Source organism: Noviherbaspirillum album (assembly GCF_035916955.1).
Classification (GTDB): domain Bacteria; phylum Pseudomonadota; class Gammaproteobacteria; order Burkholderiales; family Burkholderiaceae_D; genus Noviherbaspirillum; species Noviherbaspirillum album.
This window is the reverse complement of record NZ_JAWIIV010000002.1, coordinates 288,357-345,699: the sequence shown is the minus strand read 5'-3', so window position 1 is coordinate 345,699 and position 57,343 is coordinate 288,357. Positions and strand designations below refer to the sequence as shown.

The following is a 57,343-nucleotide window of genomic DNA, read 5'->3' as shown; positions in this document are numbered from 1 at the left end:
GCTCGGCGATATTGCCGTAGCCATCTCGATTCATGGCCAGCAACACAAGCTTCAGCCCGCACTCCAGGGTGATTTCGGTCCCGATGATGAGGTGCAAGCCGTGTTTCTTCGCCTCGACGTGGGCCCGTACGACACCGGCGAGGGAGCCTTCGTCGGTGATGGCCAGCGAGGTGTATCCCAGCTTGGCCGCCCGTGCGACCAGCTCCTCCGGATGTGAGGCGCCACGGAGGAAGCTAAAGCATGTGACGCAGTGCAGCTCCGCATACGCCGAAAGAATCGAGAAAATCTTGACCTCCTACGCGAAGAAGCCATGCAGGAACCAGCCGGGTTCCTCGTCGTCGGCGCTGATACGTGCGCGGTATACCCAGAGGACCAGGTGAAACGACTCATTGAGCGCAACGAAATAGTCGCGGGCGATCACTTCGTCATCCCACCACCCGGTTTCGATTCGCTCCGGACCGATCAGTAGCCTCAGCGGTGCACCGTAGAACGGCTTGTTCTGGCGAGTGACCAGTGGGATCGGTGCTTTTAGCAACCAGGTCGGCCGCGGTGGGAAGGATGTGCCGGACAATCCGCTTTTGGCGGTCGCTGTCTTTGCAGGAACGGGAGCGACATGCACAGTGCATTTTTCCGGCCGATGGTCCGCCGTGATGGCGATGCGCGTGACGGCATCCGGACCAAGGCGGCTCGTTAGGCGCTCTATCAAGCGGCCGAGCATTTCAGATTGACTGGCGGCCGTCGGAAAGAGTTCAGTATTCGGCGCCGCTCGCTCCTCAAGCTCGTCGGCTGACAGCGTCATTTCAATGACCGACGATTCAAGAACGACCTTCGCTAGGTGCTCCTTCATTAGAAGCGTCAAGTGCTCAAGGTCCCGGCTGGCCGCGCCAAGCTTGATGTCAATCCTGGTCGTTGGACTCTTGCCCAGCCGGACCGTCTCATGATGCAGCAGCAATGAAAACTGGGTGACTGCGCTGAAACGGGCCGTGAGAAAGCCGGTCATTTGCATGAGTAGACGGCGGGCGGAATGCAATAGCAGTTCCGTTGTCTCGACACGGGCGCCGAGTTCAATGCGCTGGCAGAACCGCTCCGGCGCTTCGTACCACGCCATGAGCTCCGGTTCACTCCCGAAACAGCGATCCAGTTCAGTCAGCGCGGCCTTGCCGAAACGCTTGACGATGCTATTGCGCGGCAATTTCCTGAATTGGCCGATCGTCCTGCACGCAATTGCCTTCAAGGTTTCAGCATGAGGAGCCAGAGACTCGATGAGCGTGATAGGAAGCGCGTCAACGACGTTCGCGTACATGTCCTGGTCGGCCATGACACCATCATCGTATTGCGCCAGCCACCATACGGCCGTCGCCGTCGGCGCCGCGGCGATACTAGCCGTCAGCCCAAGCTCTTGGAAACCTTTTCTCAGCCGGTCGACGATAGCAGCTACCCCGCCGAACAGACGGAGGCTGGCTGACACGTCGAGCAGTAGTCCGGCCGGACGCAGCGAAACTTCGGGCGTGAAATGGAGCGCCCAAAGAGCCGCTTCTGTCAGGGCCTTTTCCTCTGCCTCGATGTCGCGCTGCACCAGCATCACGTTTGCAGAGCGCGTGCGCGCGCCAGACTCCGACATGCCAGGAACGATGCCGCATTCCTCAGCACAGCGACTGACCCATGCAACTCGCTTGGATTCGGTGATGACTAGTGGGACGGTGGCTCGCAGGTTCTCCTGCAGCGCCTCAGGCCAGCGTCGGAACGCCAGATCGAGGGGCAACTGGGGATGAAACGAGGCTATCCACATAGGGTGTCTCAACAGGTACGACGGTGCTGCGCTGGGCTCGGTCGAGCGCGCGCTTCATTGATGGCGGAAAGAACGCGGGCAACAAGACTGGAGCTGCAGCTGCGGGTCCGCGGCGCTTGAACACATCCACGGTGAGTTGTCCGAAAGGCGCGGGCTCGCACTGCAGACGCAACGGCGCCGGCGACGGCTCAAGTCTGGTGTTGGCCGGACGCAGAATGAAGGTGAGCCCGTCGGCGCCGGCGGCGACGACCTGCAAGCGACGAAGATGCTCGGCCTTTGCTGTGGGGTGCCAGCTGATCAACGCACCTGCGCTGCCACTTCTCAGAACCTGCTCTGCTGTCCATAAGCGATCGGCAGGCTTTTCCACGTTGATGATCAACACGTTCCTGACATCGATGCCGAACTGATCGAGCGCGGGCGCAATCAAGTCATGCGGAGAACCCAGCAAGACAATGGCTTTGCCGGCCTGAGATAACGACTTTAGAGCTGGAGCCAGGATACGAAACTCGCCGCCACCCTGATGGTTCCAGAGGATCTCGGTGAGCGCGGATACGTTCCAACCGTTCCCGGGCAGTTCCGCGTCCAGGCCGGAATAGCCGGTGGAAAGGGTCGTTACCCGAGATCTGCCAAGTGCGTCGGCTCGCCAGAGCGAGTCCCGCAGTGAATCCGCCAGCGCAAAAAACCGGTCGCGCTTCTCTGCTGCTGTACTGTCGCTTCCCGATATAATGGACAAGATTGCCTCTTCGATAACTATCCGCAGTTGCCAAACGAACACGAAACACATGTATATTTATACAGTGTTTACGGCAGTATAGCGACGCGAGGAAAGAAGTAAACCGCCACCTGCATGCCAATTCTTCAGCCTGCAAGCGCTCGGAACTAAAAGTTGATCATTCTGCGAACTAAAACCTGTCCAATTAGCTGTAGCACTACCCGGGCATCATTTAGTTCATGGTCGAACTAGAACTCGATTCGCGTAGCTTTTTAGCCACATGTCTACATTGGGCGAGTGGCGAGCATAAGAATTTGCATAGCGGCGCGTTCAAAAAAGCGGGGCCACTGAGTGAAAAGAAATGATTGACCGCACTCACGCTCTGCAGATGACGTGGCAAATCGTTCCGATCAGTTAATTCGCGCCGATATCACCTATACTCTTCTGACGAAACGCGGCTTTGTGTACCCGTTTGCGATGATGGACCGAACCAGCTTGCCGGCGCTGTCATGGCTCTACTTACCGCAATCGGATTTCTATCCGTATAAACGGTAGCACCTCTTTTTTTACACGATCCCATCGCAGCATTACAGGTTAGCGAAACTTTGCAAGGGCAGGATCATCCATTCTCTGTTCAGGCAATCCAGTTATCTGCGGGATTTCGGAAAGGCGCGGCATGCCCGCCTTAACGTTGACTTTGCCTTGTCTGTCTTTCCAGATAATTCCCGGCGTTCCGCCGATTCCAAATGCACTCATGATTTCCCCATTACTCCGGATTTTGTCGGCGATATCCGGCTTGGCAGTTGCCGAAAATTGCGGCGACGCTATCCAGGCTTTGCCGTGGTTTTCTTCCATCTTACGGAATGCAGCAGTTTGGTCCGCCGTGGCGAGCACTTCTATCGCTTTGGGCATGCTGGTCGGCCCAAGAGTGTCTACGAGGATCCAACGCACCTGCAGGCCTGCCTTTTCATAAGGCTGCAAGGCTTTCCATGTGTAATGGCAGAATGGGCAATTGGCGTCAACAAACACATAGAGCAAACTCTTCGGGTCAGACGTGGTGCCTTCGACTACGTAGGATGATTTTTCCAGTGTCTGAAAGACCGCTGCCATATCTGGCTTTGGGACAAACTGCGCTTCATATTGCTCAGACAGGTTCTCCCCGTTTTCCCCGATCAAGGCGCCGGCCAACAGCGTCTTCTTGTCCGCAGTGGTGAAAACGATCGAATGACGTCCACTCTGCGACAACACCCAACCGGTCAAGCCGGATGCCGCAGGAAAGGTTTTGACGACTTTTAAGCCAGCGTCTACGGCTTCTTGTATCGCTTTCGGGTATTTCTCCGTCGAGCAGGCGCTTAATGAGGTGGTTGCCAGCACAGCAGCCATGGCAAGGCGGGAAACCAGAGTGAATCCGGTTTTTTTCTGATTAGAGGTTATGTTTGACAGCATGCAGGTACCCAAGTAGCAGTTAAGTGATTAGATTGGTTGATCTTATGTGCCTACTTCTGGCGGGCACGCGCCAAAGATTGAAGAAACTTTGCCGGGTCCTGATACCCGATGACGCGGGCGCCGGTGACTTCGCTCCCGGTCTGATCGAAAAAGACAATGCCGGGCGGCCCAAACAGCTTGAACCGCTTGAGCAAGGCCTTGTCGTCGGCATTATTGGCCGTCACATCAGCCTGCAGCAGAAGCATCTCGGCGAACTGCGTTCTCACCCGTGGATCGGAAAAGGTGAATCTTTCCATCTCCTTGCATGACACGCACCAGTCGGCGTAGAAATCAAGCATCACTGCCTTGCCGGGACTCGAGGATAAAATGGCATCGAGCTCCCCGATCGACCGGATCCGCTTGAACTCTGTGGCATGAGGCGCTTGGCCAGTGAAATGGGCAAAAGGTGCCAAGGCATCCCGGCCACCTGTCGCCACTCCGACAAACTGAACCAGGCCAGCCACCGCGAACACTAGTGCCCAGGCCTTCGCCAACCAGCCACCACGACCCCGCGAGAACAGCCAAACAGCGTATCCCACGCCAAGTGCGCCCCAAGCCAGCATTTGCAATGCCGCCGGAATCACTGGCGATAGCATCCACAGCGCCGTCGCTAGCATCAGTACGCCAAAGAAGCGCTTCACGGAATCCATCCATGCGCCTGCCCGCGGCAGCAACACACCCGCAGACGCGCCGACCAAAAGCAACGGAATGCTCATGCCGACCGCCATTGCAAATAACGCACTCCCGCCGATCAAAATGTCGCGTGTATGGCTTATGTAGACGAGCACACCTGCCAGCGGCGCGGCCACGCAAGGGCCTACGATAAGCGCCGAGAGCGCGCCCATAATAAAAACGCCGACCAGCTTTCCGGCCGCCTGTCGTTCCGAGACTTGCAGAAGCTTTGATTGGATGGCGGATGGCATCTGCAACTGGTAGACACCAAACATCGACAGCGACAGCAGCACCATTAGCAATGCGAAGGTGCTGAGCACCCAGGGGTTTTGCAAACTAGCGGCCAATCCTTCTCCTGCAAGCCCAGCCGCAACACCGAAAAGTGTGTACACGATCGCCATCCCAAGCGCGTAAACTGCTGCTAGCAGCAATCCGCGTGCACGGCTCACCTTCGCCTGGTCGCCCACGATAATTGACGACAGGATCGGGACCATTGGCAGTACGCAGGGCGTGAACGACAAGCCAAGGCCAAGTAGCAGAAACAACGGCAATATGACCAGCAGGCGCCCGCTATTAAGCGATCCTTCAATCCTTCCCATTTCCGTGTCCACCGATGGGCTGGCGTTCGCGGACGTAGCACCGGTGACCGGAGTCAACCGAGCGGTGGACTCCATCGGCGAGTAGCACAACCCCTGATCGGCGCATCCCTGGGACGTGGCCCTTAAGCTGAAAGGCCCGTGCGCTTCTACCGGTATCCGGATCGTGATCGTTTTGCGGTAAGTCTCGACCTCCTTCTGGAACGTCTCGTCGAACTTTACCTTTCCTGCCGGGAGATGGGGTGCGCCGAGCTGCGCGCCCACTGCGGTGAAGTTGAACCGCTCACGGTACATGTAGTAGCCGTCAGCGATGGCGTAAGTAACTTCTGCTGTCCCTGCATCGACCATTCGTGCAGAAAACCTGAAGGCCACTTCTGGCGCAAGATAGTCATCCTCGGCGTACGCGACTGGCGACAGCAATAAGACGATGACTGCAAGCAGCATAATCACCATACCAAGCAGACTTTGTCCGTCTCTTTTTTTCATGATGCCGATAAAAAACGTTCTGCTTACTTTTGTTATCAAACTCATCCCACATGGGTCGGCGCTAGCATTGAGCATCAGGCACGCACGTAGCACCAGCCGTCACGCTGCATCTCTGCAAGCGCCAGAATCGATGCCGGTACCGTCTGCAACGGGCTAGGAGCGATTCGCTGGATGCGCTTTAGCGTGTTTTCACATATCAGGGTCAGGCAATCCGTGTCAGGCCGTGGTGTGTCCAGCACCGCAGCCACGCCATCGGCATTGACAAGAATTCGCACCTCCGCACCAGGAGCGGCTTGTCGCAGGTTGGCAGCATTGTTTCTGGCTCGATTAACAGCTTCTGCAGTTGGCGCATGAATCAGGACGCGTAGCGGTTGGGATGTTGGTTCCATATATTGTGATCGAAATTTTTAGTTGAGCTGTTCAAGTCTTCCCGATCCAGATGGCGTACGCCTAGCGGCTCTGCCCTTCTGACGCCTTGCTGGGCGACGATGTCGGAAAGGGCCGACTGCACCATTTCCTCAATCGTCGGATGGTAAAACGGCATTTCGAGCAGGCTTTCTGCTGTCTCGTTTCTTTGCATTGCCCATGCCAATAAATGCGCAATGTGTTCGCCATGGACAGCAAAAATGCTCGCCCCCAGCAAGTTGCCGTTGATGCGATCCGCGTAGATCCGGACAAGGTTGTCTTCCGTGCCCATTACACGGGAACGTCCATTGCTCTGGCCGGACGCGGAACCGATGATGATGTGCTCCGGGTCGAGCTGGTCAAACGGCGTGCCGACGAAAGCGATGTCCGGATCGGAAAAGACGATTGATAGAGACACACGCCGTTGGAACCGGATTGCTGCACCGTGTCGCGCGGCATTGAAGCCTGCGATCATCCCTCCATCGGCAGCCTCATGCTGCAGAGGTCGGTCTGCGGTGACATCTCCCGCGAAATATAAAGCGGATTGTCCTGCGCGCAGGGTGGCTGGATCAATTTGCGGCTGCCCATGTTCGTCGAGCGCAACACCTGCGGCTTCGAGATGCAGGCTATCGAGTGCCGGCTTCCGGCCAAGCGCAGCCAGAATCCAGTCGACCTGTTCAGTCGCCACACCATTTGAAATTCCTATACCAACCGCCGTCCGAGTCACATTGATAGGCTGTCCCAGCCACATGGTCAATCCCTTGGCGTGCTTGAAATGCTGTACCGCTCGGGCGCCGATCTCGGGATCGGTAATGCCAGCAGGCATGCTTTTGAGATCACCAGCGACGATTCGCACGCCAAGCCTTGACAGCGCCAAACCGATCTCCAGGCCGATGGCACCGACCCCCAGAATGCCGACTGCGCGCGGCAATGTTTCAAGTTCGAATAAGGAATCGGTAGTCAAAATCCGTGCCTGAATGTCGCGCAGGAACGCCGGCACGATCGGCGTGGACCCGGTTGCGATCACGAATGCTTTAGCCCTTACCGTTCGGCCGCCTACGGTTACGGCATCGGGAGCAATAAAGCGTGCCTGGCCCATCAGTAGTCGTTCCCCTGCGGCGGCGACAGTTCTGGTTGCCGCCCCACTGGCGAGCGCGTCACGCGTGCTTCGCGCGGCGCGCCAGAGATCATCTGGCCCGGTGACATCCAGCATTTGCCGCACGCCGCCGCCGATAAAGGCCTGTCCCTGCCATAACCCCCCAGCATGCAGCACAGCCTTGCTAGGCATGCAACCGACTCGCGCGCAACTTGTGCCAAGTGGTCCATGATCGATCAAGACATAGGTTTTACCGGCACGTTTGATCTCTTTTAATGCACTCAGCCCTGCAGTCCCAGCACCGATAATTGCGACATCAACGTCAATATCAGTATTTCGCACCGTATCTCCTAAGTGAGTTGACATGTATCGGGAATGACGTCATCGACTATCGCTACTCCGGGTTGCGCAGCAATTTGATGCTCTGTTCCAGAGTGGCAGCAGATAGTTCGCCAAGACGCCGATCAACAAGTCTTCCCTGCGCGTTAAAAAACAAAGTGGTTGGCATTGCAACTGATCCGAGTTGCTGGCCTACTTGCAGACGCGCGTCGAGCAAGACATTTTTGAGGTCCAGCCGTTCAGACTCCAGGTAATGCCGCACCGCCTCCGCCGCTTCCCCTTGATTGGCGAAAATGAAATTCACGTCGGGATGACGGACCTGCGCGTCACGCAAGACAGGCATTTCGCGACGGCACGGGGGGCACCAGGTTGCCCATAGATTAAGCACAATCGGCTTGCCCGTTAGCGTCTGTAGTGGTACTGGCGTACCATCAAGGCGCGTCAACGTGACTTGAGGCATCTGCGCCGGCGGCGTGTACCACACTGCTGTGGCCACCGTTGCGGCCACCCAGAACGACGCGCCGGCGGTCACGGCAAGGAGTACTCCTTTTCTTTTTCCCCGCTCGCGCCAGGCATACCATGCGGTCACGGCGAAAGCGATGAGCAAACCCACCGGGACAACAAACCCGCCATCACGGATGTCGAGCATGCTCAATAGGTTTGTCTTGTAGATGTCGATATATAACAGTACGAACGCAAGTCTCGCGCTGAAAAGGCTGGCTAGCGCAATCTTCCAAAGCAGCGGCTCAATATCGATTTGTCCGGACCGTCCAGCCCACTTTCCTACAGCCACGCCAATCACTCCAGAGCCAAGCAGCACGAGGGGAGGAATCGGAAGGGCGAGCGGCCCAATGTTAATCACGTCCATTTTTATTCGCTGTCATTTTAGTCGTGGACAGGGCGCAGCATGGCGTGACCCTGAACTCCTATGAAAACGCAATCGACATGGCGAGTTCACTCATATACGAGGGTCGCCGCTCCCTAACACCAGCTCAACCGCGCTCTGTGCTATGGGAAACTTCAATTACAGTACGCGATGCTACGCCTTGTACGTTAAGGAAGCGTTAACGCCCATTTAATCGCGAGGTCTTATACTGAGCTTCTTTTTTGAACCTGTTTCACCTCGTTTGAACCATGCGTATTCTATTGATCGAAGATGATGCTCTGGTAGCAAGTGGAATTGTTGCCGGATTGCGTTTGCATGCGATGACCGTTGACCACGTCACTACTGCCAAAGCGGCCAGAACTGCGCTTGATACAGGTCATTTCGATGTTGTTGTGCTTGATCTCGGCCTGCCGGATGAGGATGGCATGGCCTTTCTAACGCGGTTGCGCGGCGCAGGGAATTCCCTGCCGGTTCTGATACTCACTGCGCGCGATGCGATCGAGCATCGGGTGGCAGGCCTGCAGACAGGAGCCGACGACTACCTGCTCAAACCTTTTGATCTCAGCGAGCTAGTTGCCCGGCTACACGCGTTGCAAAGACGCATGGTAGGGCGCAGCACAAACTTGATTCGGCATGGCTCGCTTTGCTTTGATCCTGCGAGCCGCATTGTGACGCTGGACGGTGTGCCTGTCGAGCTGTCTCGACGAGAATTGGCTCTGCTCCAGGCATTACTGAACCATCCCAGGCGCGTACTGACCACAGAGCAGGTCAATGACAGCTTGTATGGTTTTGAAGAAAACGTAGAGAGTAATGCGATTAGCGTCCATATCCATCACTTGCGGCGCAAGCTGGGGCCGGGGATCGTCGAGACGGTTCGTGGGGTAGGCTATCGGCTTGGGGAAGCCGGGCCATGACGTTACGTTTGCGGCTGATGGTGATCATTGGCGTGTCCTTCACGCTACTGTGGAGCGTGACGTCGGTATGGATGTTCCTGGATGTCCGGGCGGAATTTCGTGACGCCCTGGATGAACGCTTGGCAGCGTCTGCGCGTATGGTCGCCGGTCTGGTTTCACAGTTACCGGAGGTTCAGGGAGCGCCGTCCTCTGTGCCGCAAGCCATGCTTGACGTGGCTACCAGGGACGGCGTCGCGTGCGAAGTCAGAATGCAACGCGGTGGACTTATTGCCCGTACGCACAATAGCCCGCAGGGACTCGGCATGGTCACGTCCGGGTATAGCACTCGTACTATCGATGGGTTGGAATGGCGAAGTTACACCCTTGAGCAAGGTGGTAAGCGTGTTACGACTGCCGACCGAGTCGACAAGCGCTTGGCCTTGTTGCGCAATATTATGCTCGCAACAGTGGTCCCCTTTATCGTCGCCATGCTGGGCAGCCTTGTTGTGCTATGGTTTGGCATTCGGAGGGGATTGGAGCCACTTGAGTTTATCCGGCAGGCTTTGGCCGATCGTAAGCCTGATGCAGCGACGCCCCTTCCAGCGGCGAAGTTACCGGCAGAACTGGTGCCCTTGATTGAAACTATCAACTTACTGCTCGGCCGTACGCAGAGCGCGATTGAACGGGAGCGCCGATTCACGGGTGACGCAGCTCATGAATTGAGGACTCCTCTTACCGCAGTCAAGACGCATATTCAGGTAGCCCGGCTCACAACGAACGATGAGCAAACTGCCATGTCTCTTGAGCATGCGGAGGAAGGCGTGCAGCGGCTGCAGCATACGCTGGAGCAACTATTGACCCTCGCACGCGTCGAAGGCCCGTTTTCCTTTGAGGGCGAGAAAACCGCAAGCGCCTTTGAAATCGCGCAGATTGCCTTGAATGAAATTCCGCCCGAGCCTAGGAAACGCATCGTCATCGACACGGTAAATGAGCAAAACGGACTGGCACTGCCACCGGTGCTCGTGGTAACGGCGCTGCGCAATCTCTTGGACAATGCCCTGCGTTACTCTCCGTCGGATTCGCCGGTTATCCTCCGCCTAAGCAGTTCAAAGGACACCTTCTGCTTTTCAGTGCTGGACTTGGGGCCGGGGATGGACGAACTTGACCGTGATCGTGCAGCACATCGCTTCTGGCGTAAGGGAACTGGCCAAGGGAGTGGACTCGGTTTGTCCATCGTGGAAGCCATTGCCAGGCGCTTTGGTGGCAGCTTCCGTTTAGTTAAACGCATGGAGGACGGGATGATGGCGCAAATCGAGCTGCCCTTGGTGAAATCGCCAAGGGCTTCAAGCACGACGCTTCAGCACTAACGTATATTGCACTGATGCAGTTTCGACCATTCCCGTCGTGCCTTTTGCTTTATCACAGTGGAGCATGAACACATGTCCGCATGGCCTGTCTAAACCAAAAGTTTTTAAGGTGAAGGCAGGCCCACTATGGCAATTAAATATGGTTTTGGAAAAATGGTTGACTTCTCTTTCGCACAAACAATCGACCGGGTTACCCATGTCTTGCAAGAGGAAGGCTTTGGCATACTGAGCGATATTGATGTGGCAGCTGCACTGAAAAAGAAGCTCAACAAGGACATTCCTCCGTACCGTATTCTCGGCGCGTGCAATCCACCGTTGGCCGACCGCGCCATCGCGGCCGAGCCATCCATCGGCTTGCTTTTGCCCTGCAATGTGGTGGTGCGTGAAGACGGAACCGGAGCCGTGCACGTCGAATTCATGAACACTGACGCGGTCCTGCAGCTCGTAGACAAACCCGGCATCGCTGAACTGGCAAGCGATGTACGACAGCGTCTTGAACGCGTCATGGCAGCCGTCTAGGTAACTTGGCTTAAGCGTATTTATTGTCGGTAAAAAAGCATACCTTTGAAGAGTCTCTTATGAACAAACTTGTCTTCGCTATGGGCGTGGCAGTCGTATTCGCAACTGGTTGCGCTGGTATGAGTGGCCAGCACGAGCCAGGTGGACCTCATGAAATGCAGGCACAATCCGGCCATCGCGGAATGGATGGCATGATGTCGAGGATGGACGGTAATGGTGATGGCATGATCTCAAAGGAAGAGTTCATGAAAGCGCACGAAGCCATGTTCGATCAAATGAAGGGCTCCAATGGCATGATCTCACTGCAGGATATGCAAATGCGCCGGCAAAGGATGATGGAGCAAAGAACGAAATAGCCGACCTGTTTTGGTCTGGTCTCAAGCACCTTGCGGCAGCCCCAGGTTTTGATTGGCCGGGACGGCGATGTCGATCAGTTTCGGCCTGGGCAGGTTCAGGTTGCCCATCAGTTCGATAAAGCTCTGCTTGTCCCGATTGGCCAGGCGACTGTTATTTCGCTTTTCCCAGCCTATAGTCGACACCGATTGCCCACTGTAATCGTGCCCAGGCCAGACCAGGTTCTCGTCGGGCAAGGTAAACAACTCGTTCGTGACACTGCCATACAGCGCACCCGCGCTACCGCTTTGGAAATCGGTGCGGCCACAGCCATTGATCAACAGCGTGTCGCCCGTAAAGACGTTGCCGTGCCAGACAAAGGACATGCTGCCGGCGGTGTGTCCGGGCGTATGTAACACCTTAATTTCCTCGTTGTCGCCGAAGCGCAGCACATCGCCGTGATGGAGTTGCACATCGGCTGGAGGAATGCAGCAACCGCTCGGCACTGCTGCCTTCGCGCCCGTCATCTCACGCAGCTTGCCTGCTGAAGTGACATGATCCGCGTGGGCATGCGTTTCCAATACATAGGCAAGCTTAAGTCCCAACCTATCCAGCTGAAGCGTATCGCGTTCCCATTGCTTATCGACCGGGTCAATGATCACGGCTTCCCTGCCGCTTGCCGCACGCAGGATGTAAGTGAAGGTGGACGATTCCGGGTCAAACAACTGAATCGGATGCATGCTTCATTCCTTTCAAATAAACAAACCAGTCGGCGATCATGCAAGGCTCTTCACAATCATGCCAATTGCCACCATGCCAGATACGCCTGCAAAGCCCTTTTGCAATTGAGGACCAGCCAGGTATACGGAGACACGGCGTCCGGCCAGCATGCCGGCGAGCGCGCCGCCAGTAAAAGGCATGGCAGCGTCCCAGTTCAGGCTGCCCGCCAAGGCACTGGAAGACACGCCGCTGATCGAAACCAGTGCAATGACGGCCAGCGAGGTGGCGACAATTGATTGCATGGCCAGATCGGTGCTGCGCTTTAGCGCTGGCACGATCACAAAGCCGCCGCCGACTCCGAGCAAGCCAGACAACAGCCCGGCGACCGTGCCTGACACGGCGAGCGCACGGGCGCAGCGGGTCGTCCAGATAAACCGACCTGTATCGCTGCTCCGAATGCACGGCAGCGCCGGATCATCTTTCACCCCACTGTTGGCCTCATCTGTACCCGCTTGGCGGAAAGTCCTGTATGCAACGATAAGCAGGATGAATGCAAACAAGACGCTCAGCCAACGGTTGTCGATCAGGCCACCGAGCCAGACCCCCGCAGGAGCAAGCAGCATGCCGGTCGCTGCCATGAGCAGTGCCGCCTTATAGCGCACGACGCCCGCCTTTAGACCAAGCGCGGCGCCCAAGGCGGCCGATATACCGACCGCCAATAGGCCGATTGGGGCGGCCTGTGACAATCCCAGGCCAGCGCCGAAAATCAGCAAAGGAACGGCCAGTATGCCACCGCCGGCACCGGTCAGAGCCATGATCGCACCTACCAGCAGCCCCAGTCCCAGCATCAGTACCATGATAAAGATCCGATTAATGCATCAATGTGGAAGCACACTTGGAGCGCATTGTCGCGAGATGTGCATACGCCTCATCTGCGGAATTAAGCCGCCTTTTGTTGCCGCTGAGCGGCCAACCGATCTTGGATTTCATAAATCGCCATGCCTGCAAGCATGGCCGTCACAAAAATCAGCGGCTTGCTACCGCCTTGGGCAAGTGACGCCAATGCAGGGCCTGGACAATATCCGGCGAGTCCCCAGCCAGTACCGAATGCCAATCCACCCAGCACGAGCCGCTTGTCAATCTGTGTCGCGGTCGGCAGCCGCATCACATCGCCCAGCCATGCCTTGGTGCGCCCCTTGGCAAATTGAAAGGCAATACTGCCAACCAGGACAGCTCCTCCCATGACAAATGCCAGTGATGGATCCCAGTTGCCTGCCAGGTCAAGAAATCCGATTACCTTGGACGGATCCGTCATACCAGAAAGAATGAGACCTAGGCTAAATACCAGACCGGTGATGAACGACATAACGACTTGCATGATGTGCTCCTTAGCCAAGCAGGTGACGAACAACATAAACCGTCACAAAGCCAGCCAACATGAAGGACGCGGTGGCCACAAATGAGCGTGGCGAACGGCGCGACAAGCCACAAACGCCGTGACCGCTCGTGCATCCCGACCCATAGCGCGTACCGACACCGACTAACAAACCGGCGGCAATCAAAGTCACTGTGCCAGCGTCGATCTGCACCTCCGGTAGCGGCGCAACCAACCCAAAAGCCAGCGGTGCGACCACTATCCCGAGGACAAAAGCGACACGCCAGGCGACGTCACCGGTGGCAGGGCGCAGTAGCCCTCCAACGACACCACTAATGCCGGCAATTCGCCCGTTAAACAGGAGAAACATAGCCGTCGCCATTCCGATCAGTAGACCGCCTGCAAGCGAGGACCATGGGGTAAAGTTTGTCCAATCAATCGTCATTTCCTGCCTCCTTTACTTCCCTTGCCGTCCCCGCAATACAGTTCATAGAGGACTTTCATAACCGCTAACGCTTCCTTGCTCGTGATGCTGTAGAAGATTTGCTTGCCCTCGCGCCGCGTGCTGACCATCTGCTCATCGCGCAAGACGGTTAACTGCTGTGAAAGCGTCGGTTGCCTGATGCCGGTAAGTTCTTCCAAGTCGCTTACGCAATACTCGCCCTGACTCATCTGACATAACAGCAGCAGACGGTCTGGATTGGCCAATACCTTCAGCAAGCCGCAGGCTTGTAAGGCAGCCTTTTGCAGTGCTTCCAAATCAATTTTCTCTGTCGACAGTGCCATGTCTCCATTTCCACGCTGATTCAACCCAATACATTATATTATTCTTGAATATATTATTCAATATTTTGTTCCTGCTTTTTGCGCGGGGCGTGTCCTCAAAACGATGCCTACCTAGGTTGAGCATAAAGCGTTCCAAGCCACACAAAGGAGAAATCATGCCTAGATGAACAATAGTTGGTGTTTAGCACCATCTGGTCTTAGCGTAATTACTTTCGTTCTGCGAGCGTTGATCCATGCCCGCTCTACTCGGACTGGCGATGCGGTAGAGAAAGCTAATCGACAGGCCCAATCACGTCAGTTCTTGCGCTGCATGTTAGTTCTCAAAAATTTCCGGGCAACCAAGTGCTTTTCCGCATACACGTTCCAGAGGAGTGCTATTCAAGCCGCGCTCATGTTGCAGTCACCCCATGAAATAAACAGTACCTGTTTAAAAAAGGTATAGAACTTTCGACAATCGCTAAGAGTCACAGTTTCAATAGTTATAGATTGTGTTTGGTGAGAGTTTTGGCAGCATCGTGTTTGGCACGTGAGTGGCAAGTTAATTAAGCCCGTATAGCTGACGATTACCATACTGGCTTCTTCCAGGAAGGCGCAACGACCATGAACAAATTTACACACCCGTTTGTTGCTGCGATATTTTTTCTGTGTAGTGCATTGTCCATGGGCACCGCGTCAGCGCAGTCCGCAGTGGGATTGAAGATATACGGCCCTGGTGGCCCCGCCCCGGCAATGAAAGAGGCCGCAAAGACGTTTGAACAAAAAATCGGTACTGCAGTTGTTGTCACATCCGGCCCCACGCCAGAGTGGATCGACAGTGCCAAGAATGATGCGGACATCATTTATAGCGGGTCGGAAACGATGATGACCGATTTCGCACAGGCAATGGAAGGTCGCTTCGACGAAACGAAGGCTGAACCTCTGTTTCTGCGACCCTTGGCGATCCTGGTTCGTCCAGGCAATCCAAAGAAGATCACAGGATTAGCAACCTTGTTCAAACCGGGTTACCGCGTGCTTGTTGTCAATGGGGCAGGCCAGAATGGAGTCTGGGAAGATGCGGCTGGTCGCAAGGGTGACATCGCTTCTGTCCGGGCACTCCGCAAAAACATTGTGAAGTACGCGAAAAACAGTGCAGCGGCGAAGCAGGAATGGACCAGCGACCCTTCACTGGATGCCTGGCTGATCTGGAACATCTGGCAGGTTGCCAACCCTACGTTGGCCGACGTGGTGCCTGTTGAAAAGGATTATGTCATCTACCGCGACACAGGCATTGTGGTGACCAAAAAGGGCGAGCAAAATGCGGCCGCGAAACAGTTCGTCGAGTTTATCAAGTCTGCCGAAGGCACGGCACTCTTCCAGAAATGGGGCTGGATGACCACTTCAGAAAACGGGAAGAAGAAATGATGTCATGCATATAGGTAGGACATAACGTGACCTCAGGAGACAATCATGAGAAAACTAGCAGGCTTGGTATTTGTCACGGCTGGATGTATTGCTTTGCCGAGCGTTCATGCCCAATCAGCAGCCGTGCGCCCGACTGCCGAATTCAAGGTGCCGGCCGAATCCACGATTCCCAGCGGTCCACAGGGCGACGCGATCCGTAATGGCAAGCTCCTGCTCACCGAAACGCATCAGCGCCTGCCCAACAATGTTGGCAATAAACTGACCTGCGCAAACTGTCACATTGGTGCTGGCACAACGCCGAACGCGTCACCGTGGGTGGGTATCTGGGGCGTCTTTCCGGAATATCGGTCCCGGGGTGGTCAGATCAACTCCTTGCAGCAACGGGTGAATGACTGCTTTCAACGCTCGATGAACGGCAAGGCACTGCCATACGATTCCAAGGAAATGAACGACATCCTGGCATACATGCAGTGGTTGTCGACTGGTGTGCCGACCGGTGTCAGTGTCAAGGGGCGCGGCTTTGGGCCGATCAATCGCGAGTTAAAGCCCAATGCTGACAATGGCAAAGCCGTGTACGCAGCAAAATGTGCCAGCTGCCATGGCGTTAACGGCGAGGGCATGAAGGATGCGAAGGGTGCCTATACCTTCCCCGCCTTATGGGGCAAGGATTCATTTAACGTCGGCGCCGGGATGGCGCGCACCTACACCGCTGCCGCATTTGTCAAGCACAACATGCCGCTGGGGCAGCCAAATACGCTAACCGACCAGGAAGCTGTCGATGTGGCTGAGTTTTTCACGCATCAGCCTCGACCTGACTATGCGCCAAAAGTCAAAGACTGGCCGAAAGGTGACAAACCGAAGGATGCACGAAGCTGAAGTCTTAAAGAAGGTCAGACGAAGTTGTCGTCAAACATCCATTGAGGAGAACGCCATGTCCTTAGATTGCAATGTTGGAGGCGCAGATAAAACCCTGCGCATCATCATCGGTATCGCGCTGGTGGCATTTGTCGTGCTGGCACAAGTCGAAACTTTATGGAAGGTGATTGCTGGCGTCGCGGCCGCTATCGCGCTCGTTACAGCTTTTGTGGGATTCTGCCCTTTGAACCGTCTGATAGGCGTGGACACCTGCAAGAGGCGCGTATAAAAGATTTTGTCAGATTCAAATTTATACGCCTTGACACTCTTCCTGGTGCTCGCGCCGATCTTTCCAGCACTCAGGTTCCAGTACCTCCAGCAAAAAATTGCCTGCTAAACGGCCGCCAGTGTCCCCTGGTACACGGACATCAGCCGATGAGGCTGGTCTAGCAGTTATAGAGCTGCGCAATGTAGTCATTACACGAAACAAATCTCAAGGAGCCATGATGCTTTCAGACACTACCCGACGAGTCGAACTCAATACATCACCCGTTCTTACCCAAGAATTTGAATCTCAGTTAAAGGAGAACCTTTCGAGATTTGTTGGGGCAGATCGGCAAGCCATTGATCAACGCTTGCAAGAACTCGACCGCGAGTGGGATATCGAAAGGGCCATTGAGAGCGAAGCGCCCACGATGATCGGCTTGGGAATCGCATTGGGCATATTTCATAACCGAAAGTGGTTCGCGGTGTCGGCGATGGCAGCAAGCATGGTCATCCTGCATAGCCTGCAAGGCTGGTACCCGCTGCTGCCGCTTTTCCGGCGTCTTGGGTTGCGCTCGCAGCAAGAGATTGAGCAGGAACGCATGGCTTTGAAAGTGCTGCGCGGCGACCACGAAGCCTATCAGGTTCGTACCATTCATTGAGGAGGCATCCATGATTTCCGATACTGCGACACGAGTGGAACAACACACTGCGCCACAAATCAACGAGCTTATCCACCATGAAACTCAGGAGCGCATTGCCGCATTCGAAAGCAATAACAGAAACGCCCTGATCACCCAACGACTAAAGCAACTCGATTCCGAGTGGGATGTTGAACGAACGCTGCAAACGAACTTTGCGATTCTGTCCCTGGTCGGATTGGCGCTGGCAACCAAAGTCAACAAGCGCTGGTTCGCCTTGGCGCTCGGCGTTCCTGCCTTTATGGTGCAGCATTCGGTACAAGGCTGGTGCCCGCCGCTTCCTGTATTGAGGCGGCTCGGCCTGCGCACAGCTAGGGAAATCAACGAGGAGCGTTTTGCGTTGAAATCTTTGCGTGGCGATTTCAGTCAGTTCTCCGACTCAAATGATCCTGACGCGTTATTCAAAGCAGTCAGGTCGTAAAACGTCAAATCGATACAGATGATTCTTTCCAGTTGAAATCTTCATACAGCGTGACAACCATGATTTTCCGTCAATTGTTTGAGCCTTTATCCAGTACCTATACGTATTTATTGGGATGTGAAGAAACCGGCCAGGCGGTGCTGATTGATCCGGTGATTGCATCTATGGACCGTGATCTGACAGAGCTGCAAAGGCTGGGATTGACGCTCGCCTACAGCGTGGATACGCATGTCCATGCCGACCACATTACCGCTGCACTGGAATTGAAAAAGAAAGTCGGCAGCCAGATCGCCGCGCCTGCCGCCGAACAGGTACCGTGTGCGGACTTCAATCTCGAAGAAGGCAAGCCGTTCCAGGTGGGCACAATCGTTCTCCACCCCCTGCATACCCCGGGTCATACCTCCGGGCATTTCGCCTACAGCTTCAATGACAGGGTGTTTACCGGCGATGCACTATTAATCGAAGGATGCGGACGCACCGACTTTCAGCAGGGCGATGCTGACGCGCTCTACAGGAGCGTCAGAGAAAAATTGTTCGCTTTGCCGGACGATACCTTGGTATATCCGGCGCACGATTATAAAGACCGGTATGTATCCACCATCGCGCAGGAAAAAAAGCGCAACCCTCGTCTTGGACAGGAAAAGACCTTGGAGGAGTTCAGGGAAATCATGGCTAACCTGAACTTGCCATATCCGAAGTTCATCGACTACGCCGTGCCGGGCAATAAGCAATGCGGTGTTTGCCCATGTGACCTCCCCGAAAACCTGGAGAAGTACTGCCAGCAAATGACAGAAAGCCCTCAAGGCTAAATAACGAGGTAACGCATCATGGATCGTTTCAAACAATTGGAAGACAGCATGCTGCTCGGCCCCCAGCCGACCGAGCAGGATTTGGAGCAAGCCAAGCAGCTAGGCATCAAAACGGTGATTGATTTCCGTCTACCGAGTGAGACGCCAATGCCTAACGCCGAGGTAGCGGCACGATGCGGCCTCGGCTATGCCAATATCCTGGTCAACAAGGCAAGCCTGTCCAAGGAACAGATTGATGAACTGGACCGTGTCATGCGGGAAAAGGAGGGGCCGTTCCTCATTCATTGTGCCAGCGGCGCGCGTGCGGCCATGTTGTTGGCGCTGAGCCGGGCAAAGAAAAACAATTGGACGGCGGAACGCACGTTCGAAGAAGCTCGGAGCATGGGATTCGACTTGCAGACTTCACCGGAATTTGCCAAGTTCGTGGTCGAGGCGACGACAAAATGAACGACGCCAGATAGAAGCAGCATGGGAAAGCGTGGTGAGATTTGGGTGCTGATGCAGGCGTTGTTGCTGGTGTCATTCATCGCTCTGCCTTCAGATGCGGTCCCCTGGTCCTATTCCAAGGAATTTGGTATTGCAGGCTGGATCTGTGTCGCATTTGGCTTGCTGTTGCTGTCATGGAGCGCGCTCAACCTCGGACGCTCGTTGACACCATTTCCCCGCCCCACAGAAAATGGCGAACTGATCACCAGCGGCGCCTATCGAATAGTCCGTCATTCTATCTATCTCGGCGTTCTGCTTACCTGCCTCGGGTTTGCGCTGGCGACCGCTAGTTCCGCCCGTCTAGGCCTGACTCTTGTTTTGTTCGTCTTTTTTGATATGAAGGCGCGCCGGGAGGAATTTTGGCTAAAAGAACGCTATCCAGATTATGGGCTCTACCAACAACGCGTGAAGAGATTGATTCCGTGGCTTTACTGAAAAGGAGATGATCGATGGCAGCTGCAATAGACCTGAATAACGCCCGCCGTTTTTCCGGACGGTTATCGTGGGCCGGGTATCTATTGGGCTTTGGCCTGGGCGGCTTCTTTGACGGCATCCTGCTGCATCAGGTTTTGCAATGGCATCATCTGCTGATCAACGTAGAAGGGCCGGTCTTCGAGGACATGAAGGTACAAATCCTTGCCGACGGCCTGTTCCATGTACTGATGTACATCATTGCCATAACTGGCCTATGGCTGTTATGGAAAGCGCGGAAAGAATACGCCGAACGCGCGGCGGACCGCCTGCTGTTGGCGAATGCGTTTATTGGATTTGGTGTTTGGCACATCCTGGACAGTGTCCTGTCACATTGGATTCTGGGGATTCATCGTATTCGGGTCGATGCTGACAACGTCCTGTTCTGGGATCTCCTGTGGTTCGTTGTGTTTGGCTTGATTCCAGTTGCTATCGGCATCATGCTCAAAAAGCGCACACAAACCGGTGGTAGCTCTGGCTACCGAAGTAAAGCAACCGCACTGAGCCTGGCTCTGGCGGTGACAATCGCCGGACCCATTGCCGCTTTGCCGCCATCGGACGTAACGACCGTCATGGTGTTCTTCAAGTCAGGGACTTCTCCCAATGAGATATTCAAAGCAATTGATGCTGTGGACGGTCGTATCCTATGGGCAGCGGGTTCAGGGGACGTCTGGGCACTCGATGTAAAGGATAGGTCTCAAACCAACGTGTTTTACAAGCATGGAGCTTATCTGGTGAGCAATTCGGCGTTGGCCATTGGTTGTCTCGCATGGTCTTCTGTTGGCTCCTAACTTACCTTTACGTTCTAGGAAGTTTGGTTTTTATTGCAAAACGCCAGCCGCGGTTGACGATCTTGCCGACTTAGTCCATTGATAGATAACGATGAGGGTTGCGTTCTGCAAAGACATTCAAGTTTAGAAAAGGAAGGGATTAGATTTCGATGCAGGTTCGCCCCGTTAGATTGCCTGCTTCAGTCCTTCGAAGCAAAACATAGTATTGACGCCATTGATAGGTTGTATCGTCAAAGGCATCTATAGGGCGGTACGGCCGATCACCGGACACCAACACTTGCCGTAACCGAGTCTTTGAGCATAGATTTTCCCGTTCGGACGGAGCCGTCATTGGCACCATTGCTATTACGTCAGCGATTACCGGTTCGCTGAAATTTCGTTCTACGTCACCCTGAGCAAATTTGATCCTCGTCTGTAAATAAATCTTGCTCTGGTCGGTGAACGAAATAATTATTGTGCACTTTCGTAGTGCTGTATACAGCTGGTCGAGAATGCCGAAAAAGTTAAGGTAACTTATACGTATCCGACTTGAGTTTTCCATATTCGTACCGGGTGCGGAAGCGAATTTCAAATTAGCCGAGGAAAGCGTAGCCCTTGTGCCCACGCATCGCCTAGGTCCCTCAATCGATGTCTTCCAGGACAGGTAGGTCAACGCCACTGGGCAGACCGCATCCGCATTTAATGAAAGCCTTTCATTGGCGGTCAGCTGTTGCAAAGCAGTGAGACATCTTTCGTGTCCCTTGAGGTACCGTTTTAAAATTTGGCGCCGGATGCTCCGGTAGCTTCTTCCCAAATCAGAGGCCATTAAAACTGGCTGCGCTATGCCGGGGTATGGAGCCAACTCTGCTTTCCAAACTGCCACTTTATATGTCTTGTTGCTTCTTCCTCTGGTCCATTGCGAAATAACGGGCCACAGCGCTCTCGCGTATGCAAGATTCTGTTCCCGCTGCCTTCGCTCCAATGTTCCGCCTGATCTGGGTTCGCATATCCTTTCAATCACATCAGCGAATGGATTTCTACTTTCCGACACTATTTTCCACCAACTTAAGAAAGCGTTACAGGAAGTATCTACAGCTGCGCATTTCGTAGCGGTGAACCAGGCATGGGCATGTGGCAGTGTATGTATGGGCGGTTTGAAACCACAACGAGAGCACATCGTCCCTCGTTGCATTAGATATGGACTTGCGCAGAGCCGGCATCCGCGACTTAATGAAACATTATGCCATGGACATACTTGAATAATGGCCAAGTCAAAAAGTGAACAATGATAGCCAAGGGAGAGGCATGCTGGGCAGTGACGGACGGCATAGTGAGGCTTGCGTGTTTTGGTATGTACTTGAAATCCAAGCCGGTCCAAGAAGCCCGTTTGCAGTTGAGTGACCTCAACGCCGAGCAACTCTGAAAATTTTGAGAAGTCGACCCAATCACTCTTCAAAAATAAGCGCGGATGCACATGTTCGACGCGACCATCCGACTTTTGAATGAGCCTCACCAACTCGATGAACGAGATGTGATTTAACGCCAGCACCTTGGCTATGATTGACCAGGACGATTCGAATGGTAGTGGGCCACTTTGGTGCCAAGTTAGTCGGTTTTTCAAAAAATGATCTCATTATCAGTTTAGACAGAGACCTTCGGTCCCTGCAAGATCGCGCTAAACGAGGCAAGGTTCGATGCGTCTACGGCCGCCTCGATGTCCGGATCACTCAAAGTGAAACTTGTGCAATCCTGATCTCTACTAGCTAACAGGAGAAATTCCACGCTGAGACAAATGTGTTCCATCGGAATGGCGCATTTGCCACCGAAACCAGCAACATTTGTCAATTCCTCCCATATGCGCCGGTAATATCTACTTAGTCGAAATCCTGCGCTATATGCGAGTGGAAGAAAGAATCGCGTATAACTCCAGTTCGAGCCTTCCGGAAAATCAGAGAGGTCATCATACGCCACCAACAAGTCTTTCAATTCAGTGGCAGATGAGCATCCTTCGAACGCAATTGGCTCACTGAGAAATCGAGCAATTATCTGTAACTGTGACGCGGTCAGTAACGCCGTTCTGCGGTGCAGTATCTCCGGTTGTGCAAACGCAATCGTCGTCATCTTGATTTGCCTAGCAGTCAAGGCATTGTGAAAGACGACCAGCTGCTGGAGGTCTGTTTGGCTCAATAGATGGGCTTCATCGATAATGAGCACAAACTGAGACCCGCCTCGTTTAGATATTTGCAATACAACGTCCGTGGTGGCATTCCTGAACAAGAGATCGGCTCCGGAGCGGCTTGCCAAAACGTGATGCGAAGCTTCTAGGAGTAAGCGAAACATGTGCATTTCCGATGCTCTTGCCGAAGCACGAGCACTGACGAAAAGGGTATACACACTCGGAAACTCCTCGATCAAAGTCGCCTGTATTTCTAATGCGGATTTCGTCTTCCCCATCCGCGGAGGAGCATAGAAGACTACGCTAGTGCGGCGAGCCCAAACGCGTTCCCGAACGATGTTGTAGGTTCTGTTCATCATGGGCGTGGGCAGTGTGTACTCCCTCTGAACGACCGGATGAGTATCTATTGCCGCAGGGCGCACATCAAAGGAACTGCATGCATCGTTAGGCGATTCCTGGTCTGAATTCAGTCCTATCTGCGACATTACATCTCCCGGCTAGATTTTTTCGTACCAACCTTAAGCATGTTCAGCCTGCGCAACCACTTCTTGCCTAGCTATTCCACCGCCAACAAACTTCCATCGATGTCAGTGCATTTTACGTATAGACACCCTTTTCTCTAGAATTTGAGATGTTTTCAAATCACGTACGGTTGCGCACTTTCCCTATGAACGGTACCGAGCTCGCCAGCAATGAGCGTCGTGTGCTGACATCGCTTACGGTTGGAGTCACAACAGTTCCTCCCGACGCTGGCTCAATCCGTAAAACGGCCGGCTTTTCCATCTCGCTCGAAATTCTTGCCGCCTCAGTGACCTGGCGTTTATTGATCTGGGGTTGCCCCTTTTTCAATGGCTTTGTCGGCGTGGACAGATAGCGTAGGTAAGCCTGCACAGGATCATCAAACTCAGCTAACACCAGGGTGCGTCGATACAGGAGACTATTAATGGCCTGCCGGGTACGGCGACTATGCTTCGTATTTGACCATTTCCCTTGTGCTGTCAAAAATCCTAGCTCTGCGCCGTTATCCAGAAATACCTTTACTTGGCGCATATCATCTTCGTCGATATGCACGACCAATTTTCTACCAATCAGTTGAGCGCTATCAGCCAATACTGGGCTTGTGTATCGAACGCGATCAATTTGTATATACGGTCTTTTACCGGTTTTTGGATTGCCACGCACGACCGCAGTTCTACGGCAGACCAGTAGCTTTACTAAATCACGTGCCGCATCCGGCAAATGCCGTGGCCAGCTGAGAGGCTCGGGGCCCTCTAGAAAGTAACGCAAGTATTCAAGGGGCGATCGGTAGGACAAGGCAGCCGTTGGTGTAGCGTTTTTCTGTGCAATTAGAACATCCAAATATTCTTCGATTTCCGACGCCCGGATCCTGAAGCGTGTAGCATTGATCTCTGGGGTGGCTGCGCGCCCGTTATCGGGACTCACTCCCGTAGTGGAAGGCAGGCGTTGGAAAAACGTTCTCGCAACTTCGCCGAAGGCGCGCTCGACATTAGGCCTTCGCTCAAAGTGGCCTACGGGCCCCCAATTGATGACGAATCCAATGGTGCAGCGGGCGCGCTGATGGATGGCGTTTGCCAGATGGGCAAGTGCTCCATCAAGAAAAGTCACACTCCACACCGCGCCAAAGGCGTTCGGAATACAGCCACTGGGTAGTCCGGACTGCGGTGGATAGCGTAGTGCCTGGTCAGTCAGATTAAGTGGCGACCATTTTCCAACTGCAGCTGTTTTGATAACGTCGAGAACATCGTCAGCAGTAACTTCGCTTCGATATACTACTTTATATGCCAGAATCGCCTTGGATACTCTGTCGACTGCGGCTATCAACCATATTCGTTCAAGAAGTAGATCGGTCTCGCCTCCCTCGGGTGTCAAGAAAGGGACTGAAAGAAAGCAGTCTTGAAAATAGGCGTCTATCTCGACAGCGTCATACGGATCCACAAACTGAAGAAACGGTGAATATCCTGTAGAAACATTAGACTGCGCTACCGCATCTTTCTTTCCTTTTGAGACAACCAACCGGGAAAATTCTTGTTCCACAAAGTTGCGCATGTATTTTTGGATGGTACGAAGCCCGAGATATTTAGTATTGAAAGGCCATTCGCATTTTGACGCCCCACATTCGTGGAGGGTGCGTACAAAAATGCGATGCAGCACTGTTGCGGACATGCGGTGCTCTGCAATTTTTAACTGTTTTGCGTTCTGACTGATATGCCTGATGAGCAGACTCTCCAGATTCGGCATTGCTATCAACAGCGCGCTTAAGGCGCCGGATTGCCCACCCTGCTGCTCTGGCCGTTTTGGTGACGTCTGCTTATTACGGACATACTCTTTGGTGTGCAGATAAGCACGGAGTCCACGAAAGCCCATTATCTTCCCGTCTGGGGCCAACCGCAGACATCGACGTACTGTACGGGCGACCTTGTGGCGTCCGACGCCGGTTAAGCGCTCTACCGACGTGCTAGTGTGACCCTGGACATATAGAACAACGGCTCGACGCAGGCATTCGAAATTTTCCTGCTCTTCGGCCTTAAGTGTTCCACCATCGAGCTCCGGCCATTGCTCCAGGGACGGCGCCAACGCCAACTCGGCCCTAAGCGTCCACATCGCTTGCCCCGGCTGTCAGTTGCCATTCCGTAGCTGGGCCGAAACTTACCTTGTCCATGCTGAGCTTGAGACGACCTCTGATCGCGACCCGTGCAGCCAGACCTAACACAATTGCAGAATCATAGGACGACAATGATTCGACTACTTGCCGTAGTTGTCCACTCTGTATCGAACGAATACAGGATATCAGTGCGCCTGTCTCTACAACATATTCCCGGTCGCGAATAGCCGACGCATAGGCAATCGCCTTCAACCACCTTAGTGATGTAGCTGCATGTGGCATCAGGTCTACATCTGTGAAGATTTTGTATTGCACTCCTGCTGCTTGGGCGGCATATGCTTGAGCAGACAACTGAGACTCAACGCGGTCCTCGTCCAGACTTGCTTTGACCTCATGCCATTCTTGGATGCCATTTGCGCGGTGAACCACAGCGTCAAGTTCGGTGCACCGAGGTCGTACACCGTCATGTGAGGCGACGGGATCTGGCGTAAGGTCAAAGTCGTGAACTGCGTGGTCGGTTTCCAGGTAGTGGATCCAATGCACGAGTTGTCGATCACTAGGAAGAATCCAATCACAGTTAGTCTTTACGCTATACACCAGCCACAAATTGCTGTTGTGATCTGCACGCGCACGATACGCATCCAAGACATTTCTACGTTGGCGAGCCCGTATAGACGTTATTGCTGTCATCCAGTTCTCCTAAGCACCTTACGCTTGCATCCACCAGCTGATGAGAAACGCATTGTCACATATGCAACATATGCTTGTCGCTTGTAGCTTCACTGATTTTTCGCAATATTTTAGTTTGAGTGAATTGACGCATCCACAAACCAGACTAGGAAAGGATACTAAGCGGTAAAGCATAAGTGCAAGACAGCAATACATCAGCACTGAGCAGCTTTTAGTACCTGATCCTTCATTGGACAACTTTTAGTTCCGGAAGGACGAACTAAATGGCAACCGAGATATGCCGTTTGAAGCCAGGAGCTTCCTTATCTAGCTGATTTTCTTCAAATTTCTATACAGGAAGAAGCGCATCTTTTAGTTCCGAGCGCTATTTCGCTTCAAAAACGGAGGAAATCTGGCAATAAAAGCACCAAATCCTCAATCTTCTTTGCGATTTCGATTCGATACAAAAAAGTCGGGTTTTTTTATAAGAGAAATATGGATGTCTCGCAGGCGACACACTGGTCATCCTGTGGCCGAGCCATTACAGGTTGTTTGACCACTGATATGGTTTCCTGCATTTCTCCACGTTAAGGCCGGTTTCCGGGATCGGCTGGAGCACTCGGAACTAAATGTTTGCCAAATTGCGAACTAAACACTGACAATCTGCCCATGCCCTACTTGGCAAACATTTAGTTCATATCCCGTGGTTTGCGTCGCTTTTGAACCACACGCTCACATTGGCCGAGTGACGCGTGTATGGATTTCCGCATGTGGCTGTGCATTCCGCAGTGCTCGGTCGAACCGGATAGTCGACAGAATGCGTTGTCTAGTACCTATATCTGTCGGCCGCTGCGAGCCACAAAGCAGCCATAGTACGGATTCAGTGATCCGGCTTAAATCGACCCTGACCTGCCAGGCGACTCTCGGGATAGCGGACGTTCGACGTTGGGGTTGAGCCGTCGCGAGGCGAAGCCGATCGGTCGGCTCAAACGACTGGTTATACGCCAGTGGTCGGATGGATGCCGACTCGAGTCTCACTTATTACCAGACAGGCCTACGCCAGCTGCTCGGCAAGCGCGACAATCATGCCCTCAGGCCTGCGGATGTAGGCTTGCTGGTACGTATCTTCATACTGTATTTCACGGATGAGCGCGCCCCCGTGAATACGTATGCGCGCAACGACAGCGTCAATATGCTCGACGACGAACTTTACGCGACGAAAGGCCTAGGGTGTTCACCGGCGGGGCTACTTGCGCTCCCCGATCGCTCTGGGCGTATGGAGCTTGTCTAGCTTAATGTCCTGTCCAACGGGAATCCGCATCATCGCGAGGCTCGCCCGGACATCCTTGCGCCTGATCTAGCTCCCGACCAAAGGTCCATCAACTGTCGTCTCGCTCTGGAGCTCAAGGATCAGTTCGATTAAGAACGCGTTGGTGGCTTCGAGATCCTCGACAATGAGCACGTTGTCCATCCGTTTAATCGTCATATCCTTCCGTCGTCTTACTGCAGATGCCCGTATTCGCCGTACCTGGCGTAAACTCTGTATTGGCGCTCGCAAGCCGGCGCGCTGTCAAATTGTGCGTTAGCCGTAGAATTATCTCAGTTCTTTTTGCTGTACCCACAACTCGCTGGTCCGCTGTCTACCTAGCAAGACCTTCACCCCACCCACATGTCACCTTGCGCCGCGATGCTGAAACATTGCTGCAAATCGCTGGCATAACGAATGGCGCTATCTGCGTGGATTACCTAGCTTCATAATGCATCTATCTTCAAACGAAGCGGCCAGGATATGAACCAAGTTCTGTTGGCTCCTTGCAACTCCAGATATATAGTGATTAAGAAAGCCTTCCGATGCGTATCTTTATCTCCTCTTTGCGTTGGTTGCATAGCATTCCTTACCATAATGCACTTGCGCTTCTGACCGTCATTTATATTCTTGGCGGTTGCTCGTCCGAACATTATTATGTTAACCAACGGTTGCTTCAGCCTCACTCTGATACGGGTTACGCCTTACGTAATTTGGCCACTTCAGGCAATAGCGATAGTCTGCTTGTGTTTGTTTCGTTTTCGGGCGGTGGTTATCGCGCTGCAGCTTTGGCTTATGGAGTACTTGAAGAGCTTGCCGCACAAAAAATTTACTGGGAGGGCAGCGAAAAGCGCCTCTTGGATGAAGTCGATTTTATTGCGAGCGTCTCTGGCGGCAGTATTGCAGCAGCATACTACGTACTTTACCGTGATCTCATATTCAAAGATTTCGAAACCAAGGTACTCGGACAAGACCTTCAGTCAATGCTGATAAGGCGTGTTCTGTCTCCGCGCGGATTGTGGCGGCAGGTATCTCCGCGCTTTGGCAGAAGTGACATGTTGCAGGAAATCCTTGACGAAGAAATCTTTTCGGGAAAGACTTTCGGCGACATTCCCTTGTCCCGCCCTATGCTCTTCATCAGTGCCACAGAAATGACACATGGGGAGCGTTTCGAATTTAGCCAGGATCAGTTTGATTTCATCTGCTCCGACCTTTCAAGCTTTTTGATATCGCGCGCCGTGGCAGCTTCCATGTCCGCACCGATCATCTTGTCGCCGATCACAATCTGGAATTACGCTCAGTCCTGCCCGTGGCATGGAAGACCTTTGCCATTGAAGAGCCGCGTCCAAACACAGTCATTCATTCACCTACTCGACGGTGGATTATCCGATAACACTGGCGTTACCACACCGCTGGAAGTCATTGAGGCGCGTGGTGGACTCATTGGCAGTGCCAAGGCATCTCGCCTACGCGGCATTAAGAAAAGGGTCTTTATCGTTGTCAACGCACAAACCAATCCGGAGTTCGAAGCTGACACCTCCCCGGACACACCAGGTCTTTACCGGCAGTTAAGAGCGCTTATTGATATTCCGATCAATGTACACAGCAATGTTACTGTCAACCAGCTATGGGCTGCGGTCGATCGATGGAAAAGGGAGTTAAAGGAGGTATATCCGGAAGCGCTTGAAGACATACTGTCTCGTGACACCGAATTCTATATCGTTGAAGTCAACCTTTCCGCAACCTCGGGAACAGAACAGGGACTGCGAGCATTGCAGGATATTCCGACCGGATTGCGTCTTACATGGGAAGACATTTCTGCCTTGAAAACCTTTGCCCGGACAGAACTACAAAAGAACTCCGAATGGCGCCGGCTAATGGAAGAGTTAAAAATCAGATAGTGTGCCCAATGACGTCAGTGCTGACATCCGGTCATGATCAGATTGGCAGAGCCCAAGGTCCCCCAGCATGTCCTGGTCTCATTGGTCTGCGGTTGAATATTATGTCGGCCAGACCGCCTACACTCTTCAAACACGATCATACGGTGGTGATCGCCTAGTTCATCGGGGCAGCACGTCTAACCAAGCAGGTCATGCAATTCTGCCGCAGCGATATCCAGAAAGCTTCGCAACTTCGTGGATACAAATTTCTGCCGTGGGTACACAAGGTTTACCGGATCTGCCTTTACGTACCAGTCTGGTAGGACCCTGACCAGGTTGCCGTCTTGGCTTTCCTTCCAGCATAAATAGGTTGGAAGCAAGCCGATACCTTCGCCAGCGAGCGCCATCGCTCGAATAATACCGACATGGTTGACTGTAACCCGTCCGTTAAACGGAACAGTGACGCTTGCGTTCAAATTGGAGAGCGTCCAGTGTTCCCGGCCGAACGGTGTGAACTGCACGCAGGCATGCTTTCGCAAGTCCTGCGGTTTGGTTATTGGTGATGCCACACGAATGTAGTGCGGACTCGCATAGAGCGCCCAAATGGCAACTCCCACCTTTTTTGCAATCAAGCTGGAATCCTGTAAAACACCAGTTCGGATCGCGACATCTACGCCTTCAGCAACTAAATCGACATAGCGATCGGTCAAAAGCATCTCGACGTCAACCATGGGGTGACTTCGACGAACTTGGCAGGCGAGGCTCGCCAGGAGCGCATCGCCGATATCAGCTGGTGCGGTGACCCTTAGCAATCCTTTTGCTTCGCTCGTAGTCGCTGTCACAGCGGCTTCCGCTTCAAGCATGTGACCCAGGCCAAGTTCCGCCTCGCGGAAATAGATAACCCCCACTTCAGTCAGGCTCAGGCGGCGTGTCGTCCGTTGCAAGAGCGTGGTACCCAATCGCTTTTCCAGTCTGGCAACCTGCGTGCTCACTGTGGAAACCGGTAGTGCCAGCTGTCGAGCGGCGGCGCTGAAGCTCCCCGCCTGTACAACCCTGACAAACACCGCTGCTTCATTGAGGTTCATTCGGATTGTTCCATTAAATGAAAACTGATCTCTTATTTAACCACCAAGTTGGACTCATGGATTATTCGAAAAAATGAAAACTGATTCCCTATTCAACCACCTAGTCCACCGGACGTCCAGCGCCTACAGTGACAGCGCTCACGGAGAAAATTATGAAAAAGCTCGCATTCATCAAGCGCAGCAACGGCCAGCATTGGGTGGGAGATGGTTTCCCGGTGCGCAGCATTTTTTCCTACAACGACATCAGTGACGAAATCTCGCCATTTTTATTGCTGGACTATGCAGGGCCTACCAACTTTACGCCGACCGATTCGCGCCGTGGCGTAGGGCAACATCCGCATCGGGGCTTCGAGACGGTCACCATTGTGTATGAAGGAGAGGTTTCCCATAAGGACTCGACCGGTGGGGGTGGCACTATTGGACAGGGCGATGTTCAGTGGATGACCGCCGCCTCGGGTTTGTTACACGAGGAATATCATAGCGCCGCCTACGCCGACCGAGGTGGACCATTCGAGATGATCCAGCTCTGGGTCAACTTGCCTGCAAAAGACAAGATGTCGGCACCGTCGTATCAAAGCATTACCGATGCCCAGATTCCGCGCGTCACGCTACCCGAAGATGCCGGCATAGCAAGGATCATTGCCGGTGAGTACGGTACTGCAAAGGGTCCGGCACGCACTTTTAGCCCGATGAATGTTTGGGATCTGCGCCTCCAATCAGGTCGTTTGTTGTCAATCAGCTTGCCTAAAGGTCATAATTTGGCGCTCTTTGTTCTGCGCGGGGCAGTCCGCATTGACGACATCCATACGATCCGCAGTGCCGAGCTCGCGGTCATGGAGCGCGAAGGTAGCAGGCTCACTTTTGAAACAACGGAAGAAACCGTGTTGTTACTGCTAAGCGGTGAACCGCTGAATGAGCCCGTAGTTGGCGCGGGTCCGTTCGTGATGAATACTCGGTCCGAGATCATTCAAGCCATCAACGACTATGAGAGTGGTAGATTCGGACCAATGGCGTCCTGACCGACACGACGGCATCCCTTCACTACTAAAGTGCATCCGCAGTCTTAGCCGTAGTTTTTACTGAAGTTCAACTCGCTTTTTCACGACCACTTAGGGAAGCTACCCTGTCAAGGAGACCCATATGACTGCACCTGCCAATTTTAATGGTGCTATACCGGTCATCGATCCCGATGATTCAGTCATGCTTTTGATTGATCACCAGAGCGGCCTGTTCCAGACGGTTAACGACATGCCGATGCCCAAACTACGCGCCCACGCGGCCGCGCTGGCGAAAATGGCCACATTGTCCAAAATGCCGGTGATCACGACCGCCTCAGTCCCGCAGGGTCCGAATGGCCCCTTGATCCCGGAGATTAGTCAAAACGCGCCTCACGCGCGATACGTGGCCCGTAAAGGCGAGATCAACGCCTGGGATAATCCGGACTTTGTGTCTGCGGTACGGGAGACAGGACGCAAAACCCTCATCATCGCCGGCACCATTACCAGCGTCTGTATGGCCTTCCCGGCAATCAGCGCCATCCAAGAAGGGTACAAGGTGTTCGTGGTCGTAGATGCCTCCGGCACCTATTCCAAGATGGCTCAGGAAATTACCCTGGCGCGGGTGGTTCAAGCGGGCGCTGTGCCGATGGATACCGCCGCAGTCGCGTCTGAGGTGCAGAGGACATGGAATCGTGAGGACGCGTTGCAATGGGCTGAAGTCTACAGCAAGGTGTTCCCCGAATACGAATTGCTCATTGAAAGCTACATGAAAGCACAGGAAATTGCTAAAAGTGGGGAAATGCTGGACTCCCAGCGGACATAAAGTAGCGAATCCTGTCGTCTTCGTTTCCATACTCGATGATAGACGACGGTGGCATACGGAATTCCTCAATGTAAGACATAGGAGATTAACGAAGAAATAGCATTCAATACCGTAAGAAAGAGGTAAGTCCCCCTACACTTTCGAAAAGGAATAGCGATGAACGACTTCTTCAATCTAGTAGCACTTCGTGCTCGACCTGGTCGCGAAGAAGAATTACGCGCCCAGCTTATAGCCCTGGTTGCCCCTTCTCGCCGGGACGAAGGAAGTATTCAGTATGAAATGCTTTCACAGCCCGACGATCCTACACGTTTCTTCTTTATCGAGCATTGGAGTAGTTCAGAGCTCCAACATAAACATCACACCGCAACAGATCACATCCTCAACTTCGAGAAGAATTATAAGGACGAGCTAGTGGAAGCTGTAGAATTTTATTATCGGCTGAACCGAGTCGTCTAGGCAGCCGCCTGTATTTGGCTCTTACTGTCGAACAGCCTCCGCGCGCAAGGCGACATTCGATGAGCTAAATCCCGCAATTACGTGCCTCGACATGAGTCCCTCTGGACCTGCCATCCCGCGCGTATTGCACTCCATCACACAATCTATGTTAGGAGAATCACATGGCAAGCGAGACTATCCGTGATCCAGTCAAGGATCATCTGCTGACGCCCAAGAATGCAGCTTTTGTGATCATTGACTACCAACCCGTGCAGGTAAACTCGATTGCATCAATGGATCGCCAGCTGATGATTAACAATATTGTCGGCGCTTCCAGGGGTGCGGTCGCATACGGACTTCCTATTGTGCACTCAACGGTCAACGTCAAGTCGGGCCTAAACAAACCTCCTATTCCGCAACTCCGCAAGGTTCTGGGCGAGTATCCGACCTACGACCGTACTACGATCAACTCGTGGGAAGATGTCGAGTTTCGCAAGGCGATTGACGCGACCGGACGGAAGAAATTAATCATGACTGCGCTGTGGACAGAGGCCTGCCTGACGTTCCCAGCCCTTGACGCTTTGAAGGAGGGCTTCGAGGTCTATGTGGTTGCGGACGCTGTCGGCGGCACGTCGGTCGCAGCCCATGAGATGGCGCTACGAAGAATTGAGCAGGCAGGTGGAAAAATGATCAGCGTCCCGCAACTGTTCTGCGAACTACAACGAGACTGGAAGCGCGAAGAAACAGTACCCGCCTTTATGAATCTGTTTATTGAAACAGGCGGCACAGCAGGCATCCAGTTCTCTTACGATCGCGCATAAAGAGTGCTCCAAGGAGTAGACCGCGATATACCTGCAGGACGGAGACCGGCTGGATCGACAGATTTTTCTGGCCTCCGTCAGAAGCGCTTGTGATGCGGTGACGAATTACCAGTCGCTTGGATTCGCCGCCCTGGACGCGATATTGGCAAAAAACGACGGCACTCGCTCCTTTGATTTCCTTCCCTACGGCGTCCTAGCGTTCATGACCGGTTGGCCAATTCCGGTGCAATACGTTGTAGGACATCCAATGGAATAGATTCAGCAGCGGCTTCGATGGTCCGTAGCCAGTTGGCGTCAGTAATGCGGTTGATGTCTTGTCCAGTTTCGCCAAACCGTACGCGCGCTAACGCCATCAGTGTCGCTTGCATCCTCGCTGAAAAAGGATTGCCGCGAGCAGCTTCAGCAAGGCTAGAATGGCTCAACACCGGCGTCATCGTGTTGCCATTTCCGGTTTTGACAAGCTTGAAAGGGTCAAAGCCAGCTTCTAGCGAGTAGTTGAGAAAGCGTTCATGAAACTCGCCATGCGGGACGCCGTCGAGCGCCAACATGTGGAAGGAAGGTCCAGCGCCCTCGTTATACGCCTGTGCCCCGTCCTGAGCCAGTGCTTGTAGCTTATCCCAATCAAAGGAATTCGGAGCAGCTTCCCATTCTTCGAGCGAATCCATAAATCCACCGATCAGCAAGTTAATCTGATTGCCATTACTGTGAGTCATATGCTTCCTACGCGAGTTGATTTTTCCGGGCGAGACTGCTTGAAAGAACAATCCCGTTCATGATTTAGTTCGCTACCGCGCCAGAGTGCAAACGCCATTCGCGCCGCCCCATTAAATTGCCGTTCCGTTGCGGGTAGTTTTCACTGGAAGAGCCATCGTGAAACCAGTCTGGTATATCGCGGCATAATTACATAAACCATGAGGTAAACAATCACTACCGCTAGAATGAAATTGTTGATGATAGGGCGGCCGAGCAGAGGAACATAGTCGAAAACCGGATGCAAGACCCATGGAAGCACCACGGTAAGTGGGAAAATCGCAGACAGGGTGATCAGGAACTGCTTGAACGGTCGTGCCTGCAGTCTATGCTCAGCAGGAGGCGTGAACCAATACTCCAAGCCCGTATGCATTTCAAGCTCTTCCCCATTAACCAGCGTAGGCCTGATCTCATTAATAAATCGCTTGCGTGTATCGGATTGCAGCCAGCTATCCAGGCGCTCATCAGAGTCAAAGCGCAAGACGATCGTGTAGCTGCCAGTTGAATTGTGGGGGCGAATAATATTGACGCCCATATGCCCTGCGAAACGCTGCGCTTCCGTTGCTATGCTCTTGAGCCACATTTCATAGTCGTCCTTGTCCGTTGGACGCACCTCATGACGTATCACTAATGAAGCGGCTCTTTCATTTCCTGAAATCATGGTTTCCTCCGAAAACATAGGCCATACGTGTTCCATGCATTCCCATAAATTGCCAACTGCAAGTGCGCCGACTGCAAACCTAACCTTTTGACAGAGTACCTTTTTTTGGGTTGAGGGTTTCGAGTATCTGGATGCCTATGCGGGAGTTCGCCGAATGAAAATGCGCATCCTGAGGGTTGTTCTTTACCTTGCATTGTTCCGTACGCACATCCCGTCGCAGGGCTTCCAGCAAAGCTTCCCTCTCATGGGGAAACAAGGATGCAAAGCGCGCCTTAATGTCCATTTTTCTCCCTTTCAGCCAATATGCACTTATCAGTAAATCATTCGTGATGTCTTTTGGGGTGCTATTCGTTACCAGCCCGGCCCCCTGATTGCAATCGCAGTCAGCGACACTTACACTCCTGCATGAGGAGGACCGGGCGCCGCCGACTCTACCGACAACGTTTATTTGGAGGAAGTCAGCGTGGTATAGCTGTTGATCAGATTGCGGTAGTCGGGGATATGGTTCGAGAACAGGGTACCCAGACCATCGATGTCATTACGCCAGTCACGGTGCAATTCGCAAGCCACGCCAAACCAGCTCATGAGTTGCGCACCTGCATTCGACATGCGCTCCCATGCCGCGTTACGCGTTATTTCATTGAAGGTTCCGGAGGCGTCGGTGACGATGAATACATCGAAGCCCTCCGCGAGCGCGGCCAAAGCGGGAAAGGCCACACAGACTTCGGTGACGACGCCGGCGATGATGAGCTGCTTCTTTCCTGTCGCCTTGACGGCCTTGACGAAGTCCTCGTTGTCCCAAGCATTGATCTGACCAGGCCGGGGAATGAACGGAGCCTCTGGAAACATCTGTTTCAGTTCCGGTACCAGCGGACCGTTCGGACCGTTCTCGAAGCTCGTGGTCAGGATCGTCGGCAACTTGAAGTACTTTGCCAGATCGCCCAGAGCCAGCACGTTGTTCTTAAATTTGTCGGGATCGATATCGCGCACGAGCGACAAAAGGCCGGCCTGGTGATCGACCAACAACACCGCTGCGTTGTTCTTGTCCAAGCGTTTATAAGACGTAGTCATAGCATTCTCCTTGTGTGGGTAAAAAGGCGCCTCCAGTGGAAGCGCATGGTAAAAAATGGCGGTCCAAATATGTTTAACTGGCGTGGTCGATCTGACCAAATGTTCCGCTTCGCAGGTCTAGCATTGCCTGCCGGATTTCGTCCTCACTGCTCATGACGAAGGGTCCGTGTCCAACTATCGGCTCATCAATCGGCTCCCCGCTGAGGACAAGGACGACACTGTCGGAGTCGGATTCAATAAGCAGGTCGATTCCGTTCAACCCTGCCATGGCCCATTGTCCGGCGCGCACGATACTGGAGTTCCCCAGTCGAACGGTTCCTCGCAGAACGACAATGGCAGCGGTGCGTCCGGCGTTCAATGGCAACAGGGTTTGTGTACCAGCGGCGAGACGCATGTCCCAGACATCTAATTCAGTGAATGTTGAAGCAGGTCCCTTATGCTCACCAAATTTTCCTGCTATCAAGCGCACTAGGCCAGCGCCTTCGGGCAGCGGAATTGCGGGAATATCATTGTTCAAAATGGTTTGATAAGCAGGCGCTGTCATTTTGTGACGCTGCGGTAGGTTTACCCACAGCTGTACCATTTCCAGCGTACCACCGTCGCGGGCAAATGCCTTTGAGTGGAATTCCTCATGAAGAATGCCGCCTCCGGCCGTCATCCATTGGACATCGCCAGGCCCAATACTGCCACCAGCACCGGTCGAGTCGCGGTGTTCAAGCTCGCCTTGGTAGACGATCGTAACGGTCTCAAAGCCCCGATGCGGGTGCTGTCCGACGCCGCGTGGACTTTGGGACGGTGCAAACTCAGCAGGACCAGCATAGTCAAGCATTAGAAAAGGACTCAAGGACCGGCCAAGTGTCTGATAGGAAAACATGGTTCGAACGGGAAAACCATTACCGACCCAATGGGAAGGTGCTGCGCTATAGGTGCCAAGGATTGATTTCATAGATACCTCCAAAGAATGGATTCATCTTAGTTTCGAACCGAAATAGGCGGTAGATACCGTAAAATGGCATCAGTGTTCTACTGAAGGAACAATGGTGGATGATTTGAATGACGTGTTTTATTTCGTCAAAGTGGTCGAACACGGAGGCTTTACACAGGCTGGCCGTGCGCTCAACATGCCGAAATCCAAGCTCAGCCGTCGCATAGCGGCATTGGAAGAGCGGTATGACGTGCGCTTGCTTCAACGCTCAACACGCCATTTCTCGGTCACGGAGACGGGCCGCGAATTCTATGAGCATTGTGTGGCCGCACTGGTGGAAGTGGACGCGGCACGCAACGTCATGGAACGTCAGCGTTCAGAACCACAAGGTGTCGTACGCATGAGCTGTCCTACGGCGCTGCTGGATTTCCGAATAAGCGACTTGGTAGCGCGCTTCATGACCGAATACCCCAAGGTTCAGGTTCACATTGAAGCTACTAATCGGCACGTCGACGTGCTGGGGGAAGGCCTGGATCTGGCACTGCGGGTCCGATTTCCGCCATTGGAGGATAGCGACTTGGTCATGCGGGTGCTGTCAGAGAGCCCGCAACGACTGGTGGCCTGCCCAGACCTCCTGGTAAGTCGTGACTTACCGAAACACCCCGCAGACTTAGCCATTCTGCCAAGTCTGGATTGGGGGCCGCCTCGGGACCACGTTTGGCACTTAATGGGTCCTACAGGCATCGAGGCACAGGTACGTCATCAGCCCCGTTACATCACCGACGACTTGACGGCGTTGCGGCAGGCCGCGCTACACAGCGTAGGCATTGTGCAGCTGCCGTGCATGGCCATTGAAGAAGATCTAAAAACGGGAGCGCTGGTGGATATCATGCCAGGATGGGCGCCAAAGGGAGGCATTATCCATGCGGTTTTTCCGTCGCGCCGCGGTCTACTTCCTGGAGTGCGGATACTTATTGAATATCTTGCATCACACATTGCAAAAAATTGACCGTGGCGCACGGTTAGTTGCGTCTCGGTGCTAATGGGCGTCCGCTTTTTGATGTGATTGGTTAGCGCCGACCGGCTGGTTATGTTAAGGGTTGTAGGATGCCTGCCCACACGCGCATGAGTGTGGTGCCATCTGAATTCGGCGGCAGGCGTCCTACAAGCCCCAAGGGAGGAAACCGCGGAATGCCTTGGCGCGGTACGAGAGAGCTAACGAGCTATGGCGAATCGACTGTCTTCCAGGACCCCAACCTAGGAACGTCACCGGAACAATGCAATTTGACGCCGTACTTGCGACTGACTTCGGGGCCATCAGACCAGATTATTGAATCGCTGATGGAACGTGGCTTGGCGATATTCCAGTGCAAGGCCAAATCATCTGCTGCCAGCGCTGCTTGTTCAAGCATAGATGGTGGATAGGTATATCGGACGCTGGCATTCATGCCGTACTCCGCTGTCTCGGTGGTGCACGAATTGGTTGCCTATGTACCAGGGTATCGACGATACTCATCGCAGCACCGCAGTGCGGGCAGACGAAGGTTGGCCGGGTGGTGACGGCCGCTTCAGCCACTTCTGGTGGCGGCAAGTCAGCTATGACGCCCAACAGCTCTCTGGCCTTGGCCAGGTTCTTCTTGCGCCCAGCATTGGCAATGATCCCGTAATGGCGGATACGGTGAAACCCGTGAGGCAGCACATGCAATAGGAACCGGCGCATGAACTCGTGCACATCCAGCGTCATCGTCTTGTGGCGAGTACGTCCCTTGGCGCGGTAGTCCTTCCAGCGGAACGTCACGCCGCGCTCGTCCATCGCCAACAGACGACTATTGGAAATGGCTACCCGATGAGTGTAGCGTGACAGGTAGGAAAGTACTGCCTGCGGTCCGGCAAACGGGCGCTTGGCATAGACGACCCACTCCTCCTTGCGCAATGGCGCAAGCCAATCGACAAAGGCATCCGTATCGGCCAGCGCCAGATGTTCGCCGAAGAACTGCAACTTCCCGCAACGATGCGCGTTCTCCAGTGCTTCGAGGAAGCGCCGGCGAAACAGCCGCGAGAGGACCCGTACCGGCAGGAAGAAGCCCGGCCGGCAAGCGATCCAGCGTTGGCCATCAGAAGAGAGCCCGCCATCGGGGATGATGCCGTGCACATGCGGATGGTGCGTCAATGCCGAGCCCCAGGTATGAAGCACCAGCGTGGCGCCGATTTGGGCACTAAGGTGCTTGCCATCTGCGGCAATGGTGCGTAGCGTGTCGGCAGCGACGTCGAACAGTAAGCCATAGAGGACGGTCTTGTTGGTATAAGCGATCTCGCTGATGGGGGCCGGTAGCGTGAACACGACGTGGTAATACTCGACCGGCAGTAACTCTGCTTGCCGGGCCTCAAGCCAACGATGCGCGGCACTGGCCTGGCACTTGGGGCAATGCCGGTTGCGGCAGGAGTTGTAGGCAATCTCGACTTGCCCACAGTCATCACAGCGCAGCACATGCCCTCCCAGCGCCGCGCTGCGGCACTGTTCAATGGCCGACATGACCTTCTTCTGACCCAGGCTCAAATGACCTGCCTGGACTTGGCGGTAGGCCGGCCCATGGGCGCGGAAGATATCCGCGACCTCCAGCACGGCGGAAGGCATCGACAGGTGCTACTCGGGGTGCAGCATCTCGAGCGGGCTGAAGACTTCGCGCAGGATATCGGTGGCCACTTGCGCGTACAGTGCAGTGGTCTCGAGCTTCTTATGCCCAAGCAGCACCTGGATGACTCGGATATCAACCTTCTGCTCCAATAGATGGGTGGCAAAGCTATGCCGAAGCGTGTGCATGGACACGCGCTTGTTGAGGTGGGCAGCATCTGCGGCAAAGTGCACAGCGCGATTGAGTTGCCGGGTGCTGAGCGGCTCGATCGGATTGAGTCCCGGGAACAGCCAGCCGCCCTCGAGCATCTTGCCTTGGGCATGCGCCACCCGCCACCACTCGCGCAGACGCTCAAGCAGGACCGGTGGCAGCATCGCGTAGCGATCCTTGCGACCCTTGCCCTGCTCGATGCGCAGCGTCATGCGTTGACTATCGATGTCTGTGACCTTCAGATTGATCACTTCGCTGGCGCGCAGTCCCGCGCCGTAGGCGACCGCCAGCGCCGTCTGGTGCTTGAGGTTGGCCGCGGCAGCGAGCAGACGAGCGACTTCCTCGCGACTCAGGATGACTGGCAGAGTGCGCGGTTCGCGCACCGGTTGCATCCTGGCCATCACCTCGACGCGATCGAGGGTGATGGCGAAGAAGAACTTCAGTGCGGTGATCCTCGCGTTCAGCGAGACCGATGACAGACCCTGATCCACCAAATGCAACTGATAGCGGCGCAGATCCTCGGCGTCGGCGGTGTCGGGAGAGCGGCCCAGGAAAGCGGTGAACTGCCGTACGGCACGAATATAGTGATATTGCGTCTTGGGCGAGAGTTGGCGCATGCGCATGTCTTCGATCATGCGTTGGCGCAACGCAGAGATGGTAGTCGATGGGGTACTCATGACCGAACTCCTGGCGGACAGCGAGGCCAATTGCCTCACGTTCCAGCATAGGAAACCGTTGCTCTGCTCCAATCACCCGCTAACGCCCGCGCGACGCTCCCTACCGCGCGAGCGGTTTAGTCCTATGACCGGCTACAGCCCTACGACTACACGATGCGAATGGCCGCTTTACCGATGTAACAGGAATCGGTAAGCGGTTTGCGATAGCCACGGTTTATGAGAAATCGAATAGGGCTGCTTGTTGTGATCGGGGTACGGCCGCTTCGTCAACTTTGGCCAGCGTCGACATTTTTACGCCGAGTAGCCATATGCGCTTGTCCATCTTCACTCGTTTCAGACATTCACTTGCCGCGCGTCGAATTGCAACGGGATCGTTGGTTGCCTCGGGCAAGGTGATATCACGCGTCACGGTATGAAATCCCCGGAAGCGCAGTTTGATCCCTACTTTTTTCCCAACATAGTGTTTGCGTACCAAGTCTTCAGAGGCACGCACGCACAGATTGGTAAATACTTCGCCCAGGGCTTTGCGATCAAACCTTGGTGCAGACCTGTTTCAAACGTAATCTCCCGGCTCTTAGGTTTTGAGTTCAGAACGCATAACGACTTCGCTGTGGTCGATGCCACGGGCTGCGTTCAGCAGCCATGCGCTGTAGGAGCGTCCGAAGTGCTCCTGCAGAAGTCTAGCGTCCGCCACAGTAAGCTCCCCGATCGTCGATATGCCCAGAGTGAGCAGTTTCTCAGCCGCCTTTGGCCCAATACCATTGATCTTGCTCGCCGCCAGCGGCCAGATCCGGGTCCATACGTCTTCGAGGGACAGAATCGTCAGTCCATTGGGCTTTTCGAGATCTGATCCTATTTTCGCCAGGAGACGGTTTGGTGCGACACAGATGGAACACGACAGTCCGGTAGCTTCGACTACTGCGTCCTTGATGCGTTGAGCAAGCTCGTGCGTCTCTCCTGCCGCATGGGACAGGTCAATATATATTTCCTCGATACCACGATCCTGAATGTGCGGAGCGACCGTGGCCACAGCGGCTTTGAACAGCCTGGAATAATGGCGATACTGGTTGAAGTCCAAAGGGAGCAAGATCGCGTCGGGCGCCAGTTTTGCGCACTTCATCATCGGCATTGCGGAGAAAACGCCAAGCGCCCTCGCCTCGTACGTCGAAGTAGTTATGACACCTCGCCCAACATAATCGCGAAGACGGGCATAGCGCCGCCTGCCATCTAGCATTTGCTGGGGCTGATGTTCGCTGCGTCCCCAGACCATGATCGATGCGCCCTTCCAATCTGGATATTTCAGCAACTCCACTAACGCAAAAAAGGAGTCCATATCCAGGTGGGCTATCCGCCTGACGGGCGGCGAACTTTTCTCAGCATAGGTAGCTGCGTTCTGTTCGCTATCCACGAGCATATTAGTGCTCTCCTTGATGAAGCACACCACCATATCGCTAATCCGGTATTTGAGCAGCGCGGTCGAACAACTCATGCGTACGGTATCCATTGGCCCGGAACGCTGGCGCTCCATGACGTTGCGTGCCGCACCTGCTCCTTCAAACATGGCTACACAACGCTCATAAAACACGCGCCCAGTTTCTGTGACCGAAGAATGGCGTGTTGAGCGCTGTAACATTCACTCGTCATACCGCTCTTGAAACGCCGTTATGCGTTTGCTGAGCTAAGATTTTGGCACGTTCAACGCACGGCCTTCTTATGTAAATCCCTGATGTTCGACCACTTTTACATAGCACCACAGACCCTTCAAATTATCTATGATTTTTCCTCTCGTAGAACACTGTAGGCATATCAGTGGAGCTACCAACTATATTGAACAAGAATTATGATGAGCCCGCTATTTGGTGCAGTTCATGAAACCAGTCCCTGGCATCGATACCCGGGCGCAAAGGCAAACCTGTTGAAAACAAAGGAAATATGGATCGTTTGATGTCCATGCGCGTTTTTTCTGAAGTGGTTGCCCGAGGAAGTTTTGTCGGAGCCGCGCAGGCTCTGGATGTGTCCAATGCAGTGGTCACCCGACATGTGGCCCATCTTGAAGAAACTGTCGGCGTTCGCTTACTCAACCGGTCGACACGCCGACTTTCTCTTACCGATGCCGGCCAGCGTTATCATGAATACGTGCGTCGCATCCTGCTGGATCTAGAGGAGGCGGATGCTGTCGCTGCATCCGCTTCGACCGATCTGACAGGAAGATTGCGCATTAATTGCCACATCGGATTTGGGCAATTGCAACTTGCGCGCTTGCTTCCTTTGTTTGCAAAAGAGTATCCAAATGTCGCGATCGATATCAAGCTCACTAGCCAGGCACTAGACCTTATTTATGAGTCATACCATATCGGCATCTTCATTGGTTTGCAAAGTTACAGCAACAACATGGTTGCACGGCAGCTTGGCATTTCCGAAATTATGCTTTGCGCCTCCCCGGAGTACATCAAGGACCATGGCAAGCCACAAAAACCGGAAGACCTGTCTTCGCATGCATGCATCAATTTTGATTACGACCAGTTAAAGCACTCTTGGAGACTTGCAAAAGGGAAGAAAACCATAGATGTTCCGATCACTAACAGTAGAATCGTCTCGAACAACGGCGAGCTATTGCGGTATTGCGGCTTGGCCGGAATTGGTATCTTAGCCAGGACAACTTTTAGCTTGGGGAACGATCTTGCTTCCAGACGGCTGGTGCGGATTCTGCCTGACTACAGCCTAGGCGAAATCGCTGTCACGCTGACTTATCCGTCAAGGCGCCTAATTGCGGCACCCCATCTAAAGCCAACGCGTGAAAGGAGGGACCATCGCCTTCGTTATACGCTTGAGCGCCGTCTTGCGCCAACACCTGTAGTTCGTCCCAATTGAAAGCATGCGGGGCATTTTCCCATTGGTCGAGCAAATCCATGAACTTGCCAATCAATACGTTGATCTGATTGCCATTAAGATGCGTCATATTTTCTCCGAAGAATGTGGAATGACCTACGATTTACCAGCTTGCTTATGAGGCCTCCTGGGGTCACCATGTTGATGGATGGCTGGATGGATGGCTGGCTGTCCTACTTACTTATCGGCCTGATTAGCATCTGGATTTTTGATGCCGTTATTTGCATTCCGGTTCACATCTGCCTGCTGCAACGGGGCTCCAAAGCCCACAGATTCTTTGTGCCGTTTTATCTACCTTGGTCCTTCGCTTACTCGAAAAGCCACGTTGCAACCAATCTGGTATAACGAGGCATAATTACATAGACCATCAAGTAAACAATAATCACAGCAAGCACAAAGTTGTTAACAATCGGATGGCCTAGCAAAGGTATAAGGGTAAAAACTGGCTTCAGCAGCCATGGCAAGATAACAGTCAACGGAAATATAGCCGATAAGGTAATCAGGAATTGCTTGGACGGCCTAGCATGTATTTGCTTCACAGCGGGAGGCGTGAACCAGTATTCTAGTCCCGTTTGCACCCCAATCTCTTCTTCGTCAACCAAAGCCGGCCTAACCTCTTCGATAAAACGCTTACGTGTTTCTGATTCCAACCAACTTTTTAAGTTTTTATTGGAGTCGAAACGCAGCACGATCGTATATCTGGAAGATGGACTGTGGGGTCGAATAATATTCACACCCATGTGCCCGGAAAAGCGTTGCGCTTCCATTGCGATATCTTTCAGCCACATCTCGTAAAGGATCTGAGCACTCGGCTGTACCGCGTGATGGATCACAAGTGCGGCTGCTTCATCATTTACTGAAATCATTTCTATCTCCAACTTTTGATGTCTGCATGGAAGCGATGAACCTGAAGGCACAGCCTCAGTAAGAGTGCCTTTTTCGGACGCGACGCGTGATCTACGCGGAACGGGAGCATCAGAAAATTGTTTCTATAGTGCGGAATGTCGATGACAGAAGGAGAGCTTTCGTCGCTACGAACCCGCGGGTAATAAATACGGCGATTGGGTTCCAGAACGAAGCGTTGTCCCGCTCGAACTGCAATATCCGCCATCTATCTACACTTTTCCACTCACGAGCCTACTTCGACTTGCCGACGCATAAATTCATGTGACCCTGCGAGCTTACCCGTACACCGAGCGTCGGTTTTCGACGCTTCCTGCTGTCTCGCACGTTTCGGGTTCAGAATCTCTAATACCTTGATGGTTGATCGGTAGTTAGCCAGGTGATATGACGCATTCTCCGTATCTGTCATCGCTTTGCACCGCTCGGCACGCAAGTCCCTACGCAACGCTTCAAGCAATGCCTCTAGCTCATAAGAAAACAGGCTTATAAGTCGTGATTCCAATGTCGTTTGCTCCTCTGACCGTTGTCGATTTCCCCAAAAGATATGGTACTGTCGACATGGATAAGACGCCGCTTTGTTCGTAACGTAGCAACAAGCGGCGCCCGCGTTACTATTTCTGTATAAGCCGGAGAGACGTTGGCTCAACAGCCCTTGCGACCATACTCACTTAGGTGAAGTGAGCGTCGTAAAGCTCGAGATTAGGTTGCGATAATCAGGAATATGGTTAGAAAACAGTGCACCCAATCCCTCAATGTCGTTCCGCCAATCACGATGCAGTTCGCCAGCGACTGCGAACCAACTCATCAGTTGTGCACCTGCCTTGCTCATGCGGTCCCACGCCGCGCCCCGGGTTATTTCGTTAAAGGTGCCGGACGCATCTGTGACAATAAAAACATCGAAGCCTTCCGCAAGTGCGGACAACGCCGGAAAGGCGACGCATACCTCGGTTACCACGCCGGCGATGATGAGTTGTTTCTTGCCAGTGGCTTTCACGGCCTTGACGAACTCCTCATTGTCCCAGGCATTGATCTGTCCCGGGCGTGGAATATACGGAGCATCGGGGAACAGTGCTTTGAGTTCCGGTACCAGCGGACCGTTCGGACCGTTCTCAAAACTGGTGTCACTGCCGGAGTAATACTCCCCACTTCTGCCGTTTGAATTTTCCCCAGTTTGAACGGTAAGGCGGGCGCGCACCGGATTTCGCGCCCGCTTTCTACTTGCTCCACCATGACGGCATGTTGATTGCCGGTAGGAGAGCAAGTGGTCAAGTTAAAGGAGTGGATGATGATTCTCGAATTGCACCGGCAAGGCCTGTCGGTATCGGCAATTGCGGAGCGGACCGGGCATGATCGTAAGACTGTGCGCAAGTACATTCGCGAGGGATTGGCAACGCCGAAGTACAAGCCGCGCCACCCTCGTCCAACGGTAGTTGAACCTTACGAAGCCTATTTACGCGAACGCGTGGCTGCTTGGCCGGAACTCACTGGTGAGCGGCTGCTACGGGAGATTCGGGCGCAGGGCTACGCGGGTGGCCGCACGGCAGTCAACGATTTCCTGCGCACAGTACGCCCGCCGCCGACGCCCATCTTTGAAGTCCGATTTGAAACGCCACCCGGCGAACAGGCGCAGGTCGACTTTGCCGAGTTCAAGGTCTGCTTTGGCAACCAGGGGCCCGTACGCCGAGTCTGGCTGTTTGCCATGGTGCTGGGCCACAGTCGTTACCTGTGGGGCCAATTCGTTCTGCACCAGGACCTGCCAACGGTCCTGCGCTGCCACATGGAAGCGTTTGCCCATTTCGGCGGTGTACCACGGGAGATCCTGTATGACCGCATGAAGACGGCGGTACTGGGAGAGGATGACAGCGGCGAAGGCATCGTCTACAACGCCAAGCTGCTGGCGTGCGGGACTCATTACGGCTTCCTGCCGCGTGCCTGCCAGGCGTATCGAGCCAAGACCAAGGGCAAGGTCGAGCGTCCCTACCGCTATATCCGTGCCGACTTCTTCATGGCACGCAGTTTCGAGGACATCGATGACATGAACCGTCAACTACGCCACTGGCTCGATACGGTGGCCAATGTACGTTGCCATGGCACGACTGGGCGCGTCGTCGTGGAGCACTTCCGAGAGGAGCAGCCGCAACTGCAACCCTTGCCGGCTGGTCGGTTTGAAGCGGTACTGCGCGTCGAGCGGCGTGTTAGCCACGAAGGCTGTGTCAGCGTTGGCGGCAACTACTACAGCGTGCCAGACGGCACCAGGAAGCGGATACTCGATGTGGAGACCACGCCTGATAGCGTGCGCATCTTCGAGGACGGCGCCTTGATCGCTACCCATGCGCGGCTGGCGGGCCGGCGCGAGCGCTCAGTCCTGGCGGGCCACCGGGTACTGCAGCGGATCATGCAGCGCGAGAAGCCGGATGCCATTGTGCTACCGCCTGGCCATGCTGTTGCCCAGCGACCGCTGGCTGTCTATGACTTTATTGCACGGCAGATCGGAGGTCAGCGATGACCCACGAACCCATTGCCGAACGCATCCGTCGGCATCTGATTGGTTTGAAGATGCCTCGCGCGCTGGAGGCTTTGCAGACGGTGCAGTCACAGATCGAACAAGGGCAGCTTACTGCCCTGGAAGCCATCGAAGCCTTGCTGGGCGAGGAGTACAGTACACGCGAGAGTCGACGCATCAAGATCGCTTTGCAGACTGCACGCCTGACAGTGCTCAAGACGCTCGCCGGTTACGACTTCAGCTTCCAGCCCTCGCTGGAGCGCAGCCGTGTCATGGCGCTGGCGGAACTGGGGTTCATTGAGCGACGCCAGTGCGTGCACTTCCTTGGGCCACCCGGAACAGGGAAGAGCCACCTTGCCGTGGCACTCGGTGTAGAAGCCATCAGGGCTGGTAAGAGCGTGTACTTTGCCACACTGGCCGAGCTGGTTGATTCCATGCGCAAGGCCGAGCGCGAAGGCAAGCTGCGTGAGCGGGTGAAGTTCCTGTCGCGCCACAGCGTGCTCATCGTTGACGAGATTGGTTACCTGGCGTTGGGCTCGACCGGCGGCAATCTGTTCTTCCAGCTGGTCAATGCCTGCTACGAGCGCTGCGCGATGATCCTGACCAGCAATCGTGGCTTTAGTGAATGGGGCGAGATCTTCGGCGATCCAGTTGTGGCCACTGCGCTGCTAGATCGGTTACTACACCATGCGATCGTCATTCCCATTGAAGGCAATTCGTACCGGCTGCGGGAACATGCCGCCCTGATTCCAGAGCACTTACGCAACCGTCCTGCATTCAATGAAATGGGTAGCCCTGCACCGGAAAAGCGCCGGCCCGGCCGTCCCAAAAGGGAGGAAGCCGCGTCACTGCCGGGTTGACTTCCCACTGCCAAGGGTGGGGAAATTTACTTCGGCAGATATGAGGAAATTACGTGCGGCATTGACAACTGGTCGTCAAAATGGTGGGCAGCTTGAAATACTTGGCCAAATCGGCCAGGGCCAGCACGTTGTTTTTGAATTTATCCGGGTCAATATCACGAACAAGAGACAACAGGCCTGCCTGATGATCTACTAACAGTACTGCTGCGTCGTTCTTGTCCAGACGTTTGTATGGTGTATTCATAGCAATCTCCTTGCGTAGTTAAATGGAACGCACCTCTGGTGGAAGTGCATGACGAAAAATCGTAAAACTTAAGGGATGCCTAGGTAGCCTGCTGAATCTGACCAAAGGCGCCGCTGCGCAGATCTAGCATCGCTTGCCGAATCTTGTCCTCGTGACCTGCTACCCAATTTAGTCCGAAACCGCGATGTAAACTGCGGTTAGAAATCTTTGTGCAAAGCGGTTAGGCGTCAGGTAGCCAAGCGAACTCTGCGGCCGTTCGTCGTTGTATTCCTGACGCCATGTGCCGATGACTTTGCGTGCATGCCGTACCGATAAAAACCAGTGCTCGTTCAAGCATTCATCCCTGAACTTGCCATTGAAGCTTTCGATGCACGCATTCTGCTGCGGCTTGCCGGGATCGATAAAGCGCAACTGCAGATGCTGTCGATAAGCCCATTCGTCGAGTACCTTGCCGGCAAATTCTGGCCCATTGTCTACGGTCACTGACTTCGGCAGTCCACGGCTTTCTGCGAGCCTTTCCAATACGGTCACTACCCGTCGTCCAGTGAGCGACGTGTCGACTTCAATGGTCAGGCATTCCTTGGTAAAGTCATCGACGATGTTCAGGCACCGTAATCGTCTGCCGTTGACGAACCCATCCGATACAAAATCCATCGACCAACTGTGATTCGGCGCCATTGCAGCATGCTTTGGCTGACGTTCAACTGCAGCGATGTGTTTGCGCTTACGCCGACGTACCATCAGCCCGGCTGCACGGTATATCCGGTACGTCCGCTTACGGTTGATGCGCCATCCTTCTCGGCACAGCAACACATGCAGGCGGCGATAGCCATAGCGTCGCTTCTGTCCAGCCAGTGTCGTCAAGCGCTGCAGCAGTTCCCAGTCATCTGGCCGTCTTGCCTGATACCGGTAGAGAGACCTGGAGATACCAATCAGCCCGCAAGCGCGTGTAATGCCTAACTGGTGAACCGCCATCAAATACGTCACCGCGTCACGCCTGGCTTGCGGGCTTACCACTTTCGACTCACAACATCGCGTAACGCTGCATTGTCGAGCATTGATTCGGCCAGCAGTTTCTTCAGCTTGGCATTCTCCGCTTCCAGTGCCTTGAGTCGCTGTGCTTCAGCAACTGTCATCCCGCCAAACTTCGATTTCCAGTTGTAATAGGTCGCATCACTGATGCCGTACTTGCGGCATACCTCGGCCACCTTCAGGCCGGCCTCAGCCTCTTTCAATACGCCAATTATTTGCTCTTCAGTAAAACGCTGTTTCATCACTGCCTCCTTCAGTAGGCAGTTTCCATATTAGCGCCGTACTAAATTAAGGTGGCAGGTCAGTGCGTTCTCCGCTTCCAGTTCCTTCATCCTCGCCATCATTGACGTGTCCATCCCACCATACCTGGCACGCCATTTATAAAACGTCGCCGAACTGATCCCTAGCTCCCGGCATAACTCCGGCACCACCAGTCCGCCTTCCATCCGCCTGAGCGCCTCAATGATCTGGCATCTGGCTGTCGCTGAACTTCGACTTCTTCATGCAGAACTCTCCCTAAACGAGAAAATTCTACTTCCGATCGCCTCTTTTAGCCGGGGGGATTACCGGATAATTTCACGACGCAATTGCATTCGCCTGCTTGCGCAACTCAAACTTCTGGATCTTGCCAGTTGAGGTCTTAGGGAGCTCACAGAACACCACCGCCTTAGGCGCTTTGAAGCTCGCCAAGTGTTTTTTGCAATGCGCGATGATTTCTTCGGAGCTGACTTTTGCGTTCTGCTTCAGTTCGATGAAAGCGCATGGTGTCTCGCCCCATTGTGAATCAGGCTGTGCTACCACTGCCGCTGCAAGAACGGCCGGATGACGATACAACACGTCTTCAACTTCGATCGAAGAAATATTTTCACCACCCGATATTATGATGTCTTTACTGCGATCCTTGATCCTGACGTAGCCATCAGGATCCATCACAGCCAGGTCACCGCTGTGAAACCATCCACCATGCAATGCCTCCTGAGTAGCCTTGGGATTCTTGAGGTATCCCTTCATGGTCATGTTCCCGCGGAACATGATTTCCCCCATGGTTTCGCCGTCGGCCGGCACGGGCTTCATAGTCGCCGGATCCATTACCGCAATGCCGCGTTCAAGATGATAGGACACGCCTTGACGGGCGTTCAGGCGAGCGCGTTCGCCGATTTCCAGACTGCTCCAAGCTTCTTGCTTAGCACAGACTGTCGCTGGACCATAAACTTCAGTTAACCCGTACACGTGCAGCAGATTAAAGCCCATGCGCTCCATGCCTTCTATCATAGAAGCCGGCGGTGCTGCTCCCGCCACCATGGCTCTGATACCGGAAGCAACGCCTTCTTTCATAGCGTCTGGGGCATCGACCAGCATGGCGTGCACAACAGGGGCGCCGCAATAGTGGGTGACGCCGTTTTCGCGCATTGCGTCGAAAACGGCCTGTGCTTCAACCCGTCGCAAGCATACATTAACCCCAGCCCGCGCGGCGATAGTCCATGGAAAGCACCAGCCGTTACAGTGAAACATAGGTAACGTCCATAAAAAAACCGGGTGCTTCGGTAGGTCCCATTCCAGGATAACGGAGACGGCTGCTGTCGCCGCTCCCCGGTGATGGTAAACCACCCCTTTAGGATTTCCCGTCGTGCCGCTGGTGTAATTCAGTGCAATAGCGCTCCATTCGTCATCCGGAAGCTCCCAATCAAATTCCGGATCGCCGCCTGCAATGTAATCCTCATACTCCAGCTTGCCTACAGGCTGGTTTAAGCCGGTATAGAACGTATCAGTCACATTTATGACATTGAGGAAAGTCGTCGACTTGCGCAGTGTCAGCGCCTTGCGCATGACAGGGGCGAATTCCGTGTCAACAATAACGACTTTAGCCTCACCATGGTCCAGCATGAACGCAATTGTTTCTGCGTCGAGGCGAGTATTCAGCGTGTTTAGCACGGCCCCCACCATAGGGATGCCAAAATGCGCTTCGACCATGGGCGGTGTGTTGGGCAGCATTACGGCCACAGTATCGCCTTTTCCTATGCCGTCCAGAGAAAGAGCACTGGCCAGCTGGCGGCATCGACGGTACAGTTCAGACCACGTATATCGCAAGGCGGACGGCCCCGAGCCATGCACGACTGCCAGACGCTGAGGGTAAACTTGCGCGCTGCGTTCAATAAAAGACAGGGGTGAAATCGCCGCATAGTTGGCCGATGTTTGCGGCAAGTCTTGGTCGAAAATGGACATTATCAAGTTTCCTAGATCGTTCTTGTTGTGGGTAATAACGCTGCTAGACTCACATCGAGGCATCCATGCCGCATGTATCACACGTCATTTGCACAGCGCTCTTAGTGGCTCAGAAAGGTGAACGCATAAGTCGTATTGATTAATTAATTAATCAATTGATAGATTACATACCATCAAATTGAGTTAGTCAGCGTCGCCGTTGCGAACTTCTCCACGTTCTTAATCAATTCATCAACGGCATCCTGAGCCTTAGCCACCTCTCCTTTAGAAATAGCGTGGGCCAAATTCGCATGTAGCAACGCCATCTCAGCCCAATCCTTGCTGACGCCCTGATGAAAGTACCAAAATCTCCGGGATAGACCAAGTAACAAACGCATGGCGCCTTCAGCGTACTCATTTCTGGCCGCTACCAGACATAATTCATTAAACTCTTTGTCCGCTCTGGCAAATGCAATACTGTCCTTTGACTTAGCCGCAGACAGAAACTCCTTAGTAAGGCGCGCAAATTGCTGCTTTTCTGAGGCTGTAGCGCGCATCGCTGCCGCACGACATATCAATCCCTCAAACTCTCGGCGGGCTTCCAACAGCTTCATTTGCTTCATCAGATCAAGAGGAGCGATCAACAGTCCACGTTTTGGCAGCACTGTAATCAACCCCTCTCTAGAAAGCCGCTGTATAGCCTCGCGTATGGGAGTCCTTCCAATTCCAGTCAATTCGCTAAGCTCAAGCTCTGAAATTGACATTCCAGGCGCCAATTTCAATGTCACTATAGCTTCCTCTATTTGTTCGTAGGCTTGGTCAGCCATGCTTCTCTTTTCGGATCGAGGGTTGAGCTTTCCTTTTGCTCTTTGGTTTGATAGCGACAGTTCGAGCGAGCCACTTGTTCTCTTAGAATCCTTTGGTTCGTTCAATGCTTTTTTTGGGTAGCCCATTACAATGACCCTACGCTTATGCTAGTTTGTTACAAACGAAATAAATCCGATTTATTTAACATCTGAAGCAGTACACATTTCATCTATTGAGAAATTATACTTTCCAATTTTGAGTCGTTCTGCGTTTCTCCTTCGCGGTAACTCTGACCGGTGTCTCGAAAAGAGAACTTAATCAGTGCCCTTGATCACTCTCATAGTAGCTGCATCATTTTCCACCTGCGCTACCGTACCTTCGAAAATGATCTCTCCTCGTTCGATAACGTACAGCCGATCGGCAAAACGAGGCAAATGATAAAAATTGGATTCTGCGAGCAGTACCGCACGCCCGCGTTTGAGAATATGTTGCAGGCCTGTGCTGATAGTCGGAATGATCGCTGGCGAAAGGCCTTCGAATGCTTCATCAAGTAATAACATATCTGGATCCAGAGCGAGTGCTCTCGCGATGGAAACCATTTTTCTTTCACCTCCGGAAAGCTGTTGACCACCGCGATGCAAATACTGCCTCAACTTCGGGAAAACTGCATAAGCTTCATCGATTCGCGCTTGCGCAGACACCTTGGTTTTGCGCGTCCAAGTGGGCAAAGCGATGTTATCTTCGACCGTCAAATCGCCAAATACATCACTTCCTTCCGGCGTATATCCCAGCCCGAGTCTTGCAATTTGATGGGCAGTCATGCCAATAATGGATTTAGTATTCCAAAATATCTTGCCTTGCTGTATCTGCTGAAAGCCCATAATCGACCGTATGGTGGTCGTTTTTCCTGCACCGTTGCGGCCAACCAGACACACCAATTCTCCAGGCTCTACGTTGATGGATATTCCTCTCAGAACAGAATTTCCCAGGATAGAAACATGGACGTTATTAAGCGCAAGAGACATTTGCCGCACCTTTGCCAATTACAATTGAGACAACTTCCTCATTTTGAAAAAATTCGTCTCGCGGCAGATCCGCGATTTTCTTTCCAGCTTGCATGGCTATGATTCGTGTCGAATATCGTGACACTAAATCCATATCATGCTCGACCAGCACGATTGCTTCGACTCCCAAAGTTTTTGAGGCGCTAAGTAGGGTTTCCATGACACCATGTTTGTCGGCAGTAGAAACACCGGCAGTTGGCTCGTCCAGCAGTATTACTTTAGGATGGAGAGCAAACGCACTTGCTACGTCGAGCAATTTGCGTCTGCCATGAGGAAGCGCCCGAGCTTTCACATCTAACCAGGGTGTCAGCTCGAAAGCCTGGGCAACGCGTCTTACAATCCCATCAACCTCGCCATGTCCCATAAGATTGACAAACGCGCTCCGACGGAGCTTTAGATATGAACTAGCCGACACAGCGATCGTCTGTCGAACCGTTAAATCCAGGAATACATTTGCTAGTTGAAATGCCCGTGCGAGACCACAGGTAGCCAATTCCACTGCGCCAACCCCTGCGATATCATCACCTCGGAAATAGACCCTTCCTGTCGTCGGCTGGTGCAGGCCTGTCAGTACATTGACTAACGTTGATTTACCAGCACCATTCGGGCCCACAACTGAAACAAACTCACCCGTCGATAACGACAGATCTACATGTTCTAATGCACGGAAATCACCGTAATGACGCGAAATATTCACGGCCCGTAAAAGCATCTTTTCTCGTTGCATTAGCGTGCTCCTTTAGTTCTTACTCTGTGTATGGCGCTACGAAAACCTCCCGAAATTCCACCAGGCAAAGCGATCACCAGGACTGCTAATACAACTCCGAGAAAAAACCGCCAATGCTGTGTAACGGTAGACAATTCATCTTGCAGCAAAATGAAAACTAACGCGCCAATTACAGGACCTATGAATTCATGGTACCCACCCAACACGGTCATAAATACCAGATAACCGGAATTCACCCAGTAGGCCAGCTCAGGATCTGCCAGGCCTGTATTAACTCCCAGGATCACCCCCCCAATCGCCCCATATAAAGCTGACACAATAAACGCAATTGCGCGAACTTCCCGCACTTTTACGCCAAGATATGTCGCCTTAACGGCGTTATCACGGGAAGCCATTAAGTGGAGGCCATAGGGAGAATGTACGACGCGCCACATTATCCAGCCCAAAAGCAGTACCAATACCAAACAATAATAATAGAACGGCCCAGCAAGAAACTCGAAGTTATTGGCGCTCTCAAAATTCACTCCGAGAAGAGTAGGACGTGGCAACATCAGGCCGCCATCGCCTCCTGTAATGTCGTAGAACTTATTGAGGAAGGTATAGAAGAGCATACCAAACGCGAGTGTCAGCATACCGAAAAAAATTCCGGTATATCGGCTCGCCAAGATGGCGATTGGTGTAGCAATTATTAATGCTGCGCCTACGGCTGCGCACAACATTAGTTCAAACGACACCATCCCGGTATTTAAGGCTAGCGTCGCTGCTGCGTACGCACCGACTGCGACGAAAAGTGCATGACCAAATGAGAGAAGTCCGCCATACCCGAACAACAGATTAAAACCGAGCAGCGTGATAGCGTAGGCGAAAAACGGGATAAGGAGCGTTATATAATAATGGCCGATAACTTGAGGCGCCAAGGCAAACGCGACTATAAAACTTATTAGTACAATCTTACCTCCAATGCCTTTTCGAGATTGCACCGGCGATTTAACAGAGTTGTCTATAGTGGTTATAGAGGTATTCATGCTTCTACCTTTCCATAGAGGCCGGATGGCTTCCAAATTAAGACGGCTAATACAATTGCATATATCGCAAGCACTTCTACTTCAGGGTAGACAAACAAAGCAATGGCTCGAATCACACCCACAATCAAAGCCCCTACAATCGCCCCCTTCATACTACCTAACCCTCCCAATACAATGACTGCGAATGCTTCCACTACGAGTTCCACCCCCATTTGGAGCGTAGCAGCAGTAGTTGGGATGACGAGCGCGCCGCCAAGCGTTCCAAGTGTAGTTCCTAAAGTGAATACCCAAACGTATACCCGCTTAACATCAATTGCCATCGCTGCACCAGTTTCGTGGTTCTCCGCCGTTGCTCGCAGTATTTTTCCCGACCGAGTAGCATTCAAGTAATAGTTCAACCCTATGGCGAAGAGAACAGCGACAGCGATTAGCATTATGTTATAGGTTGGCATGGTCACGCCCATAACTGAAATGGTGCCGTACGTCATGGTCAGATTAGATAGTTGCTGCGGCTCTGCCCCCCAAAAGAACCAGATCACGTCCTGAAAGATGAGGATCAATGAGAAAGTGAGCAACAATTGGAATGCCTCCGGTCGCCGATAAACCGATCGTATTAATCGTTCGAGCGGGATACCGATCAAACCCGATACTAGTCCTGCGACCAGAAGAACCAACGGGAAAAGGTAAGGCGGCAATCCATTTGCCAATGCCCAGGTCGTCAAAGTAATGCCTACATATGCACCTAGAGCATATATGGAGCCACAGGCAAGATTAAGGATTCGCTGAACCCCGAAAATTAGTTGGAGGCCGGCTGTTACTAGAAAAAGTGTCGCTGCATGGAATACGCCGGCCAGTAGAATATTGAGGATGGAAGACATACTTTATCCTTTTTTCTGCACGAAGCTTCCCTTCGGTCTCCCGACCTCTACTTTAAAATCTGCCTTATCCAGCCAATCCCAGTACTCTAATTCGGCCGGCTTCTGAATTATTTCCGCGCTCATCTTATTGACTGATCCGAGAGTAACGAAGTCGTAGTCGTTCTTATGTGTGGAAAGTCCCTGGTAGAACGTTTGATTGGGAATATGGTCGGGACGCATATAGCCAATTCCGCCTAGCGACTCAACCTTATTACCAGGAATTGCTTGCGCGACCTCCGACGAAGATGGCCATGCATTGGGCTTAGCTGACAAGGCCTTCTCAACTCCCGCCTTGTACATTGCCAAACAGAAGTAAGCGCGCTCAGCCTCAAAATGAGGATGCTCTTTATATTTGTCAACATACCATTTGACAAATTCCTTTTGAAGTTGCGATCCTTCTTTATCGTCAAAGTAAAAAGTACTATGGCCCAGAATAAGACCTTCAGGGGTAAACTGTTTCTTCAATGCTGTCTGCTGAACACCCCCAACCGGCAGCACAAATTTCGCATTCTCTGTTAGTCCGGCGTTATGTGCTTGCTGCATGAATATCGGTAGATCTGCAAAGAACATCGATGAGAAAATTAGATCTGGCTTAGCTGCCTTCAAGACGGCGATATTTGAGGTCAAATCCATTGTGCCTATCTTGACCCATTGCTCGGAAACGATATTAGGTTCAATGCCAAATTTTTTCAGTATTGCAAGAAATGTTGTCCAAGTAGTCCGGCCATATGTGTAGTCTACGTTCACTCCTGCAATGTTCTTGATCTGACCACCGTAGAGTTTTACGGCTTGTAAAGATGCCATGACTGCATCCACTTCATTTCCGGCGGATTTGAACAAGTACTTTGGATATGGAACCATCTCCTTGACACCGTCTTGAGTGGTTCCGTCCCACAACATTGTTACCGTTTTTGACTGCTCTGCTAACGGAGCAAGCGCAAGGCTCACGCCTGAAGACATAACTCCATGTATCGTATCTACTTGGTCTTGCAGAATCAACTTTCGATACCGATCGATGGTTTCCTTAGGGGAGGTTTCTTCCTGTATAACGAGCTCAACTTTACGCCCGCCGATTCCGCCTTGTGCATTTAAGCGGGCCACGCCCCACTCAACGGCGCGGATGCCGCATTCCCCGATCGTAGCAGCCACACCGGTTCGTGGAGCAAGAATGCCAATTCGAAGAGGTTTATTCTTAGCATAAGCAGGAATAGATAACAGACCAGTGGCGCTTAGTGCTCCACCGGCACCAAGCGTTTTTAGAATTTGCCTGCGTTTTGTGGAAATGATCGATCGGCTCACTTTTAGGTCTCCTTGGAATAAGTGACGTGTATGCTTAACTCTTTACAGGTGTGGCTTTCGCTATACAGTGCATTAACGTGAATGCCAGGTCTATTAAATGAATGTTGGTTCTGTTACATGGCTGTCAGGCCACCATCGACGAATAACTGGGTGCCTGTAATGTACGAAGCTTCGTCAGAGGCAAGAAACAAAGCTGCATTCGCGACTTCCTCCACACGACCGAAGCGCTGCATTGGCACTCCCTCAAGCAGCTTTACTCGTACACCTGGTTCGGCACTAACCGCCGAGGTGCGCATTGGAGGCATCCATCCCGGGTGGACTGAATTTACGCGAATTCCTTTATCTGCAAACTGCACGGCGGCCGACCTAGTCATCAACTGAATACCGGCCTTTGCCGCGTTATATCCCATATGGACAACGGGTTGGGCAACCAGGCTGGCAACAGAGGAAATGTTCACAATAGCCCCTCCACCGCTTTTTGCCATCTCGTC

General features: G+C 53.3%; 57 protein-coding genes and 3 pseudogenes (2 of these 60 only partly in view). 22 read left to right on the top strand and 38 right to left on the bottom strand.

The features are described 5' to 3' along the window. The 8 genes from RY831_RS04465 to RY831_RS04430 all read right to left on the bottom strand — a co-directional run. Positions 1–286: the beginning of an error-prone DNA polymerase gene (locus tag RY831_RS04465; RefSeq protein WP_326505186.1), read on the bottom strand. 2,870 nt of this gene lie to the left of the window's left edge; 286 of the gene's 3,156 nt are visible here — the first part of the coding sequence; it begins with the start codon at positions 284–286; its stop codon lies off the left edge, out of view. A 9-nt stretch (positions 287–295) separates the two neighbouring features. Continuing rightward, positions 296–1,789, bottom strand: coding sequence for a Y-family DNA polymerase (locus tag RY831_RS04460; protein WP_326505105.1), 1,494 nt, complete (start codon positions 1,787–1,789; stop codon positions 296–298). Continuing rightward, a complete protein-coding gene (imuA, locus tag RY831_RS04455) occupies positions 1,728–2,522 on the bottom strand; it encodes a translesion DNA synthesis-associated protein ImuA (RefSeq protein WP_326505104.1) in 795 nt (264 codons plus the stop codon). The genes RY831_RS04460 and imuA overlap by 62 nt, the downstream gene beginning before the upstream one ends. Before the next feature lie 573 nt (positions 2,523–3,095). After that, entirely contained in the window at positions 3,096–3,947 is an 852-nt protein-coding gene (dsbG, locus tag RY831_RS04450) for a thiol:disulfide interchange protein DsbG (RefSeq protein WP_194724085.1), read from the bottom strand. A 50-nt stretch (positions 3,948–3,997) separates the two neighbouring features. Then, entirely contained in the window at positions 3,998–5,740 is a 1,743-nt protein-coding gene (dsbD, locus tag RY831_RS04445; RefSeq protein WP_194724108.1) for a protein-disulfide reductase DsbD, read from the bottom strand. 74 nt (positions 5,741–5,814) lie between these two features. After that, the gene (locus RY831_RS04440) at positions 5,815–6,015 is read right to left on the bottom strand and encodes a hypothetical protein (protein WP_326505103.1); all 201 of its coding nucleotides are present in this window, start codon (positions 6,013–6,015) and stop codon (positions 5,815–5,817) included. An 80-nt stretch (positions 6,016–6,095) separates the two neighbouring features. Further along, positions 6,096–7,583: a dihydrolipoyl dehydrogenase gene (locus RY831_RS04435; protein WP_326505102.1), complete on the bottom strand. Its 1,488-nt coding sequence runs from the start codon at positions 7,581–7,583 to the stop codon at positions 6,096–6,098. Positions 7,584–7,635: 52 nt separating this feature from the next. Continuing rightward, entirely contained in the window at positions 7,636–8,448 is an 813-nt protein-coding gene (locus RY831_RS04430; protein WP_326505101.1) for a redoxin family protein, read from the bottom strand. A gap of 266 nt (positions 8,449–8,714) precedes the next feature. Here RY831_RS04430 and RY831_RS04425 point away from each other — a divergent pair, with 266 nt between their 5' ends. From RY831_RS04425 to RY831_RS04410, 4 genes are all read left to right on the top strand, one after another. Continuing rightward, a complete protein-coding gene (locus RY831_RS04425; protein ID WP_194724081.1) occupies positions 8,715–9,380 on the top strand; it encodes a response regulator in 666 nt (221 codons plus the stop codon). After that, the gene (locus RY831_RS04420; RefSeq protein ID WP_194724080.1) at positions 9,377–10,726 is read left to right on the top strand and encodes an ATP-binding protein; all 1,350 of its coding nucleotides are present in this window, start codon (positions 9,377–9,379) and stop codon (positions 10,724–10,726) included. Before RY831_RS04425 ends, RY831_RS04420 begins: the two co-directional genes overlap by 4 nt. Positions 10,727–10,852: 126 nt before the next feature. Beyond that, positions 10,853–11,245, top strand: a complete 393-nt coding sequence (locus tag RY831_RS04415) for a DUF302 domain-containing protein (RefSeq protein WP_194724079.1) — start codon at positions 10,853–10,855, stop codon at positions 11,243–11,245. 59 nt (positions 11,246–11,304) lie between these two features. Beyond that, on the top strand, positions 11,305–11,601 hold the full coding sequence (locus RY831_RS04410; RefSeq protein ID WP_194724078.1) for an EF-hand domain-containing protein: 297 nt from the start codon (positions 11,305–11,307) through the stop codon (positions 11,599–11,601). A gap of 21 nt (positions 11,602–11,622) precedes the next feature. Here RY831_RS04410 and RY831_RS04405 read toward each other — a convergent pair whose 3' ends face one another. The 5 genes from RY831_RS04405 to RY831_RS04385 form a co-directional block, all read right to left on the bottom strand. Beyond that, positions 11,623–12,318: an MBL fold metallo-hydrolase gene (locus RY831_RS04405; protein ID WP_194724077.1), complete on the bottom strand. Its 696-nt coding sequence runs from the start codon at positions 12,316–12,318 to the stop codon at positions 11,623–11,625. Positions 12,319–12,354: 36 nt separating this feature from the next. Then, positions 12,355–13,155 carry a sulfite exporter TauE/SafE family protein gene (locus RY831_RS04400; protein WP_194724076.1) on the bottom strand — a complete coding sequence of 267 codons (801 nt, stop codon included), beginning with the start codon at positions 13,153–13,155 and terminating at the stop codon, positions 12,355–12,357. 83 nt (positions 13,156–13,238) lie between these two features. After that, positions 13,239–13,676 (bottom strand): YeeE/YedE family protein, encoded by a 438-nt coding sequence (locus RY831_RS04395; protein WP_194724075.1) that lies wholly within the window; start codon positions 13,674–13,676, stop codon positions 13,239–13,241. Between the two features lie 10 nt (positions 13,677–13,686). Beyond that, the gene (locus tag RY831_RS04390) at positions 13,687–14,118 is read right to left on the bottom strand and encodes a YeeE/YedE family protein (protein WP_194724074.1); all 432 of its coding nucleotides are present in this window, start codon (positions 14,116–14,118) and stop codon (positions 13,687–13,689) included. Beyond that, entirely contained in the window at positions 14,115–14,459 is a 345-nt protein-coding gene (locus RY831_RS04385) for an ArsR/SmtB family transcription factor (protein ID WP_194724073.1), read from the bottom strand. The genes RY831_RS04390 and RY831_RS04385 overlap by 4 nt, the downstream gene beginning before the upstream one ends. Positions 14,460–15,059: 600 nt before the next feature. Between RY831_RS04385 and RY831_RS04380 the strand changes: the two genes are divergently transcribed. The 9 genes from RY831_RS04380 (at position 15,060) to RY831_RS04340 (ending at position 20,658) form a co-directional block, all read left to right on the top strand. After that, positions 15,060–15,860, top strand: a complete 801-nt coding sequence (locus RY831_RS04380; protein WP_194724072.1) for a substrate-binding domain-containing protein — start codon at positions 15,060–15,062, stop codon at positions 15,858–15,860. Positions 15,861–15,905: 45 nt separating this feature from the next. After that, positions 15,906–16,736, top strand: coding sequence for a c-type cytochrome (locus tag RY831_RS04375; protein ID WP_194724071.1), 831 nt, complete (start codon positions 15,906–15,908; stop codon positions 16,734–16,736). Between the two features lie 55 nt (positions 16,737–16,791). Then, positions 16,792–17,004 (top strand): YgaP family membrane protein, encoded by a 213-nt coding sequence (locus tag RY831_RS04370; RefSeq protein ID WP_194724070.1) that lies wholly within the window; start codon positions 16,792–16,794, stop codon positions 17,002–17,004. A 214-nt stretch (positions 17,005–17,218) separates the two neighbouring features. Further along, the gene (locus RY831_RS04365) at positions 17,219–17,641 is read left to right on the top strand and encodes a DUF2892 domain-containing protein (RefSeq protein ID WP_194724069.1); all 423 of its coding nucleotides are present in this window, start codon (positions 17,219–17,221) and stop codon (positions 17,639–17,641) included. A 10-nt stretch (positions 17,642–17,651) separates the two neighbouring features. Beyond that, positions 17,652–18,101 carry a hypothetical protein gene (locus RY831_RS04360; protein ID WP_228535764.1) on the top strand — a complete coding sequence of 150 codons (450 nt, stop codon included), beginning with the start codon at positions 17,652–17,654 and terminating at the stop codon, positions 18,099–18,101. Positions 18,102–18,160: 59 nt separating this feature from the next. After that, positions 18,161–18,910, top strand: coding sequence for an MBL fold metallo-hydrolase (locus tag RY831_RS04355; RefSeq protein ID WP_194724106.1), 750 nt, complete (start codon positions 18,161–18,163; stop codon positions 18,908–18,910). Positions 18,911–18,928: 18 nt separating this feature from the next. Next, on the top strand, positions 18,929–19,357 hold the full coding sequence (locus tag RY831_RS04350; protein WP_194724068.1) for a protein tyrosine phosphatase family protein: 429 nt from the start codon (positions 18,929–18,931) through the stop codon (positions 19,355–19,357). 21 nt (positions 19,358–19,378) lie between these two features. Then, positions 19,379–19,831, top strand: coding sequence for a methyltransferase family protein (locus tag RY831_RS04345; RefSeq protein ID WP_194724067.1), 453 nt, complete (start codon positions 19,379–19,381; stop codon positions 19,829–19,831). A 14-nt stretch (positions 19,832–19,845) separates the two neighbouring features. After that, entirely contained in the window at positions 19,846–20,658 is an 813-nt protein-coding gene (locus tag RY831_RS04340) for a DUF2243 domain-containing protein (RefSeq protein ID WP_194724066.1), read from the top strand. 1,620 nt (positions 20,659–22,278) lie between these two features. Here RY831_RS04340 and RY831_RS04335 read toward each other — a convergent pair. The 3 genes from RY831_RS04335 to RY831_RS04325 all read right to left on the bottom strand — a co-directional run bounded on the left by RY831_RS04335 (position 22,279) and on the right by RY831_RS04325 (position 26,126). Then, entirely contained in the window at positions 22,279–23,298 is a 1,020-nt protein-coding gene (locus RY831_RS04335; RefSeq protein WP_194724065.1) for an ATP-binding protein, read from the bottom strand. Positions 23,299–23,455: 157 nt separating this feature from the next. Next, positions 23,456–25,198 carry a Mu transposase C-terminal domain-containing protein gene (locus RY831_RS04330; RefSeq protein ID WP_194724064.1) on the bottom strand — a complete coding sequence of 581 codons (1,743 nt, stop codon included), beginning with the start codon at positions 25,196–25,198 and terminating at the stop codon, positions 23,456–23,458. Between the two features lie 223 nt (positions 25,199–25,421). After that, a complete protein-coding gene (locus tag RY831_RS04325; RefSeq protein WP_194724063.1) occupies positions 25,422–26,126 on the bottom strand; it encodes a hypothetical protein in 705 nt (234 codons plus the stop codon). Between the two features lie 1,830 nt (positions 26,127–27,956). Here RY831_RS04325 and RY831_RS04320 point away from each other — a divergent pair. Further along, the gene (locus tag RY831_RS04320; protein WP_326505100.1) at positions 27,957–29,312 is read left to right on the top strand and encodes a patatin-like phospholipase family protein; all 1,356 of its coding nucleotides are present in this window, start codon (positions 27,957–27,959) and stop codon (positions 29,310–29,312) included. A gap of 176 nt (positions 29,313–29,488) precedes the next feature. On the opposite strand, the gene RY831_RS04315 is transcribed toward RY831_RS04320, so the two are convergent. Beyond that, positions 29,489–30,376 (bottom strand): LysR family transcriptional regulator, encoded by an 888-nt coding sequence (locus RY831_RS04315; protein ID WP_326505099.1) that lies wholly within the window; start codon positions 30,374–30,376, stop codon positions 29,489–29,491. A 152-nt stretch (positions 30,377–30,528) separates the two neighbouring features. Here RY831_RS04315 and RY831_RS04310 point away from each other — a divergent pair, with 152 nt between their 5' ends. The 4 genes from RY831_RS04310 (at position 30,529) to RY831_RS04295 (ending at position 33,453) form a co-directional block, all read left to right on the top strand. Further along, on the top strand, positions 30,529–31,395 hold the full coding sequence (locus RY831_RS04310; protein ID WP_326505098.1) for a pirin family protein: 867 nt from the start codon (positions 30,529–30,531) through the stop codon (positions 31,393–31,395). A 121-nt stretch (positions 31,396–31,516) separates the two neighbouring features. Next, a complete protein-coding gene (locus tag RY831_RS04305) occupies positions 31,517–32,197 on the top strand; it encodes an isochorismatase family protein (protein ID WP_326505097.1) in 681 nt (226 codons plus the stop codon). A 156-nt stretch (positions 32,198–32,353) separates the two neighbouring features. Further along, complete coding sequence (locus RY831_RS04300; RefSeq protein WP_326505096.1) at positions 32,354–32,653, top strand: putative quinol monooxygenase; 300 nt, start codon at positions 32,354–32,356, stop codon at positions 32,651–32,653. Positions 32,654–32,814: 161 nt separating this feature from the next. Next, entirely contained in the window at positions 32,815–33,453 is a 639-nt protein-coding gene (locus RY831_RS04295) for a hydrolase (protein WP_326505095.1), read from the top strand. 200 nt (positions 33,454–33,653) lie between these two features. On the opposite strand, the gene RY831_RS04290 is transcribed toward RY831_RS04295, so the two are convergent. From RY831_RS04290 to RY831_RS04270, 5 genes are all read right to left on the bottom strand, one after another. Next, a complete protein-coding gene (locus RY831_RS04290; RefSeq protein ID WP_326505094.1) occupies positions 33,654–34,166 on the bottom strand; it encodes a hypothetical protein in 513 nt (170 codons plus the stop codon). Positions 34,167–34,306: 140 nt separating this feature from the next. Further along, a complete protein-coding gene (locus tag RY831_RS04285; RefSeq protein WP_326505093.1) occupies positions 34,307–34,864 on the bottom strand; it encodes an antibiotic biosynthesis monooxygenase in 558 nt (185 codons plus the stop codon). Positions 34,865–34,943: 79 nt separating this feature from the next. Then, complete coding sequence (locus RY831_RS04280; RefSeq protein WP_326505092.1) at positions 34,944–35,147, bottom strand: hypothetical protein; 204 nt, start codon at positions 35,145–35,147, stop codon at positions 34,944–34,946. A gap of 161 nt (positions 35,148–35,308) precedes the next feature. Then, positions 35,309–35,935, bottom strand: a complete 627-nt coding sequence (gene ycaC, locus RY831_RS04275; protein ID WP_326505091.1) for an isochorismate family cysteine hydrolase YcaC — start codon at positions 35,933–35,935, stop codon at positions 35,309–35,311. A 73-nt stretch (positions 35,936–36,008) separates the two neighbouring features. Next, positions 36,009–36,881 carry a pirin family protein gene (locus RY831_RS04270; protein WP_326505090.1) on the bottom strand — a complete coding sequence of 291 codons (873 nt, stop codon included), beginning with the start codon at positions 36,879–36,881 and terminating at the stop codon, positions 36,009–36,011. Between the two features lie 94 nt (positions 36,882–36,975). On the opposite strand from RY831_RS04270, the gene RY831_RS04265 reads away from it, so the two are divergent. Beyond that, on the top strand, positions 36,976–37,869 hold the full coding sequence (locus tag RY831_RS04265; protein ID WP_326505185.1) for a LysR substrate-binding domain-containing protein: 894 nt from the start codon (positions 36,976–36,978) through the stop codon (positions 37,867–37,869). Positions 37,870–38,304: 435 nt separating this feature from the next. Here RY831_RS04265 and RY831_RS04260 read toward each other — a convergent pair whose 3' ends face one another. From RY831_RS04260 to RY831_RS04250, 3 genes and pseudogenes are all read right to left on the bottom strand, one after another. Next, positions 38,305–39,495, bottom strand: coding sequence for an IS91 family transposase (locus tag RY831_RS04260; protein ID WP_326505089.1), 1,191 nt, complete (start codon positions 39,493–39,495; stop codon positions 38,305–38,307). Positions 39,496–39,504: 9 nt separating this feature from the next. Then, positions 39,505–40,380 carry a tyrosine-type recombinase/integrase gene (locus tag RY831_RS04255; RefSeq protein ID WP_326505088.1) on the bottom strand — a complete coding sequence of 292 codons (876 nt, stop codon included), beginning with the start codon at positions 40,378–40,380 and terminating at the stop codon, positions 39,505–39,507. 214 nt (positions 40,381–40,594) lie between these two features. Further along, positions 40,595–41,794 (bottom strand): annotated as a pseudogene (locus tag RY831_RS04250) (DNA polymerase Y family protein). A gap of 518 nt (positions 41,795–42,312) precedes the next feature. Between RY831_RS04250 and RY831_RS04245 the strand changes: the two are divergent. Further along, positions 42,313–43,251: a LysR family transcriptional regulator gene (locus RY831_RS04245; RefSeq protein ID WP_326505087.1), complete on the top strand. Its 939-nt coding sequence runs from the start codon at positions 42,313–42,315 to the stop codon at positions 43,249–43,251. Positions 43,252–43,577: 326 nt separating this feature from the next. Here RY831_RS04245 and RY831_RS04240 read toward each other — a convergent pair whose 3' ends face one another. Next, on the bottom strand, positions 43,578–44,135 hold the full coding sequence (locus RY831_RS04240) for a putative antibiotic biosynthesis monooxygenase (protein WP_326505086.1): 558 nt from the start codon (positions 44,133–44,135) through the stop codon (positions 43,578–43,580). A 701-nt stretch (positions 44,136–44,836) separates the two neighbouring features. Beyond that, on the bottom strand, positions 44,837–45,367 hold the full coding sequence (locus RY831_RS04235; protein WP_326505085.1) for an isochorismatase family protein: 531 nt from the start codon (positions 45,365–45,367) through the stop codon (positions 44,837–44,839). A gap of 66 nt (positions 45,368–45,433) precedes the next feature. Here RY831_RS04235 and istA point away from each other — a divergent pair, with 66 nt between their 5' ends. Further along, entirely contained in the window at positions 45,434–46,678 is a 1,245-nt protein-coding gene (istA, locus tag RY831_RS04230) for an IS21 family transposase (protein WP_326505084.1), read from the top strand. After that, positions 46,675–47,535 carry an IS21-like element helper ATPase IstB gene (istB, locus tag RY831_RS04225; RefSeq protein WP_326505083.1) on the top strand — a complete coding sequence of 287 codons (861 nt, stop codon included), beginning with the start codon at positions 46,675–46,677 and terminating at the stop codon, positions 47,533–47,535. The genes istA and istB overlap by 4 nt, the downstream gene beginning before the upstream one ends. A gap of 67 nt (positions 47,536–47,602) precedes the next feature. Here the strand turns inward: istB and RY831_RS04220 are convergent. The 11 genes and pseudogenes from RY831_RS04220 to RY831_RS04170 all read right to left on the bottom strand — a co-directional run. Then, positions 47,603–47,779 (bottom strand): annotated as a pseudogene (locus RY831_RS04220) (hydrolase); the annotation flags it as partial. A gap of 168 nt (positions 47,780–47,947) precedes the next feature. Beyond that, positions 47,948–49,053, bottom strand: a protein-coding gene (locus tag RY831_RS04215; RefSeq protein WP_437126211.1) for an IS3 family transposase whose coding sequence is annotated in 2 segments (ribosomal slippage) — positions 47,948–48,795 and positions 48,795–49,053 — 1,107 coding nt in all. Because the reading frame shifts where the segments join, the coding sequence is not laid out codon by codon here. 63 nt (positions 49,054–49,116) lie between these two features. Continuing rightward, positions 49,117–49,315, bottom strand: a pseudogene (locus tag RY831_RS04210) (transposase); the annotation flags it as partial. Between the two features lie 72 nt (positions 49,316–49,387). Then, a complete protein-coding gene (locus tag RY831_RS04205) occupies positions 49,388–51,037 on the bottom strand; it encodes an acyl-CoA synthetase (RefSeq protein WP_326505184.1) in 1,650 nt (549 codons plus the stop codon). A gap of 170 nt (positions 51,038–51,207) precedes the next feature. After that, entirely contained in the window at positions 51,208–51,966 is a 759-nt protein-coding gene (locus tag RY831_RS04200; protein WP_326505082.1) for a GntR family transcriptional regulator, read from the bottom strand. Positions 51,967–52,134: 168 nt separating this feature from the next. Then, positions 52,135–52,845, bottom strand: a complete 711-nt coding sequence (locus RY831_RS04195; protein ID WP_326505081.1) for an ABC transporter ATP-binding protein — start codon at positions 52,843–52,845, stop codon at positions 52,135–52,137. Next, positions 52,829–53,611, bottom strand: coding sequence for an ABC transporter ATP-binding protein (locus RY831_RS04190; RefSeq protein WP_326505080.1), 783 nt, complete (start codon positions 53,609–53,611; stop codon positions 52,829–52,831). The genes RY831_RS04195 and RY831_RS04190 overlap by 17 nt, the downstream gene beginning before the upstream one ends. Beyond that, a complete protein-coding gene (locus RY831_RS04185) occupies positions 53,611–54,636 on the bottom strand; it encodes a branched-chain amino acid ABC transporter permease (RefSeq protein WP_326505079.1) in 1,026 nt (341 codons plus the stop codon). Before RY831_RS04185 ends, RY831_RS04190 begins: the two co-directional genes overlap by 1 nt. After that, a complete protein-coding gene (locus RY831_RS04180; protein ID WP_326505078.1) occupies positions 54,633–55,514 on the bottom strand; it encodes a branched-chain amino acid ABC transporter permease in 882 nt (293 codons plus the stop codon). Before RY831_RS04180 ends, RY831_RS04185 begins: the two co-directional genes overlap by 4 nt. Positions 55,515–55,517: 3 nt before the next feature. Beyond that, positions 55,518–56,852, bottom strand: a complete 1,335-nt coding sequence (locus RY831_RS04175; protein ID WP_326505077.1) for an ABC transporter substrate-binding protein — start codon at positions 56,850–56,852, stop codon at positions 55,518–55,520. A gap of 113 nt (positions 56,853–56,965) precedes the next feature. Next, a protein-coding gene (locus tag RY831_RS04170) for an SDR family NAD(P)-dependent oxidoreductase (RefSeq protein WP_326505076.1) crosses the window boundary here: on the bottom strand, positions 56,966–57,343 show its 3' portion. The gene runs 372 nt beyond the window's last position; only the last 378 of its 750 coding nucleotides appear in the window; its start codon lies beyond the right edge, outside the window; it ends in the stop codon at positions 56,966–56,968.

What these genes read in the sequence shown, in the direction of transcription:
- RY831_RS04395 (WP_194724075.1), bottom strand. Translation starts at nt 13,676, where the DNA reads ATGCAAGTCGTTATGTCGTTCATCACCGGTCTGGTATTTAGCCTAGGT.
- RY831_RS04305 (WP_326505097.1), top strand. Translation starts at nt 31,517, where the DNA reads ATGACTGCACCTGCCAATTTTAATGGTGCTATACCGGTCATCGATCCC.
- RY831_RS04245 (WP_326505087.1), top strand. Translation starts at nt 42,313, where the DNA reads ATGGATCGTTTGATGTCCATGCGCGTTTTTTCTGAAGTGGTTGCCCGA.
- RY831_RS04200 (WP_326505082.1), bottom strand. Translation starts at nt 51,966, where the DNA reads ATGGGCTACCCAAAAAAAGCATTGAACGAACCAAAGGATTCTAAGAGA.
- RY831_RS04310 (WP_326505098.1), top strand. Translation starts at nt 30,529, where the DNA reads ATGAAAAAGCTCGCATTCATCAAGCGCAGCAACGGCCAGCATTGGGTG.
- RY831_RS04260 (WP_326505089.1), bottom strand. Translation starts at nt 39,495, where the DNA reads ATGCCTTCCGCCGTGCTGGAGGTCGCGGATATCTTCCGCGCCCATGGG.
- RY831_RS04380 (WP_194724072.1), top strand. Translation starts at nt 15,060, where the DNA reads ATGAACAAATTTACACACCCGTTTGTTGCTGCGATATTTTTTCTGTGT.
- RY831_RS04460 (WP_326505105.1), bottom strand. Translation starts at nt 1,789, where the DNA reads ATGTGGATAGCCTCGTTTCATCCCCAGTTGCCCCTCGATCTGGCGTTC.
- dsbG (WP_194724085.1), bottom strand. Translation starts at nt 3,947, where the DNA reads ATGCTGTCAAACATAACCTCTAATCAGAAAAAAACCGGATTCACTCTG.
- RY831_RS04325 (WP_194724063.1), bottom strand. Translation starts at nt 26,126, where the DNA reads ATGACAGCAATAACGTCTATACGGGCTCGCCAACGTAGAAATGTCTTG.
- RY831_RS04345 (WP_194724067.1), top strand. Translation starts at nt 19,379, where the DNA reads ATGGGAAAGCGTGGTGAGATTTGGGTGCTGATGCAGGCGTTGTTGCTG.
- RY831_RS04340 (WP_194724066.1), top strand. Translation starts at nt 19,846, where the DNA reads ATGGCAGCTGCAATAGACCTGAATAACGCCCGCCGTTTTTCCGGACGG.
- RY831_RS04365 (WP_194724069.1), top strand. Translation starts at nt 17,219, where the DNA reads ATGATGCTTTCAGACACTACCCGACGAGTCGAACTCAATACATCACCC.
- RY831_RS04425 (WP_194724081.1), top strand. Translation starts at nt 8,715, where the DNA reads ATGCGTATTCTATTGATCGAAGATGATGCTCTGGTAGCAAGTGGAATT.
- RY831_RS04430 (WP_326505101.1), bottom strand. Translation starts at nt 8,448, where the DNA reads ATGGACGTGATTAACATTGGGCCGCTCGCCCTTCCGATTCCTCCCCTC.
- dsbD (WP_194724108.1), bottom strand. Translation starts at nt 5,740, where the DNA reads ATGAAAAAAAGAGACGGACAAAGTCTGCTTGGTATGGTGATTATGCTG.
- RY831_RS04410 (WP_194724078.1), top strand. Translation starts at nt 11,305, where the DNA reads ATGAACAAACTTGTCTTCGCTATGGGCGTGGCAGTCGTATTCGCAACT.
- RY831_RS04295 (WP_326505095.1), top strand. Translation starts at nt 32,815, where the DNA reads ATGGCAAGCGAGACTATCCGTGATCCAGTCAAGGATCATCTGCTGACG.
- RY831_RS04320 (WP_326505100.1), top strand. Translation starts at nt 27,957, where the DNA reads ATGCGTATCTTTATCTCCTCTTTGCGTTGGTTGCATAGCATTCCTTAC.
- RY831_RS04400 (WP_194724076.1), bottom strand. Translation starts at nt 13,155, where the DNA reads ATGGTACTGATGCTGGGACTGGGGCTGCTGGTAGGTGCGATCATGGCT.
- RY831_RS04190 (WP_326505080.1), bottom strand. Translation starts at nt 53,611, where the DNA reads ATGCAACGAGAAAAGATGCTTTTACGGGCCGTGAATATTTCGCGTCAT.
- ycaC (WP_326505091.1), bottom strand. Translation starts at nt 35,935, where the DNA reads ATGACTACGTCTTATAAACGCTTGGACAAGAACAACGCAGCGGTGTTG.
- RY831_RS04290 (WP_326505094.1), bottom strand. Translation starts at nt 34,166, where the DNA reads ATGACTCACAGTAATGGCAATCAGATTAACTTGCTGATCGGTGGATTT.
- RY831_RS04255 (WP_326505088.1), bottom strand. Translation starts at nt 40,380, where the DNA reads ATGAGTACCCCATCGACTACCATCTCTGCGTTGCGCCAACGCATGATC.
- RY831_RS04390 (WP_194724074.1), bottom strand. Translation starts at nt 14,118, where the DNA reads ATGACGATTGATTGGACAAACTTTACCCCATGGTCCTCGCTTGCAGGC.
- RY831_RS04180 (WP_326505078.1), bottom strand. Translation starts at nt 55,514, where the DNA reads ATGTCTTCCATCCTCAATATTCTACTGGCCGGCGTATTCCATGCAGCG.
- RY831_RS04385 (WP_194724073.1), bottom strand. Translation starts at nt 14,459, where the DNA reads ATGGCACTGTCGACAGAGAAAATTGATTTGGAAGCACTGCAAAAGGCT.
- RY831_RS04270 (WP_326505090.1), bottom strand. Translation starts at nt 36,881, where the DNA reads ATGAAATCAATCCTTGGCACCTATAGCGCAGCACCTTCCCATTGGGTC.
- RY831_RS04300 (WP_326505096.1), top strand. Translation starts at nt 32,354, where the DNA reads ATGAACGACTTCTTCAATCTAGTAGCACTTCGTGCTCGACCTGGTCGC.
- RY831_RS04350 (WP_194724068.1), top strand. Translation starts at nt 18,929, where the DNA reads ATGGATCGTTTCAAACAATTGGAAGACAGCATGCTGCTCGGCCCCCAG.
- RY831_RS04315 (WP_326505099.1), bottom strand. Translation starts at nt 30,376, where the DNA reads ATGAACCTCAATGAAGCAGCGGTGTTTGTCAGGGTTGTACAGGCGGGG.
- RY831_RS04360 (WP_228535764.1), top strand. Translation starts at nt 17,652, where the DNA reads ATGATTTCCGATACTGCGACACGAGTGGAACAACACACTGCGCCACAA.
- RY831_RS04375 (WP_194724071.1), top strand. Translation starts at nt 15,906, where the DNA reads ATGAGAAAACTAGCAGGCTTGGTATTTGTCACGGCTGGATGTATTGCT.
- RY831_RS04285 (WP_326505093.1), bottom strand. Translation starts at nt 34,864, where the DNA reads ATGATTTCAGGAAATGAAAGAGCCGCTTCATTAGTGATACGTCATGAG.
- RY831_RS04405 (WP_194724077.1), bottom strand. Translation starts at nt 12,318, where the DNA reads ATGCATCCGATTCAGTTGTTTGACCCGGAATCGTCCACCTTCACTTAC.
- RY831_RS04330 (WP_194724064.1), bottom strand. Translation starts at nt 25,198, where the DNA reads ATGGGCTTTCGTGGACTCCGTGCTTATCTGCACACCAAAGAGTATGTC.
- RY831_RS04415 (WP_194724079.1), top strand. Translation starts at nt 10,853, where the DNA reads ATGGCAATTAAATATGGTTTTGGAAAAATGGTTGACTTCTCTTTCGCA.
- RY831_RS04355 (WP_194724106.1), top strand. Translation starts at nt 18,161, where the DNA reads ATGATTTTCCGTCAATTGTTTGAGCCTTTATCCAGTACCTATACGTAT.
- RY831_RS04420 (WP_194724080.1), top strand. Translation starts at nt 9,377, where the DNA reads ATGACGTTACGTTTGCGGCTGATGGTGATCATTGGCGTGTCCTTCACG.
- RY831_RS04240 (WP_326505086.1), bottom strand. Translation starts at nt 44,135, where the DNA reads ATGATTTCAGTAAATGATGAAGCAGCCGCACTTGTGATCCATCACGCG.
- RY831_RS04185 (WP_326505079.1), bottom strand. Translation starts at nt 54,636, where the DNA reads ATGAATACCTCTATAACCACTATAGACAACTCTGTTAAATCGCCGGTG.
- istB (WP_326505083.1), top strand. Translation starts at nt 46,675, where the DNA reads ATGACCCACGAACCCATTGCCGAACGCATCCGTCGGCATCTGATTGGT.
- RY831_RS04280 (WP_326505092.1), bottom strand. Translation starts at nt 35,147, where the DNA reads ATGGACATTAAGGCGCGCTTTGCATCCTTGTTTCCCCATGAGAGGGAA.
- RY831_RS04370 (WP_194724070.1), top strand. Translation starts at nt 16,792, where the DNA reads ATGTCCTTAGATTGCAATGTTGGAGGCGCAGATAAAACCCTGCGCATC.
- RY831_RS04195 (WP_326505081.1), bottom strand. Translation starts at nt 52,845, where the DNA reads ATGTCTCTTGCGCTTAATAACGTCCATGTTTCTATCCTGGGAAATTCT.
- RY831_RS04335 (WP_194724065.1), bottom strand. Translation starts at nt 23,298, where the DNA reads ATGTCGCAGATAGGACTGAATTCAGACCAGGAATCGCCTAACGATGCA.